We start from the raw sequence: 57,671 nt of genomic DNA on the forward strand, positions 1-57,671 counted from the left end.
ACGCCACACGACCACGGCCACGGCCAGCACGGCGGCCATGCCCGGCAGGACCGGCAGCACCGACCAGCGCAGCAACGGCCCGGACTCCAGATCGAAGTACCCGGCCGCGACCGTCGCGTACACCGCGGCAAGGACCAGCCCGCCCACACCGCCACCGGCCAGCGACACCGCCAACAGCCGGTGCCGTACCCACACCGGCGCCCCGGCCTCCTCATGCCGGGCCGCCGTCACCAGCATCAACCCGCCAACCGCCGCGATCAGCCCGAACGTCGCCGCGAACGCCAGCCCGCCCCACGCCGCCAGCAGCATCGCCGCATCGATGCTCTGCCGCGGCCCGTACCGCTCCGAGCCCGCCATGAACTGCCCGAACAACACCACCGACCACAGCGCCGGAACCAGCGCGGCGGCCACATCGCGCCACCCGGCCTGCCCCGCCACGCGGCCCTGGCGATCCGGCACTGGCGAAGTCACCGGCTCGCTGACCGGTGTGGCGGTAGGGCGGCGGCCAGGTGGGGGAGAGCGCAGCGCGCCGAGCGCCGCTGCGAGTTCCGCCTCCGCCACCAGGAACGGCTCGACACCCGCAGCAGCACGCAACTGCGTGCCGACCGAGACGTCGGCCGCGCCGGCACCGGCGGCGCACACCAGCGTCAGCCTGCCCGGCGCGATTGCCGAGCCGTCGACAGCACGCCGCACCACCTCACCGATCAGCCCGCCGGCCGGCCCGGCGTCGCCGCCCGCTCCGGCCTGCGGTGACATGCCGTCCCCGGCACGGCTCGCATCACCAGCGCTCGCCGGGACCGGCGGTGTCCGCAGGTCTTCAACGGCATCGCGTTGCCTCGGCGGGGTCGCGCCAGCCGCGCCGAGATCGGCGACGACTGTGGCGGTATCCACGCACGACAACACGTCGAAACCGTTCACCGCGCGCCGCAGCACGGTAGCGGTACACGCCGTGCCGGCGGTGCCGGAGGTGCCAGCGGTGTCGACCTCACAGACCAGCAACGTTGCCCCGTACGGCAGCGCTGCCCCACCGCACAGCAGATGCCATCCCACCGATGCAGGTGCGGTCACCACCTCCACCCGGTCCAAGCCGGCGACCTGCGCTGCTCGACGCAGCCCGGCCAGACGGCGAGGACCCCAACCGGCGGGCGCCGCGACCATCACCGACGACGGCGTCGCGCCGACCGTCGACGCCACGCACGCCGCCACGTGACGCAGCAGCGCCGTCACCAGGTCGGCCGCCTCGAAGCGCCGACCCGCGACCACGATGTCCTCACCGAGCCTGGCACCCGGCTGCGCCACCCACCGCTGCGCTTCCACCACCGCGGCCCGCCGCTCGGCGTCCGCCCCGACCAGCAGCGACCCGTCATCGGCGACCAGCACGGCGTTGGCAAGCCAGCCGACATCGTCCAACGGCAACACCATCGCGGTTCCGTCCGCGAACCCGACCACCGCCCGGATGCGAGCCGAGGTCAGATCAACGGCGAGCCGAAGCTCCCCAGCCATCGACATCGGTCCATTGTGCACCTCAGATCAACTCAAGGTGAACCCAAAATCACAATGAGCGCCGAATCGCGCGCCGCCACCACGGCGTTGAGACGCCGGTTAACGGCGAGGGCGGAGGCTGCGGCTGGGCGTCGCGGGACGCGCCAGGTCGGCCGGAGATTGCCGCCCGACACGGCGTGCCCGACCGTCGGGCCCGCCGACCGTCGCTGCCGAGTTGGCGAGGATGGCAGCATTGTGTCCCGCAACGGCTGCGGGGCGACGCGCATCGGCAACCGCGAGGTCCGCCCGGTCACCACGTGGACTTGCTGGCGGCGCGGGACTCGCGGTGGCGCGAGCGGCTGCATTTACGTACGTGGCGTGCCGCAGGCTCCGAACAGGTCGGCAGGGTATGTCTCCAGCGATCCGTCCGCGCGGTGCACCTCCAGCAGCGGCACACCGACCTGGATCCGCATGTGCCGGGCCTGCTCGTGGGTCGGCATCCGGGCGACGAGGCGGTCCACCCCGGCCAGTTCGACGAATGTTCGCTCCGGGTGTGTGCGGATCACGGCCGGTCTGCCGCGCTCCGTCGTGATCAGCCCCTCATGACGCAGCACGTCCAGAGCCCGGCGGACCGACATCCTGCCAACACCGTGAACCCGGCCGATCCCGTCCTCGGATGGCAGTGCTGCTCCAGGCCTGTGGACACCCGCCGTGATCTGCTGACGCAAAACGGAGGCGAGCTGCAGATACACCGGAAGCATGTCGCTACGATCGATACCCATCACACGACTATAGGCCATATGGCCATACATGCCGATGGTGGGCCGCTGCGACCCCGGCCTCGACGGTCCGACAACCCCGGCCGTGACGACCTCGCCATGCCCGGCGACGCGACCGGCGGATCTGCCGAACACCGACCTCCGGCGACGCAACTCACCAGAACCCGCTCGTACGGATGTTCTACTACGGTGGCGATGTGGCGGGCGCACCTCAGCTAGCGAGGCCGGATGGCTGATCACGGGCACGGACCGCGATCCCGTTCGGCACCTGTTCATCCGGATGGAAGAGACGGTGGACGGCTCCGGGCAATGGACGGTCGAGCTCAGCGACTGTCGGCGGCGCGCGGGTGAAGGCGGGCACGTGATGCACCACTACCGCCACGAGGGCGACGCACGCGCGGCCGTCGCCGCCGTCTATGCGCTCAGCCGGCACCTTGAACCACTACCGACCTGGAATACGCGACACAGCGAGCCACCCCGCTGGCGGGTGCGGGCGTACGAGGCAGTGCCGGTAGGCCCCCAGCGCTCGGACGGATAAGGCACTCGCCCGGGGGCGGCCGGCATCAGGATGGCATCAGCGCCGGCCATCTGGTGCATGCGGACAACCTTGGGATCGCGGGCGCGGACGGCGCGTCACTGAGATCAGGAAGGCAGACGTTGCATCGGTTACCGTCGGTGGGTGTTCCGACGTGTCCATGCCGATGACGACGTCCAGCGGCTCTACGAACTGCTGTCGGTCCTGCCACCACTCAACGACTAGGAACCATCGCCGTTCTGGCGCGACTACGCCGCCCCGGCTCGAAAACCATCGTCAGCACATCCGGTCCCAGGACGTACGTTCGTCCTGTAGGTGATGCCGCGTTCCCGGTCGTACCAATAGCGTGCGGTAGATCCGCGGATTGACACCCGCGGCTGCGAACACTGCGTCTTCCGAGAGCAGATGCACGCGCCGCATGCTAACCGACGGAGGAATGCCGAAACCCGCTCATGGCACCGCCGGCCGTGCGCTGTCGCTTGGGCGGCGGTCGTCATGCTGCGTGCGCCGTCCGGACTGCGGGCTCAGCGGAACCCGCCGAGTTCTGGTGCCGAGGTCAGAGTGCCGCAGAGACTACCGTGTCCTCATGGTGATCTTGGAAGTGCACAACGACTCCGCTGGGTGGCTGGTGCTCTGGTTGGAACCGTTGGGAGAGGACCGCTGGCTGAAACCGGACGAAACGTTCCACGTCCGCTCCGACTATGACGGCGACGATGCACCCTTTACCGTCGACCGCTCCGAGGACGACGACCGGGCGGCCGGCATCGTGAACATCGCCGTTTGGGTGAACGGAGGAGACGCCCAAATCACCGACAGCACCGGTACCCGTCTCGACTGCGGCCATCAGCGCCCAGAGGAAGTGACCAGGAAGTGGAACGCGCTGCTGCAGCAGATGCGCAGTGGCACGGCGTCGAACCCGATTCCGGAGGGAGGCCCGAGACGGAGCTTCTATGTTGACCGAGGACACTCTGCGACCGGTCGATCGCCGAACTGAAGGCCGTGAACTGGCCACGATCGGCGACCGCCGCGGATCTCGGCCGCTACCGCGGTCATACCCGGCTGCACAGCGGGTCAGGCCTGAGGGCCTTCCTGCGCTGGTGCATCGATCAGGAACTCGACCCGCTCGCAGCGGTACGGGTGGACATCGAGCGCTACCTCCGCTGGCTGCAGGACGTGCGCCGTTACCAGCCCTCCACAGTGTCCCACCGCCTGTCGGTGATGGTTGGCTTCTACCGAGTCTGCGTCATCGACCAGATCCTGCCGCACTCGTCCGACGACTACGTCCGCCGACCAACTGTCCCAGCGGAGTCATCAACCCTCGGATTGGGGCACCTGCAGTTCGAAGCGCTGATCACGACAGCGCTGCTGTCGGCCAACCCGAACGACTTCGCCTTGATCGCACTCCTCGGCTTGCTCGGACTGCGGATCTTCGAAACCTGCGCAGCCAGCATCAGCGATCTCGGCGAAGAACGCGGCCACCGCGTCCTGCGTGTCCGCGGCAAGGGCGGCAAGGTCGTCCTCATCCCGCTACCACCCGCCGTCTCACGGGCGATCGAACGCGCTATCGACGACCGCACCAACGGCCCGATCCTGCGCAGCCATGTCCGACCGGGCGGACGCGGGCCACTGCCTCGGCGCGCCCGTTGGCGAGACGGCGACCTGTGCCCTGGTGACCGAGGCCGGCTTCAGCCACTTTCTGGCGCGGCGCGGACGCCCTTCAACCTGAGCTCCGAGATCTGGCTGTAGCCTGCGCGGATGCCACGCACAGTGCGCCGGCCGATCGTCCTCGGCCTGGCCTCGACCGGGACCGCGGTCGCCGGACTCTCGATCCTGCTCTACGCGACCTACGTCGGCGTGCGTGACGCCAGGGTGGTGCGCCACCTGTTCCCCACGCTCACGGCCGAGGCGCTGGCCTTCATGTTGCCTGCGGGCCTGCTCGTCGTGGGCCTGCTGGCGGGGGTGGCGCTGGCCCTGGCCGGCCGGGACGCGGGGCGCTGCGCGCTGGTGTGGCTCTGCGGCATGGGGATCGGTGTGACGCTGCTGTTGTACATCGGGCATCTGACGGTGCTGTTCAACTGGGATTACGAGGTGTGGATCGGGCCGCCGCGGTGGGTCGGTGGGCTGGGCGCGCTGCTCGCCGTGCTCGGGCTGGTGGCGGGTGCCGTCAGCCTGGGCATCCCGCCGGCCCGCCGGGCCTTCACCGGATCGCTGGCCCCTGCGGCCGAACCGGAGACCGGCGCCGTGTCCGGCACGGAGGCCGGCGCGGTGGCCGTGCCGGAGCTGCCGGCGTCGTTGCGGCGCGCGGCGGTGTGGCTCCGGGTGGGCGGCGGGGCCGGCGCCGCGGGCAGCGTCGGCGTCGCCGTGCAGAGCGTCGCCGCAGGCGACACGGTCGGCGCGGCCATGGCCGTGTTTACCGCCGTCGGCGTCCTCGCCTGCGCCGTGGGTGCGGGCGCGGCGGCGGCGACAGCTCGGCAGCGCCGCCGTGGCGCGGCCCAGCTGGCCCGTGCCGCGGCGGCGGGGGTGCTGGCCCTGCTGCTGCTCGCCCTGCAGCTGTGCACGATCTACGTCGTCGGGTGGGTGCTCTGGTCCGAGACCACAGAGACCACTGGGCCAACCGGCTTCGACCCGGTAGTCGTCCCGATGATCGTTGCCGTCGTGGTCGGCATCGTCGCGACGCTGGCCGGGCTCGCGGGCCTCGCCGATCCGCGCAGCGAGCGCTTCATGGCGCAGCCGCACCGGCCGCAGTACGTCACGTGGGGGTCGTGGGCGCCGGCCGCGCAGCGCTCGCCGGAGGAGGCCGCACCGGTGGACGGCTACACGGTGCCCTGACGTTCGGTGTTATGCGGTCGGGGTGGTCCGCCAGGTAGATCGGCACCCACACCACCCGCAACAACCCTCGCCAACCGGCAGGCACGCAGGGACCTGGCCGATACGGCCCGGTCCATAGGCCGCAAACCTTGACGACCCATGTGGCGGCAACGTCAAGCACACACATGCATCGCCAGTGACCGCTTGACGACATATCCGGATCTCCCCCCGTTGGTGCGCCGCGGCGGTGTGACCGGTCGTGGCTCGTTACTGATCGTTAGCGGCTCTCTGTTGCCCCGGCTTCTGTCCTGGCTGAGGAGCGGACCGGCTCTGGGAGCTTGCAGTGGTGTATACAGATCCGCTGTGGAGACGTAGCCCGGCTACAGCGATGCCGGACCTGACGATCTGGAGGGTCCGGGTCTGGGGTACGACGGGTCCGCACTGCTGGGTCGGCCAGGCTTCTGGCCCGCGTACCTCGGTGAGATCCTCGGGCTGGATCTTGACCGTGAGCTGGCGGAGCTGTTCGATGACCAACTCGATGCGATCCGCAACGCCAATCGGGAGCTTACGGATGCCTTCGCCTGGCCGGTCTTTCCCATCGAACTCGGCGGCGGCGGTCTGGTCGCGGTCGCCTACCGCAACTTCACCGAGGATATTGGCCAGGACTACCTGGTGGTCCCTCCCGCCGGCGAGCGCTGCATCCAGATCGCCACAGTGGAGGGCGCGCTGCAGGCTCCGGGTATCTCGTGGCCCGAGCTGACAGCGGTCGCTGATCGACAGCCCACACCGAACGGGCGGGCCACGGTGTCATTGCTGCTCGCGCCGATCCTCGGCGCCGCAGCCGCGGAGGCTGCCGAGGCCACCACACGGCTGGCCGAAGCGTTACGGGCCGTCGGTGTGACCGGACAAGACCGCGACGATCGCACACGGGATCGTGTCAGCCTTCCCCGCCGAGTGGGGCGAACGGTTGACGGGAATGTCGTCTGCCGGGACGAGGGCAGCACCCGCAACCCCGCCGGTCGGGCATCGTTGAAGCCAACCGCCCTGACGACTGTCTCCGATCTCTTGGCAGGCGCTCCAGCCACATCCGGATATTTTGCAAATCCTGAGGCGCAGTCCGCTACTGGCCAAGATCCGGCGCACCGATCTGGTTCGCGAGGCGAGGGGCGCTGCCGCGCTCAAATTTGTCGCGGCGGATCAACGCTCCGGCCGGATGGACGGCATCCTCATCTGGCCGCCGTGCGTGCACATGGTGCAGGCCAGCGTTCGCCGCGATGTGAAACTGTGCCTATCCGGCTGGTGCCAACGGTTCGAACGCTAGTTCTAGGTGACTGGTGTTAAACGATGGTCTGGCCCTCCGGGCCGGACCATCGTTTTGTATCTATTTCGGGTAGTGTGCCTGGGTGGCGTTGGGTAGGGCTTCGCAGCAGTTGGACCTTCTCGATCCGGTCACCCGGTTCTGCGAGGAGACCCTTCCCGGCAACTCGATCTTCGCGTTCCTGCACGAACACCGCGACACGCTGTTCCCGGACGGGATGTTCACCGATCTGTTCGCGGTGAACGGTCGCCGGTCGGTGCCGCCGTCGGTGGTCGCTACGGTGATGGTCCTGCAACGCCTGGAGGGGTTGTCCGACCGGGAAGCGGTCGACCGGTTCATGTTCGATGCCCGCTGGCGGTACGCGGCCGGGGTCGGTGGCTGGGACGGCGCGGGCCGGTCCGGGTTCGCCCACACCGTGCTCGTCGACATGCGTGAGCGGCTGCGCCGCTCCGACCGCCCGGACCGCGTCTTCGAGGTGGCACTGGCCGCGGCCCGCAACGCTGGGCTGATCGGGCGGCGCAGGGTTCTGGACTCCACGCCGTTGTATGACGCGGTCGCCACGATGGACACGATCACGCTGATCCGCACCGCGATCCGCGGTCTGCTCACCGCCGCCGCCGCCGGGCTGGCCACAGGGCTGCGGGCGGTTCTCGCCGGGCTGGGCAGCGGCGATGACTACACCGGCACCGCGAAACCGGTGATCGACTGGGACGACACACCCGCCCGGGAAGCACTGATCGACTCCCGCGCCCGGGACGGTCACGCGCTCCTCACCTTCCTCGACGGCCGCGAAGACCTTCCCGAGCCGGTGGAGCAGGCGATGCGGCTCCTCGCTACCGTGCTGGGCCAGGACCTGGAAACCGGGCCGGACGGCACGCTGCGGATCGCGCGGAAGGTCGCCACGGACCGAGTCATCTCCACCGTCGATCCTGAGGCCCGGCACGGGCACAAGACCAACCACCATGGCTTCGACGGCTACAAAGGCCACGTCGCTGTCGACCCCGACAGTGAAATCGTCACCGCGACCGCGGTCACCGCCGGCAACACCGGCGACGTCGAACCCGTCGCCGACCTCCTCACCGACCTCCTCACCGACAGACCTGATGACGGCACTGCCGCGGTCTATGGCGATGCCGCCTACGGCGCCGGGGAGATCCTCGACCGGCTCGACCGCGCCGGGATCGACGCCAAGACCAAGGTCCAGCCACCCGTCGCACCTACCGGGAAGTTCACCAAGGACCGCTTCGACATCAACCTCGACGAACAGCGGGTCACCTGCCCCAACGGGACAGTCAGACCGATCCGGCGGGTCAAGGACCATCCCCGGCACGCCGGCAAGGCCGACTTCGGCGCCGCCTGCGCCACCTGCCCACTCCGCACGCAGTGCACCGACTCCAAGACTGGGCGCAGCATCACCATCGGCCACCACGAGACCCGCCTCACCGCCGCACGCACCCGCCAACAGGACCCCGCCTGGAAAGCCGACTACCGCGCCACCCGACCCAAAGTCGAACGCAAAATCGCGCACCTCATGCGCCGCCGCCACGGCGGACGACGCGCCCGCATGCGCGGACGCATCCGCATCGCCGCCGACTTCAACCTCCTCGCCGCCGCGGTCAACCTCGCCAGACTCGCCACCCTCGGCCTCACCCACACCGGCCGGGACTGGACCCTCGGCCCCGCCTGAACACCGACACCAGCCACCAACCACAACGCCGGTGAACACGCCCACAAGCCCGGCCCAGCAACAACTTCAACCATCACACCCAGCACAACCGCCACCAGCCAAACAGCCCCCAGACAACAATCGATGGTCTGGCCCTCCGGGCCAGACCATCGATTAACACCAGTCACCTAGCGTCTGTCTCGGCGCCTACCGTCAGCGGATGTCTGCCACGGAAGTGAACCGACCACCAAAGCAGAAACGTAAACCTTACAGTGCTACGTAATAGAGTCTGGTCTGTTCGGGCGATGCGGCTCGCGCGGTGCTTCCACACTGCAGGTTGCTGTGCTTCGGACGGTCGCCCGGCGAAGGGCTGCCGTTGCGTGGACCGTCAGTTAGGAGGCCGTGCGACCTTCGGCGGGAGGCGTCACGGAAAGCAATTTCTAGAGTCCTCATTGACGCTCTGTGGTGTCGCTTCTAACATTCGTTCATGCGGTGCTTCCATTCGTGCCCTTCTGGGCGTTGGAGCGGGCGGTCACTCGATCCTCGGCCTCGAAGAACCGTCAGGGAAGCTCCGTAATGCAATCAAAAGATCAGCGACCGGTCGCACCTTTCAGGGCCGCTTCCGCGATTCTGCTGGCGGTCAGATTTGCGATCGTGCCTCATCGGTGACAGCAGTAGTTCCTTGGGTGGACGTTGTCGAGGTGCTGGTCGGGCTGGTGTCAGCTGTCCTGAGCGGCCGGACGTCGGCTGGTTGGTTGCGATTGCCGACAGGGTGCGTAGCTGGTCTGCGGCGATTGTTGGGGAATCTACCGTGATCGGTGCATGGTCCGATGTGGACTGGATGCGTGTCGGTTGGGGTCGGTGTCTGAATGTGCGGTGAGTAGGCGCTGCGATGGTGCGTCTCACCTGGGGCGACGCTTTTGATGCAGGTCGCGGCGGGTGCGTCTGTCGCTGTTCTTTTTTGCGCAACATGGCGCTGCGTGATTGGTGAGTGGGATCTCTTGTGTGGTGATTCTGCTTCCGCGTAGCTTGCGGTGCGTCGATGTCCGGTTGGCGGGCTCGGCGCACGGGGAGGCTTCATGTCGGCGTCGGCTTGGTCTGTGTCTGCTGTCCGGCGGCGCCGGTGGGTACCGTCGCGGTCTCGGTTGCTGGCCGCTGCGGCGGTTGGGTGTCTGGTTGCGGCCGGGTTGATGGTGCTGCCGGCTGCGGCGCAGCCGTCGGCGTGGCCGGTGCCTGCGGCTCCGGCTGGCACGAAGTCGGTGCCGGTGACGAAGGTGCCCGTGAAGGCGGCGTCGACATCGGAGACGGACACCGCGAAACCGCGGACGCCTGCAGCGGTGTGGCCGGCCGGTGGTGAGGCGCTGGTGTCGGTGGACACGGCTGCGTCGGGTGCGGCGCGGTCGGCGTCGTCGTCGGTGACGGCTGGGAGGGGCACACCGGGTGGACTGCCGGTGGTGGTGCGTGGCAGTGCCATGTCCAGCGACGCGCGCAGCACCCAGACCGCCCCTGCGGCGCCGGGGTCGGTGCGGCTTGCGGTCGCGGGTCAGGACGTGAGCGCGAAGGCCGGTGTGCGGGGTGTGTTGTTCACCGTTGCGCGGGCTGATGGTGCGGCTGGCACGTCGAAGGTGGCCCTGGACATTAACTATGCGGGGTTCGCCGACGGGTACGGCGGTGACTACGGCGGGCGCCTCGGGCTGGTGCGGATGCCTGTGTGTGTGCTGACGACGCCGGAACGTCCGGAATGTCAGGTGCAGACCCCGGTCGAGGGTGCGAGCAACGACCCGCAGACGCGGGTGATCTCCGCTGACGCGGTCGACGTGACGCAGAGCGCGGTGGCGTTGACGTCCTCGGCGACGTCGAAGACGGCGGAGCCGAAGCTGGGCGACCCGGGACCCGGCACTGTCAAGGCCGGCGAGCAGTCCAAGGCAGCGTTCCCGGATACGTCCGGTGAGACTGTGGCGCCGGCAGCGTCCGGTGGGACGGTGTATGCCCTGGCTTCGGTTGCGGCGGGTCCGGCCGGGAATTACAGCGAGACGTCGTTGTCGCAGTCGGCCGGGTGGGCGGCCGGTTCGCAGGGCGGCGAGTTCACGTACTCGTATCCGTTGCAGGTCCCGCCGAGTCTGGGTGGCCCGTCGCCGGACCTGACGTTGCAGTACTCCTCCGGGTCGGTGGACGGCAAGACCGCGTTCACGAACCCGCAGTCGTCGTGGGTCGGTGACGGCTGGGACCTCAACGTCGGCTACATCGAGCGGCCGTTCAAGCCGTGCGCCGACGACGGTGTGCCGGGCATCGCGGACCTGTGCTGGTGGGGGGCCGGGGACAACGTCTTCACGATGGTGTTCGGCGGCAAGTCGGTCCGGCTGATGCGCGATGGTAACGGCAACTGGCGCGGCGAGGTCGACGACGGCTCCCGACTGCAGCTGCTGAGCACGACCGGGTTGGGTTGGGGCAACGGCGATCACTACAACTGGTACTGGAAGCTGACGACCCTCGACGGGACCGAGTACTACTTCGGCCGCAACCAGCGGTTCGTGGGCGACACACCGCAGAACAGCACCCAGAAGGTCCTCGTCCACGGCGGGAACATCAACGAGCCGTGCTGGACGGGCAACGTGTCCACCAGCGGCTGCTACAACGTGTACCGGTGGAACCTCGACTACGTCGTGGACCCGCGGCAGAACACGATGACGTACTTCTACCAGAAGTACGAGGGCAGTTACGGGCACTGGAACAGCAACAGCACCAGCAACTACGACATCACCGCCGCGTTGAAGCGCATCGAGTACGGCACCCGTCAGGGCCAGGAGGGCGGGTCGAACAAGGCGCCGATGCGGGTCAACTTCGAGGTCGGCATCCGGTGCGACCGGACGGACGCGCAACAGTGCGTCGGTCACGGCGAGTACTGGCCGGACACACCATGGGACCAGTTCTGTGTCGTCAGCGCGGGGTCGTGCGCGCAGAAGTCGCCGACGTACTGGACGCCGTGGCGGCTGGCCGTCGTGACCACCGACGTCTGGACAGGAACCGGCGAGCAGTACCAGGAGGTCGACCGGTGGGACATGGTCCATACCTTCCCAGCCCTTGCCGACGGGTCCCCGACGCAGATGTGGCTCGACGACATCATCCACACCGGCAAGGACACCACCAGCGGCGGGACCGCGGATATCACGCTGCCTTCGACCCACCTCAGTGGCGTGCAGTTGGAGAACCTCGTCACCAACGGCAGCCTGCGGTACCGGCGCTACCGGCTGGACCGCATCAACAACGGTCACGGCGGGCTGACCAAGGTTGACTACTCCGCACCGGAGTGCACCATCGCCAACACCAGCGGCCTGCCCTGGGACCAGAACTACCGCACGTGTTACCCGCAGTACCACGACGGTGGCTGGGACATGTACCAGAAGTACCGGGCCATCAGGGTCACCGACAACGACCTCGTCGGCGGTAGCCCACCCGTCGTCACTGAGTACGCATACTCACTGGACGGCACCGGAACGACCGTGCTGTGGCACTACGACACCGCCGACGCGGTCAACGGCGCATACCGGACGTGGTCGGACTGGGCCGGCTACAGCACCGTCACCGCCACCACCGACCCGTCCGGCGGCACGCAGAGCAGGACGAAGACCCTGTACTTCCGTGGCATGCACTCCGACTTCATCACCGGCGGCTACCGAAACGCCAGCATCACCGACTCCCTCGGCACCGCCATGCCGGACTGGCCCGCCTACCGCGGCATCGCCCGCGAAACGTCCGCACTGGGCAGCGGCACCACCGTACTCACCAAGCAGATCACCACACCACAGCATGTCCAGACGGCATCCCGGACTGCGCCGTGGGTCATGGGCAACATCAGCGCCCAACGCGTCTCGACCGCAGAAACAAGAGCCGGCACGCTGCTGACGCCGAGCAACACCTGGCGGTGGACCAAGAGCACCTACGGCTACGACGCCACCTACGGGTTGCCGACGCTCGTGAACGACCTCGGCGACGAGGCCATCACCTCCGATGACGTCTGCACCACGACCACATACGCCGCACCGAATGACGGCGAGTTCATGGTGGCGTACGCGTCACAATCGCTCACGACAGACTGCACAACATCACCACCCGGCGGCAACGTGCTCTCCGGAAGCCAGACGCAGTACGACACCCTCGCCGTCGGAGCGAGCCCAACCCGAGGACTTGTCACCCGCACCAACGTCCTGGCGTCCGTCTCCGGCACCACGCTGAACTGGCAGAAGAGCAGCTCCACCACATACGACACCACCTACGGGCGCATTCTCGAATCATTCGACGCACTGGACCGCAAGACCATGGTCGCCTACGACCCTCCGTCCGGCAGCGCCCCGACCACGGTCACCAGCACCAATCCAGCCGGGCACGTCACTACCACCACACTGAGCCGAACCCGAGGCCAGACCCTCGCTGTCCTGGACCCGAACAACCGAACGACCATCACGCACTACGACGCGCTCGGCCGGCTCACCAAGGTCTTCCAACCCCGCAACTCCACCCCCGCCATCACATACACCGCAACGACCTCGACCGTGCCGTTCGCCGACATCGACGGACCAGGCTCCACCACCGTCGCGCTCAGCGGCGACGAGAACCACACCCAGATCAGCCTGCCGTTCGCGTTCACCTTCTACGGCACCAACTACAGCAGCGCCTACCTGTCCAGCAACGGACTGCTGTCCTTCACCGACCAAGCCGCGGACTTCGCTGCTACCACCATCCCGAACACCACGGCTCCCAACGCCGCGCTGTACCCGTTCTGGGACGACCTCGACCTCAACGGCACCGCGCAGGTCTTCACCCGAACCACCGGCACCGCACCCAACCGGCAGTTCACCGTCGAATGGGCCGAGGCCTACCTGTACGGGCGCAGCACCCGCGTGTCGTTCACCATCACCCTGAACGAGAACGATGGCAAGATCACCTTCAACTACGGCGGTATCGACAACGACATGGACCGCGGCAACGCCGCCACCATCGGCGTCGAAAACGCCACCGGTACCGCCGCCACCCAGTACGGCCACCACCAGACCCTGCTCGCCAATGACAAGGCGATCACCTTCACGCCGTCGGCGCAGCCGCCGAGCCCGCTGCCGGACGTTCAGAACGCATACCATGCGTACGACCCGGTCACCGGCGAACCGACCTGGACTTCCACCAAGACTCTCGGTCCCAACGGCCATCAGATCGAATCGTTCACCATCTACGACGGCCTCCTGCGCCCCCGCCAGACCCAGCAGCCATCAGCCGGCGTCACCGGCGGACGGGTCATCACCGACACCCAGTACGACCCGCGCGGACTCGCGGTCAAGAGCAGCATGCTGTGGAACGCCTCCGCACCGGCCGGCACGCTGCAGGGCTTCAACGACACCAACATCCAACTGCAGCAACGCGTGACCTACGACCCCCTCAACCGGCCCACCATCAACGCCAAGTGGGCCGGTGACGCGGAGACCTGGCACCAGACCAACCTGTACGACGGGGCCAGCGTCACCACCATCCCACCGGCAGGCGGCATCGGCGGAACGAACACCGTACGGTACGACGCGCTCGGCCGCGCCACCTCGCTGGACGTGTACCCGACCGGCGGCAACCCCGTCGGGACCCCTGAGACGACCATCTACACCTACGACCGGCTCAGCCAGCTCACCTCGGTCATCGACGCAGCAGGCAGCAAATACACCACCGCCTACGACCTGCTCGGCCGCCCCACCTCACAGACCGACCCGGACACCGGCACCACGTCGATCAAGTACGACGAGGCAAGCCAGATCACCTGGACGATCGACGGCCGCCTGCAGAAGATCTCCCACGAGTACGACCCCCTCGGCCGGGAAACCCGCCGGTGGGCCGGGGAGATCAACACCGGCACGAAACTGGCCTCGTTCGCCTACGACACCAAGGCGAAGGGCGCGCTCGACTCGGCCACCCGCTGGGTCGGCAGCGACCAGTACATCGACACCATCGACGGCTACAACACCCTGTACCAGCCGACCAGCACCACCACGACAATCCCGATGATCCAAGGGGCACTCGCCAACACCTACCAGACCACATACAGCTACACCGAGTTCGGTGACCTCACCTCCATCGGATACCCCGCCGGTGGTGGCCTCGCCGCGGAGACGGTCAACTACAGCTACACCAATTTCGGCCTGCCGAACACCGCCGCGGGCATCGACCCGTACGTCACGGCGAGCACGTACAGCGAGTACGGCGAACTGAGCCAACGCGTCTACGGCGCCAGCGGCATCGCGCAGATGACCCGCAACTACACCTACCAGCCCGACACCGGCCGCCTCGCCAACATCACCTCGAAACTGCCGAACCCGGCCCAGGCGGGGCAGTTCACCACCGTCCAGAACGACACCTACACCTACGACCACACCGGCGACATCACCCGCATCCTCGACGGCACCGACAACCAGTCCCAGTGCTACCGCTACGACGGCCAGCACCGACTCACCAACGCCTGGACCACCCTCGGCACCTGCACCCCCGACCCCACCGCCGCCGCCATCACCAGCTCCGGCAAATACCCGTACTGGGACACGTACACCTTCGACACCAGCGGCCGCCGCACCACCGACATCCACCGCACCAGCGCCACCGACACCACGACGCGGATGTTCACCTACCCGACCCCCGGGCCCACGGCCCAGCGCGTCCACGCCGCGACCTCGGTCGCCTACACCGGCACGACCACCCGCACCGACTCCATGACCTACGACAACGCCGGCAACACCCAGCAACGCACCATCAACGGCGTCGTCACCGACTTCACCTTCAACCCCGAAAACCAATACGCGAGCGCCACCGTCCACGCCAGCGGCGGCGACCAGCAGACCAGCCACCTCTACGACGCCACCGGCGGGCTGCTCATCCGCAAGGAACCTGGCGCCACGACCCTGTACGCGGCAGGCCAGGAATACAAACTGACCGGCACCAGCACCATCACCGCAACCCGCTACTACAACCACGGCGGCGCCACCGTCGCCGTGCGCACCGCCGCGGGGTTGTCCTGGCTGGCTGCTGATCACCAGGCGAGCACGAATCTGACTGTCAACGCCAACAATGGGAACGTCCAACGCCGCTGGTACACCCCCTACGGCGCCGACCGCGCCACCCAAGGCACCTGGCCCACCGACCGCGGCTTCCTCAACAAACAGAGCAACACCTCAACCGGACTTCTCGACGTCGGCGCCCGCGAATACGACCCCAACCTCGGCGTCTTCCTCAGCCCCGACCCGCTCGTGCAGCTCGGCGACCCAGCCAGCTTGAACGCCTACGCATACGCCGCCCACAGCCCCATCACCTACAGCGACCCCACCGGGCTCATGAAAAGCGACGGAGGCGGCGGCCCAGGCGGCATCGCAGGCTCCGCCATCGTGTCCAGAAGCAGCTCCAATGTAATCGCAAGGCTTTTTAAACTTGTCGGCAAGGCCGCCGAGAGCATCAGGGACGAGGATTACGACTACTACAAGAACAAGTACGGCGACAACTGGCAAAAGAAGTACAAGGAAGACCAAGAGCGATACGAATCCGGCACCGATGAAAAGCGGTACGCAAAGAAGCGGGACGCCGAACAGATCCAACTCGACAAACTGCAGCGTAAGCAGCGTGCCGAAGACATGGCCAAAAGGACGCGAACCGCGCAGGAAGAAGAAGCCAGCGAGCAGACCGAGGACCGTGGAGGCTCCGAGGGCTGCGACGACAGCGGCAGCCGGCATAGCTTCGACCCAGACACGCTAGTCCAGATGGCGGACGGCAGCCACAAGACGATCGAGGACGTCGTCCTGGGCGACACTGTCACGGCGACCGACCCCACCACCTCAGAGACCACAGCCCAGACCGTCACCGCACTGCACGTCAACGTCGACTCAGACCTCACTGACCTCACAGTCATGGACGACGACGGTCAGGTGCACAAGATCGAAACCACCGACCATCATCCGTTCTGGTCAGATACAACGAATAATTGGATCGATGCGGCCAAGCTGACCCCCGGCGATCGCCTCCGCACTGCCAACCACCACACCATGATCGTCCTCAAGGTCCAGAGCCGCATCGCCGCGAAGGTGATGCACGACCTCACGGTCAGCAACGTACACACGTACTACGTAGTCGCCGGGTCGGCGCCGGTCCTCGTACACAACTGCGACTTGACGATCACGCAGGCGCAGCTGGACCTTTTGGAACCAGGTCCGTACGCAAGGTCGGGTATCATTACGACACTTGTTGACCCGCTGCCCACTTCGATCACGGATCGTGTGCAAGACCTGCCGTGTCATTCCTGCAACAACACCCGCCCGCGTGCACGCCCCCGCAGAATCGGCGATCATTTCCCGGCCAAAGCGTTCGGGATCCCTGGTAGATTCATCTATCGGATCTTCAGTCACTGTTCTGTGTGCAGCGGTGATCAGAGCTTTGCTGTCCAGCGGGTCCTGAGAATTGGGCGCGCACACAACCTGGGTAGCCCCGAAGGCCGGTTTGAAGCGTTTATTGCAGAGGCGAGAAGGCATGTTGTCCCTTGATTTTACAGGAGGGATCTGATGAAGCTCTGTGTCGCGGAGTTTCAAGTAGATAATGGATTGATTGTCATCGGTTCTGCGGAAGCGGCGGATGATGATGAGCCGACGTTCGACGCGCTACCCGAGGTGACGTCGACGCAAATATTCATGCCTTGTCGTCAACAGGTCGGACCTGTGAGGATTGAGCTCTGGCGGACGTATGGGCCACCTACTGCCTGCGAAGTAACGTCAGCATTGCTCAGGTTGTCATCAGGTTCGATCGTGGTTGGGGAGGCGTCCCTCGCGCCCTACCTGTCGTGGCGGGTTTGTCCTCCGGGGGGATCGGTGGCCGTCCGGGTTGGCGCAGACAGTGAGCAGGACGCCTCGGTCGTGGTTGTAGTCCTCGACCCGGCCGTCGACCGATTGCCATCGGCCCGGAGCCGGGGCGACTTGATACGCCAGCTCGCTGGGTACGGCGAATTAGCCGAACTAGACGTGATCTTGGTTGAGCATAGCTTTCCGGTCGAGCGGTGCGCCGCAGCAGTGCGAGTGATCCGTAGCGCTGCGGATCGGGACCTGCACCCTGCGCGAGTGCGGTACGGAGCGGACAAGCTTGTGGAATGGATGCGATGGCTGCGGGCCAACGTGTCGAGTCAGGACGTTGATGGTTTAGTGGAGGAGGTATTGGAACGAATCGCTACGAATGCCCCGTTCGACGAGACAGCACGTGTGACCTTCTCTAGGTTTGCCGAGCGGCTCGGGATGACAGTGGACGAACTCCTGGTCGCCCGGCGATAACCGACTGCGTGCCTGCGCTGCCAAAGCCCGGCGGGACGCCACTGCTGCACGCACGCCACGCCGTTACTCACTCGGGGGAACACTGCGGCACTGCCATGGCGCCATTGCCGCACGAGCCGTTCGCCCCGCTGGCGATCGTCTGGGGCACCGAGCTCAACTGACCGGCCGGTGAGCTGGTCATCTCGGATCCACGCAAACGGGACCTGCGCTACCAGGCCCTGGGCGTGTTCGCCGATACGCTGCTCACCTACCTGGAGCCGTACGAGCGGATCCGCATGCAGCAGGGCAGGACCGGCGCCGTCTGCCCGGTCTGCGACAGGGTGTGGCAGGTCATTGTTCGGTCCAGCGCGCCCGCCGTGGCCTTCTGCGAGGCGATCGGCCGGGGCGTGCTGTACTCCTCGACGGCTCCGGACCAGATGCGCCGCGCGGGCTCGTTCGCCACCTGTTGTTCAAGGAGAACGACCGGGCCGGTCGGGCGCTGCTGGTCGCGGCGACGCGTGCCTTGAGCACGCACAAGCGCGACGCCGCAGCCGCAACACTCGCCCAATTGCGATACAGCACCCAACCCCGACCTTTAACGGACAACTGAGTTCACGCCGTTTCGGCGGACCGCAGATGCGCGGCCGACTGGCCCGACGGGACCAGCCGGCACTCGTCAGTCGTCACGTTCGAGAACTCCACTGACATGCGCGACCGCGCCTCGGACCAGAACGACGACTGGAACCAGCAATGGGTACCATTCGCCTCTGACCTGGGCCTCAACGTCCTCGTCCTCGACCACGGCACGAACCCGGGCCGGGTCCTGCTGGTCGACGGTGTGGACGGGCTGCACGGCCACCGGACCTGGCCGTCGCTCACCGACCTGACCGACCAGGTCAGCGAGGCACTTCTTGCCTCCACCGTCCTCAACGGCCACCAGCCGGTTGTCGAGGACAAGAGACTGCGATGGTCCGATGCCAACTGAAGCCAACTGAACAGCACTCACATGCCCGCTGCGGCGCGACAGCTGCGCGGGATCCCGTGGCGACCAGACCGTGATGGCCGCTGACGTCACCCGCAGCCGGATGACCGGCTACCCGGTGGCGATGTTCGTCAGGCTGCTCGTCGAGCAGAGCGACGGCTGTGCGAGTACGGCGGTGAACAACGAGCGGAGTGCCGCTGTTACCGCGTGTTGTGCGCGGGCCGGTGCGGGTCATGGGCTGGTGTCGTTGGTTTGTGGCCAGTATCGACGCACGGTGCGTTCAGAGCGCCCGATCCGAGCTGCGATGTCGCGCGGGTGTGGATCGGCTTCTCGGTGGTACCAGTACGCGACGGCGGCAGCGGTTTCCTGCGGCACTGGGTTCCCGCCGCCGTGCCCATCCTGGTCCTGGCCGTGGTCGTCGTGGTCGTCCTCAGGAGCACTGTGGGCGGTTGGGTCCTCGGATCCGGGACGCGGGCTGCCGTCGGACGTGGCGCGATCCCGGACGCGAGTGGTGCCTTCGCACAACTCGGGTCGCACCAGGTCCGCCTCATACGTCTGAGTTCCGCGAGCCCGCGTCTGGCTAGATGTCCCGACCGTTGGGTCGGTCGCTATATGCACTTCGGTGTAGTCCGTCGAGATGCCAGCCGCGGTGGTCGGTGGGCGCTCGTGCGGCGGCGGGTCGTGGCGATCAACTGCGGGCGCAGAAGGCACGGTGCGGCCGAAGGAGGCGCTGGCCGTGGGCGTTCCAGCCAGCGGCAGGTCGGGGGCGCTGGCGGTGAGGCCTGGCGGTGGTGTTACCGCGGACGCGCTCGTTGTGCGAATGACTGATGGGTGCCGGTCTGCGTGCGGCGGTGTTGGGGTGGTGAGGCGGTCTGGGGTGAGGTCGTGGGCGATGAGGGCGGTGAGGCCGTCGTAGTCGGCGCTGGCGGCGAGGCGGTCGGCGATGATGTCGAGGTCGTAGACGGCGATGTCGGCGGCGGTCGGATCGACCGCTGCGCGGATCTTGCGGTGCAGGACGGCGGCGATCGCCGCTCGGCGTTGTTCGGCGCGGACCTCGGCGAGGGCGGCGGTGATTGACGTGTACAAGCCGAGGGTGGTTTGGCTTTGGCGAGGGATCTGGCGCGGCGGGTCAGCCACGGGTGGCGCAGCCAGTGTCCGAGGAGTTCGTAGGCGGGTGTGGTCGGTGGCAGGTCGCCGAGCGCGCGGAGCCGGTCGCGGCGGGAGTTCTCGGCATGGGTGAGCCACACGAGGTATCCCAGCGCCGACATCCCGGCGAAGAACCCGCCGAGAAGATGATCCTGGTGGGCGAGCCAGTTGAACGCGACGGCGCCGACCGCGATCGCGGCGGACAGGATGCGGGAACCGATGGCGTGTTCGCCGAGCCGCCGGCGCACGTCGGCGTTGGCGAGCACGACGATACCGCCGAGCTCGAGGGCGCCGACGGCAGGGATCGCCCACAGCAGCGGAATGTGCAGGGCGATGACTGCGCCGCTGACCTGTCCGGTGAGCGCGACGAGGAGCACGACGAGGTAGAAGCCGCGTCGCAGGTACCCGGCGTGGCGGACCGCCCGCTCCAGGGCGGCGTCGAGCGCCGCTGTCGTTGGCGGCTCGGCCCGCGCCGACACGGGTCGGACGGTGGACCGGGCCGTCCCGGATCCGTGCCGTCCAGCGCTGTCCGGGACGGATGCGCGCCTGTCGGCGGTCTTGGTTGCGATCGTGGTGGCGTCGTTGACGGCGCGGAGGCGGGTGTCGGCGAGGTCGGTGCTCATCAGGCTGCGGCGTTCTTGCCGGGGCGGGTGACCGGGTGGGGTCCGGTGCGCCGTGGTGGGGTCTTCAGCCGGGCGAGGAGGTGATTGGCGAGGGCGGTGGTCTCCTCGGTGGGTTCGGTGTCGATCTCGGCGAGGCGGTGGGTCAGGGTCCGGCGCAGCGCGCGGATGGCGTCGATGTCGCCGAGCGCGGCGTGGGCGCGGAACGCGGCCTGATACAGCGCCTCGGTGTACGGGCTGTGCTCCAGCGTGGCGGTGAGGATTGTCAGGGCGTCGGTGGGGTCGTCGGTGAGGGCGTCGGCCAGGGCAAGGACGGTGTCGAGGATCTGTTGGCGGATGGCCTCCCGGTACGGTTCGATCCACTCGTAGTCCATGCCGGCGGCGAGGTCGCCGCGGTAGAGGCCGACCGCCCGCCGCCAGGCGGCGACCTGTATCGCTGGGTCGGTGGTCTGCTCGGCGTCGCGCAGCGCTTGCTGTAGGCGCCACAGGTCGACGTCCAGCACGTCGCGGTTGAGCTGGTACCGGTCGCCGCTGCGGGGTACGTACTCGGTCGGGGCGCCGGTACGGCGCAGCACGTCCCGCAGCGCTGACACGTAGGTGTGCAGCCGGTGGGGTGCCTTCTTCGCGGGTGCGTCCGGCAGCAGGTCGTCGATGATCGGCTCGTAGTGCACCGGCCCGTCGTGCACGGCGAGGTAGACCAGGACCTCGACCGATTTGGCGCGGGCGGAGCCTTTGGCCGTGTTCATGTCGACGATCTGCGGTGGCCCGAGTACCAGGACCCGCACCACCGGATCCGGTGCGGGCGCAGCCTCGCTGTCGTCCAGTGCCGGGGTGGGTCCCGCCTCCATGGGTTCGTCGCTGGCCGGCGCACCTGTTGGCGAGCCGTCCGTCGGTTCGGTGTCGGGCGGGGTCGGCAGTTCCGGGTCGGCGACGGAGGTGGTGCCTGGGTCGGCGATGCGGCGCGTCGCCGTCGGCTCGGTCTCGATGGCCGGGATGTCGGTCAGACCGGGCCCGGAGGTGCCGGTGTCGTGGTGTTCGACGATCGGGGCTGCGACCGGCGCGGCGTCGTTCAGATCCGCGTGCAGATTCGCGTGCAGATCGGCATGGCCGGTCTGGGCGGGTTCGGCCGGGGCGGAACTGGTCGGGCCGGGGTGCCGGGCCGGGGCCGGAGGTGGTGCGTGGCCGGTGTGGGACTCGGCGAGCAACGCGACCAGGTCTGCGGTCTCGGCCGGGGTGAGCACGGTGAGGCGGCCGATGTCTGCGGGGTGCCCGCCGTGGCGGGCCTGTCCACCGGCGGCTGGGCTGGTCGTGCCGTCGGCGGCGACCACGACGGTGTCGCCGTCGGGCCAGGCGCCGAGCACGACCGCGTGGATGTCGAGGCGCTGCCCTTGGCTGAGCAGTGCTGCTACGCGGGGCCGTACATGTGCTGCGGCGGCGTCGGCGTCGGCGATGAGCAGGATCGGTTCGACCGTCTCTTCGAGCGGATCGGCGTCGCGGAGTTGGGCGACGCTGTCGACCTCGTGCCGGTACACCAGGCGGGTGCGGTGCATGGTCCGCGCCTCGAGCAGTTCCAGGGCCTCGTCGAGTCCGGCGGTGATCGTCAGCCGTGGCGTGTCGGGCAGGCCGGCGGCGGCGCCGAGCAGGGTCGCGGCCGTCGCTGACGGCACCACCACGTGGGTGCGGGCCTCGATGTCCTCCGCGCCGCCGGCCGCGAGCGCGCCGACGAGGAACCCGCGAGCGGCGTCGTCGGCCCGGGGACCGGTGAGCCCGAGCCCGGCCGGCGGCCACACCGCCATGACCGGGTTCGTCAGCGCCGGCACGACCGGGGGCTGCGGCACCAAGCCCTCGCCGTCGTGCTCATCGTCACGCGCACCGTCATCGTCCGCACCGACGGCTGCCATCCAGTCGGTGTCGTCTTCCTCCTCGTCGTCCGCGCCGCCGGGGTCGTCGCCGGCCGCGGGGTCCTGGTCGTCAGCCCGGTCCACGTCGGCCCGGTCCACGTCAACGAGGTCGGCATCCGTGCGTTCGGCATGGGCGCGTTCGGCAGGACCGTCGTCCTCGGCATCACGTGGGGCGACGTGCTGGTCGAGGGCGTCGTCGTCGCGGGCCGGGGCCGGTCGGCGCAGGCCACGACGGAGGCGGGAGACGACGAGGGGCATCGGTGTGAGGTCCGGGTCGTCGGTGCGTGGCCGTGCCGATGGTGGCCGTGGGAGGTAGCGGCGCCGCCGGTGGGTCCAGACCAGCGTGACCGCGGCGATGATCGCCAGGGCGAGTCCGAGGTCGACCCAGCTGCCTGACAGCAGTGACACGCCGCCGTGCTCGGTGGACGTGTTGGGCCCGCCCTCGGGAGCGCTGCTGTTGGCATCCCGTGCGGTCGGGGTCGGGGTCGGGGTCGGACCGGTCCTGCCCGGGGTGCCGGTGCCGGCCGACGAGGCAGGCAGACCGACGACGCCGTCGTCGTCAGGTTCGGCCGTGCTCGTCGGCGGCGTGCTGACGGCCGGCGAGACGCTCGACGGTGGCGCGCACTGCCCAGGCCCCTGGTTCTGGGTCTGGCCGGGGCCTGCGGCGCCGCCGGGACCGGTGCCGGGATCGGTTTGACCGGGATCGGTGTGGGTGGGTGGGCCGGCGGGTTGGGCGCCGGCCGGTGGGGTGGCGTCGTCGGGCAGGTCCAGGACCCAGGTGGGTTCGATGTGCTCGCCGCCGCGCATGCGTCCGGCATGGTCGTAGCGGCCGGCGTTGATGTGGTAGATCTCCGTCCAGCGGTGCGGGTCCCCGAGCCACGCCCCGGCGATCTCCCAGAGGGTGTCGCCGCGCCGCACCGTAACGGTGTACCGCTGGCCGGCAGTGATGACGGTGAGCGGGCCGGTGTCCGCGACGGTGACGAACCGGTGCGGCGCCGTGTACGGGTCTCCGGTCGGGGCGATGACCGCGCCAGGGTCCGCCATGGCGCCGCCAGCTGCGGGGCCGGTGACAGCGGTGGCCGCGGTGACAAAGAGCCAGGGCAGGTCTGTGACCTGACCTCCGGCAGCCGTATCGGTGCCGGTCAGTGCGGCCGGCATGACCCCGGTCGGCGGGGCGGCGCTGTGCGTCGTCGCCCCCGCCGGCGGGGTGACGCCCGCGACGGCTGAAGCACCGCTGGTCACCGAGGTCACCGCCATCAGCAACGACCCGGCCAGCGTGGTGACCTTGGTGTGCAACGGTGCCGGCAATAGCCGCACGGCACTTCCTCGCTGCGTGAACACCGCGACGATGTCCAGGACGGTGGCCACGATGAGCCATGCCCACAGCAACCACCCGCCGGCGACCAGCACGGCCAACGCCACCAGCGGCGTCAACGGCTCCACGACCACGGCGGCGACGTCCAGTTCCGACCACACCGGCCGCAGCGCCCACAACGCGACCGGCAGGCCGACCAACACGCCCACCAGCATCAGCCAGCTGCCGACCGCACGCGCCGCCGCCGCCAACCGACTCCGACATCGATAGCCCGACCGGCGCCGAACTCCGCCGCGCGGCCAGGCCGAACGCGATGTACGCATGCGGGAATCCAGGAGCCCGTCAAGCATCACGATCACACTCCACTTCGGCCGGCGTCGATGAATGCCAAGGACGCTAGAGCATGAACCGCCGCAACGACCCGGATCCCACCCGCACACCGCGTCACACGCGGTCACACGGGTAACACCGCAGGCCACAGCACCCGCACCCCCGTCCGCGAACGGCGCCCCGATCAGGGTGCAGCACCGACGAAAGGATCAGGCACGGACAGCGGTCATTACCGCGGCATCGCCGGACAGCGGTCGTGTCGGCCGCGTCCGATCCGATGTCGTCGACTCGGGGCCGGACGAGACCCAGTCCGCCCCGCAGGGGTGACCCTCCCGACGTCGGGAACGCGGACGGCCGCCCGTCACGGAATCGTGGCCAGATCCGATCCGTCGAGTCGACGGGAGCAGTGGATCAACGAATGGACCGAGGGCCGCATGCCGCACCAGTGGATCAGCGCCGGTGATGCGAGACGTGACGGGGACGGCATGTCACCGGGGGCCGGATCGGACGGCGACGCCGGGCCGGCCAACGGGCTGATCGGCGGCCACGATCGCAGGCCGGTCACTATCCACGCACCGAGGCGCAGCCACGGCCCAGCACGCCGACACCGCCCCGGAAACCACCGACCCCGATCGCACGCCCACAGGGGCCGACCTGGACACCTCGGCAGTTCCTGCCGCCGAGGAGACGTCCTCGCCGACAGCCGCCCCGGCCACCGAACCCGACGGGGCGCCTGTCGGGCATGACGATGGTTCGCCATCGACTGACAAGACAGTCGCATCGGATGGTGGACACCGCGGCGACACCCGCGTCGAGGACAGTGCTCCGTCCGACGGCCGCGAACCCGACACCGCCGACGTCCCCCGCGCGACGGCCGAAGCCGTCGCCTACTGGCAGAGACGTGAACCCAGCCTGAGCATTGCCGAGGTCGCCGCGCGCATCGGCCGGTCGGAACGCACCGTGCACCGCCATTGGAATCCCACTGCCTGAACGCTTCGCCCCGCTGATACTCCAGCCGCATTTCCGGTCATGTGTCATGGCGCCTTTGCAGATCAGGGGTTGTTCTGAGCTGGTCGGGTCCAACACCGGTTCTGTCTCGCGGATCATGGGGTTGGCTCGTTGAACCGGTGGGGCACGAGGTGATCTGAGCAATGACGAGTGGGCGTGCTGGCGCCGTTGCTGCCGGTGCAGCCCCGTTCGTGGTGGCCGGGAGCGCGACCACCGGCAGATGATCAACGCGATCTGCTGGGTGAGCGGACCGGGTCGCCGTGGCGTGACCTGCCGCAACGGTACGGGCCGTGGAAGACCCGTACCAGCGGTTCCAGCGGTGGGCCGCGGACGGGACCTGGGCGATGCTCAACCTTTTGTCGCGGCTGAGGCGCCTCTACCCGTGGACATCGTGTTAGGAAGCCGGTGGAAGTCTGACTGGGGACGTGGCGAGCATGCTGGAAGACGAGTTCCGAAAGGTGTTCGCGGCCAGGGCGGGCGGCCTCCCGATGGTCCTCGCCGTGCCCGCAGTGACCGCAGTTGCGCGGGCAGCGCAATCCTCAGGCGATCAAGCAAACCGTACCGCGTCTGTGGGTCGCGTCGCCGTGATCATCTCGATGGCATTCGTGGCTGGTTGTGGTTCGCATGCAAGCTCGAGCGAAGCGCGACCGTCGCAGACCTCGGGCGAAGCGGTCGCCTATCCATTTGACTCGATGTCGCTGAGCAATGATCAAATGCGGACCGTGAACCGCGGGCGAGCGATTCTGGTGCAGCGGTGCCTGAAGCGATTCGGCTTCGAAGTTTCGATGCCGGCCCAGATCATGGGCAATCCGTGGAACGGGATCGATGACCGGTACGGCCTGACCGATGAGCAGCACGCCAGGACCTACGGTTATGGATCGAAGCCTGGCCCGCAGGAAGCACCCTTCGATGCGGCCGTTCCACGCGAGGCCATCGCCATCGTGTATGGCAAGGAATTTAGCGTCGACAACGGCGCGGCCGTCAACACCGGACGCCCGCTGCCGAGCTACGGCGGCCAGGCAGTGCCATCTGGCGGATGCGCCGGAGAAGCGAACACAGCGCTCGTGGCCGGCATGCCGCCCGGCGAGCCGTTGAACACACGCGAGATCGAACACGACCTCACAAGAGAGGCAATGACGTCGCCGGAGGTCGGTGCCAAGATCGATGCGTGGCGGGCATGTCTGAAGAAGGCCGGATATGAGTATTCCGACCCGTGGGAGCCGACGATGCGTTGGTCGGGGAACAAGGCCACACCCGAGTCGGTCACTGCGGCGCTGGCTGATGTGCGATGCAATCAGCAGGCTGGGCTGGCTGATGCCTGGCGCGGAAGCGATGTTGAGCTCCAGCGTAAGTACGTCGCAGACCATCCTGAGCAGGTCGAATACACAAAGCGCTATATGCAGACCCTGCTGCAAAACGCCGCGAAGTTGGTTGCCGACGGTTGAGCCGCGTCCGCTGTCCCTGCTGTCCCGCGGCATCTCCCCATCGCGGTGACCGGCGTCGTTGTGCGTGTTGTCGTGGTCATGGCGGGGTGGGTCGCGTGTCATGAAATCGCCCTGCGATTTGTGCGACCCCGGCCGCGTTGGTCAACGTGAGTCGTCGAGTTGAGCGCCAGCGATGGAGCAGTCGCTCCAGTTCGTCGCCGATGTAGTTGGTCTGGAACACGAGGGCTCCTTCAGCTCGCACGAGGCAGGTATCCGCGAATGCGCTGGTGCAGGGCGGCGAGCCGGTCAGCGGCGTGGCGCAGCAACGCGGCGTCGAGCTCGGCCTGGCTGACGAGGTCGGCGTCGCCAGCGAGGTGCTCGTACAGTGCCGCGTCTTCCTGCCCGTCCAGGGAACCGGCGATGAACCGCAGCAGTTCCCCGAACGCGGCGAACATGGTGTCGTCGTCACCGGCGAGGATCGCCTCGACCGCCCGCTCGTATGGCCATGCCGCCACGGTCGCAGCCGGGACCGGGCTGCCCTCAGCGGCGTAGAACGCGCCGAGCTGCACCGCCGGCACCAGCTGCTGCTCGACTCGCCCGTCGGCCTCGACCAGTTGCGGCAACCCGAACGTCAGGGCCGCAGCCGCCGTGCGTTCCTCAATGTCGCTGCCGGGCAGGGCCGGGTCGGTCCGGATGGCGTGGGCGACGACCACGGGCGTGTCTGCCGGCAGCCTGGCCAGCAGGGCGGTCAGCTCGCCGGCGGTGCCGAACTCGACCGGTACACCACCGAGGACTTCGCGCACATCGGGCGCCGGGTCGCCGGTCACGTTTCGGGGCTCGGGCCGGTCGTGGGGGGTCATGCTCATCATCTGCTCCTTCAAGCTCGGCTCAGCTCAGCGTCCAGCTCGGCCAGGGGGTATAGATCTCGGGGACGCCGTCGTGACGGAATCGAGGTGGAGGCACGCCTGCCGCGCCCGTCGGGATGTGCTGTGTGTCGCGGGCATGATCGCTACTGTGTTCCCCCGATGCGGGCTCGTTTGTCGATCACGGCGACGGCCGGGCACTCGTCGCGACCGCACACGGTAGCCGCATGGCTCTGACGTGCCGGTCAATGCCGGTTCGAACACGTCTTGTGTGGCGAAGTCGAGTCCTGCCCATCATCACGCGTCAGGCGTCTCGCGCCACCCGCAGCTGAGGTCAGTTGCTTGCCGCTGACTCACCACCACGCAACACACGATTCCTGCGCCTTCGAGCGACGAGAGGCCGGGCCGGTAGGTGGCAGGAGCCGCTGTCGTTGAGGCGCCAGGGTACTTACGGCGGACTTCCGGGAGGGCGATCCGGCCATCGAGGGTGAGGGTGGCGATGACGGCAGCTCCTGTGCCGGTTTGGCGGGCGGTGAGGCTCGCGGTGTAGGCGTACGGCATGACGGTGTCGGGGTCGTCGGTGGGGTGGATGAGCATGACCGCCCATCCGACCCATTCGATGATCTCCTGCTGGCGGCGGATGAGGTCCTCGATGCCAGGCATGGACATCAGTCTCCTTCACGCCGTGACGGTTGCGCCGTCCAGGGCGGGGGCGCCGCAACCGTGAGAATTCGGGTGTGCACGGCGCCGACCGCGCCGTCCGTGGCCGGGCGACGCGGTCGGGGTTTGGGCGCAAAGTCCGGTCCCTACCGGGGCGGCTGCGCTCAGGCAGCGGCGTGAGCGAGAGCAGCGCCGGGTCTGCGGCGTGGCAGTTGGTTCGGCCGTCGGCCGTGGACCGCTCCGACGGCGCTGGTGAACCAGTCGGTGAACCGGCCCGTGTTGGGGCGGCCGACAGCGGCGCGCCCGACAACGGTCGGTGCCGGTCGCGGGTCGTGCGCAGCGACCAGCTCAGAGGCGGCGGTCGCTGCGGTTCGGGCCACAGGCAGGGAACTCGCCACCGCCGGCGACCGGACGGGTGCCAGCGGGCGGCGGGCCATCCGCAGCGCCCGCTGAGCATGCACGGCCGGGGCGCAGACGCCGCGAACGCCGGTACAGCGCAGGTTGGTGCAGTCGCCGGTGGGGCCGCGCTGGTGCTCGGCGGCGACGTCGAACGCCAGCCGCCAGAGCAGCACGTCGATGACATCGGCGGGGACCGGCACGTCGGCGGACGGGTGCGTGCGCTCCTGGGTGGCGGTGCTGAGCATGCTGGTCATGGCGTGGTCTCCCCGCGTCGCGTGCGTCTGGGCAGCCGCCAGCACCCGGCACGCGTGTGGTGGCGGGTTGCCGGTTCCGGCACGCCCATCGACGCTCGACTTTCCGCGCAGGTCAAGTCGTCGCGAGCGCCCCCGGCGGAACGCGGGCGACGAGATCCGTGCGGTGTGTCAACCGGCTGGGGTGTCTGCGGACGCCGAGCCGGGCGGTTCGACCTCGATGAAGCCGAAGAGGCGTCCGATGAGTTGCAGCCGCCAGGTGCGGTACCGGTCGTGCAAGCCGCGGCAGACCGCCGGTTGCACGTCGGGGTGGTTGCCGTACGGGAGCGTGTCGTGGCAGATCACATAGCTGCCGTCGGCGACCGTCGCGGCGACGATCGCTTTGAGCCGGCCGGCCTCCAGGTGCATCCGGTTGCCGGGATTTCTCTGCACCAGGCAACCCGACGCGCCGCAGCACCTACGCGAACGGATTGGAACGCACGCGTGCTATGCCGCTGTTCGGTGTTGAGGTGTTCGTGGAAGCAACCTGGGCAACGGTCAGGCCGAGGCCACGGCCGACATCACGTTTACCGCGCTCAACCGTCGGCGTTTGTTGGCGTCCGCGGACCCGGGGATCGACCGCTCCACCCGACGGGAGTTTGTGACGTTTGTGGCGTGGTTCAGCTGACTCGGCCGATGGCATGGCCCTGCTTGCGCAACTGCCGGGCCCAGCCCTGCGCGGTGTACGGGGGAACGTTGAAATGATCGGCGAGTCCGCTGATGCTACCGACCTGCTGGTAGGCAGCCATGACCTCCTCAGCGGGTGGCATCCGCCGGTACGAGCGCTCCCGGGTCACTACCGGCGCAGCGGCCGGTCTGGCCGCCCGGACCCGCCGTGGACGGCCCGCCGGGGTCTCCGTCTCCGCCGCCGTGGCCTCGGTGCCGGCGCGTCGCCGCGGGGTGCGGGCCGACGCCGACCTGGTGGCGGGTACGCGTTCCGGCGCACGGTCCTCGCCTGCCGGCCCTGCCGACGTGGCGTTCGCAGGCGCGGATTCTGGCAGTGGCCCTTCGGCGCCCAACGCGTCGGACAACCACTGCAACGCCCGCCGACGACCAGCCGCATCCAGCGGATACAACACCTGATACGCCGCCTCCACCGCGGCGAGCTCTGACAATGCCATCCCGAACACACTCCATGATCGCCGATTGTTGGGTCAGCGTAACCGACGCTCACCCGCGAGGTGAGTGCCGGCCGCTGCGGCGTCGAAGTCATACCGCGATTGCCAGCCGTGCGACGTCACGTGGCAGTCGGATGCGATCCTCGCAGCATCGCTGCCCGTCGGTGGCGGTGACGGCGGTGGCCCGGGCGTGCCAGGTGGACGACGACGCCAGTTCACTCGACGTCGCGGAGGGTCCGGATGTGCATGCCCGACTCGGCCGGCCAGAACCTCCCACCGACCAGCGACCACGCTCGGCCGCATGCGGCTCCGTCTCGTGTGACCCACTCTTCGGGAAGACAAGCGGGTACTCGGCCATCGAGTTCAGGTGTCCGCTAGGGAACCCTCAACGGACAGAAGCTCGACCTCGGCACCATCGTCATCCGCTCATGCCGATGTGCGGATGTTCAGGCTGGTGGAGCCGCCAGCGGCTGTGATCCTGAAGGTCGATCCAATTCGCTCCCGTCCGTGAGCCTCCCGGTAGTCGGAATGACCCCTCCGAACGGTCGAGTGGATCAGATGATCCGGGGCGGTACTTGCACCGGCATGGCGACGGTATTACGTGTTGGCCGGCTCGCGGGTGGCAGATAGGTGCTGGACGAAGTCCAGTAGGTGGCGGCGGGAGAACCGGCCGAGTCGCTCGCCCAGGAACGTCTCACGCTCCCGTTGGGTCGGCCCTGTGTGGCGCGATAGCTCGATGAAGGTCCAGAAGTCGTCCACGTCCACACCCATGAGCCTACGTCCGTCGACACACCAGAAACTCGGCATATGGGCGGGAGGATCCGCAGCCTGGCCTGGTGACTCCGCCATCAACCCGAGCCCATCATTATCACCACAAACGCTGAGCCGCCATCGACATCAGTCAATGTTCGAATCGGGCGCAGCACTAATCAAGCATAAACGGAGAATAGGTACGATAGTCGGCCTTCGGAACACGCCCTTCAACAAACCTGAGGTTTGCTCGACCCTGAATGTAGTCCTGGCTCCAAGCAGATATTCCGAAATATGGCTCACATTCCTCAGGGCGTGCCTCACGGATCCGCCGAAAGCCCTGGTACAGATACCTTACAGGGCTCTTAGCGCTAATAGGTGTGACCCAGAAAAGCGGAGGTATGCCGTCGGGGCCATACGGTCCATCGCCTATAATTCCTATATTGTCGGTAGCAATTGTGCCAACGTGAGCCAAGCCTTGATCTAGAAGATCTCTGTCGGCGATATCACCTGTTGTCGGGAGCGCCTCTCCACGCCAGTCAACCAGGCCGGCCAGGAACGATCTGTTTCTCAACCGGGGAACGAAAGCATCGTCCTCGGTCGGTGGATAGACGTCGACTACCACACCGCAGGCATAGTTACCGTTGGCCAACCGGATCGGCCAAAACTGACCCGACTTGAGCGCCTTGTTAGACTTAGGAATAAACGGATACTTCATTGAAACACATCCCGAGCATTCATGAAAAGTGAACCGTCTAGGCTAGACGCCAAGAACATCTCGTGCCCGCGACGTGACCGCGTCATAGATTTCCTTTCTCTGAGGGTCAATCGAATTGTTTGACCGTAAGGCCATCGACTGCATATCTGCCGCCGATCGCGCATTGCGGATCGCTTGAGGTGGCCTACGGCGGCGAAGGTCCCGGCGTGGCCCTACAGCTCCTGCCAGGTGCCGAGATGAACGGCCGATCCGTCGAGGAGGAAGGAGCGCACGAGAGTCCATGCGCGATCCACGTCCGTGACGAAGTCGCCGGTGAAGGTGGCGAGCTCATCAAGGATTGGCACCTCGGCGTTTATATCGTTGGCGACCACGCCATTGCCAACGAGCAGCAGCGTCCGCTCCGCGCTTGGAAAGATCTCTACAATCGCGTAGCGCGCCCGAAACCCGAAGGCGAGATAGGGGTAGTCCCGATCTGGAAACCCCGCCTCGACGTAACCCTCGCCGATGGAACGCAAGACGGCGACACGCTCCGAGAGCTCGGCCAGGGTCGAACCTCGGGGAGCCGGCATCACTCGCCCCGAGCCCGGTGACGTCGCCGACCATACGAGCGGCGTGCCGTCAACGTCAAGATCCACAAGTCCTCCTGCCCTGACAACCGGCACCGCGTCGACCGTACCTTCGTCCCCCGCCCGACCACCGCCGAGCCAGTGATCTTGGCATCCGCTCATGCCGCGATCTGCTCGCAACAGAGGTTACGGCGTGCCGGCCCGGCTGTTCGTGCTCGTAGCCGATGTGCGGGCACGCGATCATGGTGGGCGAAGGCCGGGGCAGGAAGCCGGGCGTCACGTGCGCTTCGGCATAGGCGCTCGGACGCCGCATCCGTCCGTCTGATCATGAGCGGCTGCCTGTTCACGGGTTCTCTGCAGTCCCCGGACCGACTAAGGTTCCGATCTTGTGTCGATGCCTTGCATGATCTGCGGTGAGCCCGGCTTCGCCACCGGCGACGGACACCTGTGCCCGGAGCATGGCGGCCGCCCGCCGGCTCCGGCCACCCGGCTGCGGCCGTCGCTGTCCTGGCATGTGCTGACCTGGTTGTTCGTGGCCGTCACCATCGGCTACTTCGGGCTGCTGGTGGCGCACATCGCAGCGTTGGCTGCCGTGGACACGATCGTCACCGACCCGGCGTCGTTCTCCACCGCGGCGTCCCGCGCCGTGTTCGACGGTGCCGCTCTGCTCAGCAACGTCACGCTGGTGTGGATCTGGGTGTACCTCGCAGGCTTCATCGCCTGGTCCGTCAGCAGCCGTCGCCACGTTCAGCGGCTCGGCCACGACCGAACCGAGATCCTGGGCCATTGGACGTACACGACCTGGCGGCTCAGCCTCGTACCGGTCGTCGTCCTCTCACTCGTCCTCGCCAACCGGCCCCTGCCCGGCACCGATGATCCGGCGGCGTTCCGGGACGCCTTCGTCAGCCGGAGCTACGCGCTGATGGGCTACACCATCCTGCGGATCGCCATGGTCGCGCTGCTGTCGGCGTACGCCATCATCGTCTGGCGCCGCGTCACCCAGACGTCGAGCCCACCGAACACCACCGGCCAGCCGGACACCCACCGCAACATCCGGCAGCGCGGGCCGCTCGGCGCAATCATCGGGGCCGGCCTGGCCGGCCTCATGCTCGTTGCGGTGATCGTCATCGTCGCTGCGAAGTCGGCGACGGCACCGCACGTGGCCGGTACCGCACCGAGACCCAGCGCTGCGGCGACGCCGGGCCCGAGTCCCGTCCGGCCGACCGCTACCCTCGCGGCGCCCGACGCCATTGTCGAGTACGAGAAACCAGTCGATCAGACGCCCGCGACCACGATGCGTACAGCGCACCCATTCCCAGGCGTCGAGCACCCGTTTGATGCGTACTACCACGACCCGGCCGGACACACCGCCACGATCTGGGGCGGAACCGGCGAGGCGTTCAACCGGGACTTCGACACCGACGCCCTGGACGCACTGTTGAGCAGCCTGGGTCCGGTCGGCGGCGCGACAGCCGACCACTTCCGCCTCGCCATGGACGGCCTCGCCCGCGCCGCCCGATGCTCGCAGTTCACCAGCCAAAGCCAGCGCGGTACGGCGTGTGTCTGGGCTGGCCACGGCGCTGTGCTCGCGTTCGTCTTCACCGGCCTCGACGCGCCGGGCGCCTCAGACATCATGTGGCGCATGCTCGACGGAATCATCGTGCTCTAACCACACGGACAGCATCCTCATCTGCCGCAAGTAGCGCGCGCGTCCGGCGTCGGAAATCCCTGCGTCGTTGGGATCTTGGACCTCCGTGAGGGGAACCCTCAACGGACGGTTCAGGGCCGTCTGCGGTGGCATCGACGTGTGAGACTGCTATGCGTCGTGTCGGCGTTCAGGTGGGAGTTGTCGGGTGTCACGTGGCGGTGGTGACCGGTGGCAGCCCTCCCCTGTGGTGCTTGTGCTGGTGGCTACCGGTTTCGCGCTGGTGGGGAACCTGGCGACGAGCACGGTGCAGGTGTCGTGGCGTTGGTGGTGTGGGCGGCGGCCGGGGTGCTGGTGACGGTGTCGGTGCTGTTGGAGTGGCGGCGGCATCGGGCAGCCCAGCCGGAGCCGGGCACGCGACGGCTGCTGGCGGCTTCGCGGGTGTTCGGCAGGATTCCCTTGCCCGCTGGTCATTTCCAGGACCGGGTGGCGGAGGTTGGCGCGCTGGAGCGTGCGTTGGGAGGCAACGGGCAGGCGGCGTTGGTGGCGTTGCCCGGGGGGCGGGGGGCGGGTAAGACTCAGCCGGCTGCCGCGTACGCGCGTCACTGCGATGCGGCGGGTTTGATCTGGTGGCGTGGATCAACGCGGAGTCCGGTCCGGTGACCGGGCTGGCCGGGTTGGCTCGTGACTGCGGTCTGGGCGACGAGGAGGATCCACCGGAGCAGTTGGCCGCGCTTTAGGCAGTGGCCCTTCGGAGCACTTGTGCGGCATGTTCCACGTGCGTCAGTCCAATGATGCGATTGCTTTCGATCTGCCATGACTCGAACCACTCGCTTCCTGCACGTGTTACCCGGTTTAACGCCTCAAGCGCAAGCCGGACCATTCCCGCATCCGGTTCGCGAAGAATGGCAGCTGCCCATTCATCCTCTGCGTTCTCCGCCGCTCCGGCATCGAAATCATGCTCAGTGTCGCCAAGGACGATTCCGCCGCCAGGCAATGCCAGGGCAATTATACCTGCGGCCGCCAAGACGAGATTCGGCCAAACCCGTTCGACTGGTGAGGGGTTGAGCGCGTCAGTGAGAATCTCACGAAGGTGTTCCGCCTTCTCCTCGTCGTCCATCTCAGCAAGATCGACCAGTAAATCCATCGCGTCATCGTTGCTGAATAGACTGAAACCCCAGGAACCCACGACCATAGCTCCTCAACTCCGACAACCGCGGAGGCCAGCCACGGCGCTGTCGAGCCTTCAGTTGATGCGTTACGGATCAGCGTCACATGATGAGTGACAGCTCCGGCTGGACGATCATTGGGTGTTCGTGGTCTGGTCTTCCTGGGCCAGTATCGCCTGCAGCAGCGCGGGCGGCAGGTGCTTGCGAGCCCCCACGATCTCCAGGCCGAGGACGTGACCATTGGCGTTGAGATCGAGGTTGAACATGCCCAGCTCGAGGTCGAACGGCATGACCTGCTCGGCTGCCCCGGCTGGGATCGGGTGCTGCAGGTAGATGTATGCCGCATCGGCGTCACTGTCGTAGGTGCAGACCAGCGGAATGCGTGCCTCGATGTACATGGTCATCAGGCTGACACATGCCTGACAGTGCCGCGGCGGGGCGGTTCGGGTTTGCGGACCTTGTATCGGGCGATGGGCTTGGTGGTGGTCCGCGCGACCTCGGCGACGAGCTGGTCGCCGTGGTAGACGCGGAAGGTGGTGTCGGCGGCCTCGACGGCCAGGGTGGCCCCGGCGTGGCGGATGCCGACATGGATCTTCTGCCCGGCGATGACGAGGGCGCCGCGGCTGCTGACGCGGCGGTCGACCCGCAACGGGTCGACCGGTGGCGCCGGGGCTGGTCCGGCCGGGCGGGCGTCGCGGATATCATCTCGGGCGCGATGCCGAACCCTCAACGAACAGGAGCTCGGGCCCGGCGCCATCGTCGTCCGCTCATGGCCGATGAGCGCGCACCTGATCATGCGCCAGGTGGGTTCTATGATGCTGCCGACGCTGGTTTGGAGGTCGTGGGTTTCCGGTTGGCGGCAATTCGATTCACTGGAGGCCTTCATGCGAGAAGATCATCCGATCGATCGTCTCACCGTCACGGTTGAGGGAACGGTGCCCGCCTCGGTCGCCACTTCGATGCAAGCGTTGTCTCATCGGCTGGCCGGCCGGCGGCAATGGGTCCTCGGGCCGCCTGAGCTCTTCGACGAATCAGACGTTCATGGAGGTCGCTCGCTGGGGTTCGCGCTGTCGATCTACACAGCGCAGCCGCCGTGGGGCGAGGGAATGGATTGCGCGATCGACCGCGCCCACTTGGACGAGGTCAAAGACCTTCTCGGCGAGATCTGTCGGATCTCGGGTGAGCGGGATGTCTCCTTTGTTGTTGAGTTCGCAGGGGAGTCGGTCGGAGCGGTCGAAGAGGGTCGCTTGGACCGATCGCTCGAGGTCGGCTTGATCGGCGAGTGGCAGCGCGTCTTGGATGAGCGAAACCGGTAGGTCTGGCCGCACGAGTTCGGAGTTCACACATCTGGCGCAATGAGCGCGTTCGCGGTGTCCGTTAGGGATCGTCCAACGGACGCCCGACGACTCAATAGCCCCCGGCCACATCGTCGAGGTGGGCTACGAGCTGGCATTTCTCAGATGGCCCGTCCGATGAGCTTTCTCAGGACGCGGGGCTGTCCGTACAGATCAGACGGATCTTGCCAGCGGGTAATCGTCCGCTCGTGCGGAGGCGTCTCGGCGATCACGGCCTCGTCAGCCGGCCAGAGTCAGGCGCGCGGCTAGGCCTACGCCCTGACGCCAGCCGGTGAGCGGGTACTACCGCTCGTTGTCACGTTCGTCGGTGAGCTCGATCTGTGGGGCGAGATCGGTGCCGAGCAGGACGGCTCCTGCCGGTGCCGGCGACACACTCCACCCGCTCACAGGCATACGACTCGCCGGCACCACCAGTTGGCGGGAGACGCCCGAGTGGCGGCGTTAGGGAGCAACGGCGGCCATCTGCTCGATGAGCGTGTGGAGCTCCTCCACCGCTGTCTGCACCTCGTCGAGCAGGATGCTCGAGGCGAACTGGACGCAGGCGATGACCGTGGCCGCGTCTGACACGACGCCGGTCATGACTACGCGCGGGCCGGGTCCGACTGCCGGCGCTGGGTGGTGCCGTTCGGGTGGCGCTTGAGCGACGTCGGTCAAAGGTCGCTATCCGGTACTGCCCTTGCGATCCCCGGTTGGTTCGGCGGGCGGCTCGACGTCGACGAAGCCGAAAAGTTCGGCGATGACTTGCAGCCGCCAGGTGCGGTATCGGTCGTAGAATCCGCGGCAGACTGCCGGTTTCACCTCGGGGTGGTTGCCGTACGGGAGCGTGTCGTGGCAGATCACATAGCTGCCGTCGGCGACGGCGTCAGTGACGATCGCTTTGAGCCGGCCGGTCGTCAGGTGCATCCGGTTGCCGGGATGGAAGATGCATGTGTCGCACTGGCGGGCCAGTAGGCGGGTTTTGCGTGAGACGGGGTCGCCGACGCTGAGCCGCGGTGGGACCGCGTCGTCGTCGGTGTCGGGCACGGGGTCCATGGTGCCTCCCTCGGGTTGACGCCGTGCGGCGGCCGTCCGTGGTGCTCGACGGACGCCGCACGGGTGTGGGTTGGGTGAGGTTCAGGTGACCGTTGGCCGGTCAGGGGTGTCCGGTGACGTCGTCGAGCCAGGTCAGGATGGTGTCGATGTCGTCGCGGCGCAGCCCGGTGTGCGGGTCGACCGAGACAAGCAGGGTCGGGACGCCCGACCTGGTGCGGGAGCGGGCGTTGTCGGGGTCTTTGCCGCCGAACTCGTCGTCGAGGACGGCGACCGGCCGTTCGCCGGTGTGCTGGTACAGGTCGAACAGTTTCAGCTGGTGGCCCCACCGCACACCGGCGACGGTCACGTCGATGACGGTGAGGTCGGTGGGCAGCCCGAGGCGGGCCGCGATGAACGTCGCGGCGAGCGGGCCCCAGCTGGTGCACCAGATCAGTTCCGCGCCAGCGTCGGTGAGTTCGGTCAGCCACGCGCCGTGCTCGGGGTGCAGCCATACGGTGCCGGTGACCGGCTTCCCGGTGGGGTCGGGTCCGGCGTAGCGGTGGGGCCGGTACCCGAGCCGTTCGGCGGTGGCCGGGTCGTCGGGATTGAGGACGCCGTCGACATCCACGACCACGACCGGCCAGCCGGTAGCCCGGGTCGGTGCTGTCGCGCCAGCCGTCACGGTGTCACCGTGGCCGGATTGGAGTGAAACGGCGTGACCACCCGGCCGGCGTCCTGATCCCTCGCACGGTCGGGGTGCCACGTCGCGGCGGCTGCATCATTCGGGACTGGTCCGACCGTGGTGGGGTGGGAGTGCCGCTGCGGCGTCGTGGTACGGCAGTGCGGGACGGCGCGCCTCAACAAACTGGCCCAACCGAAGAACAGCCAGCCGTCCGGCTGTGACCGGGCACCGGTGCGGGGTGGGCTGGTCCGGACGGTGAGGGTGACGGTGCCGGCGATGCGGTCCAGTTCGGCCGGGCCGAGGAGATAGGTGGTGCCGCTGCCGTGAGATCGTCGACGTGGACGGTGCGGGTGGGCCGGCGGACGGGTATCGCGCCGGCCGGTCCGCACTTGTCGGCGATGCGCGGGTCGTCCTGCTCCATGAGCGTCGCGGCGAGTTCTTCCGCCTCGTCGAGATCGGTGATCGTGTCGGTGATGATGACGTAGGAGTCCTTGTCGGCGATGGTGCCGCTGTAGCGGTGGCCGTGCTCGCGGGCGGCGTCGCGGCGGGTGGTGTCGAATGCGGTGTCGGCGTCTTCGCCGTCGGCGTAGGTTTCAAACGCCCAGGTACCCATGCGGGTGCTCTCCTGTCGTCTCGGGCTCGGAGGGTTCAGCGGGATGGGCGCCGCCGGCGGCTGGACCGTCGTCGGGGTGCGCGGACATCGGGGCCGGGACGCGCGGGTCGGCGTCGGGGGCGGTGCAGGCGCGGATGAGCGCGGCGAGGAGCCGGGCGGGGGTGCTGCCGGTGGCGGTGACGTGCCATGGCGGGCTGCCGTCGTGGCCGGTGCTGTGCAGCGTGAAGCCGCCGTCGGTGGCGAGGCCGGCGTGGACGGTGTCGCCAGCGCCGACAGCCTGGTAGCGGCGGGCGGCGCGGTGTTCGGTGAGCTCGGCGAGGAATCCGGCGTCGACGAGCGCGGCGAGCACCGCCGTGTCACGGTCTGCCTGGCTGCTGGCGGGCCAGGTGATGTCGGCGGTGACGAGTGTGGTCATGCCGACCGCGTGGAGGGCCTCGCAGGCGTCGCTGATGTCGGCGGCTGCCTCCTCGCGCTGCTCGCGCATCCGTCCGCGCAGTTGCAGCAGCGTGAGCAGTTGCAGCAGGTCTCCTTCGTGGTTGTCGATCGGGCCGTCGCCGATGACTTCGAGCAGGAACGACAGGGGCGCGTCGAGGAGGTGCCAGAGGTGGGTGGCGGCGGCGTCGCGGGCGGTGGCCTCGATGAGCGTTGTGACGAGGGGGCCGCGCCGGGACTCCGTGGGGTCCAGGGCGTCGAGGCCGATGCGCCAGCCAGCCGATTTGGTGTGCGAGTCGAGGTGGTGCCGCAGCGGGTCGGTGTGTTCGGGCATGCGTGTGCTCCAGGCTGGAGTAGGGCGCGCAGCACTGCCCGGCCGCAGCCGGGGCAGCGCTGCGGCGCAGATCAGCAGTGGTGGTTGTTCAGGTCGCCGGTGCCGGATCGGTTCATCACGGATCGCTGGCTCAGCCAGCTCTGGCCGATGAGGTCCGCGAGTCGGGCCGGGTTCCCGGCGGTGGCAGCGGTGTCAGCGCTTGGTTGCGTGGATGAGGAAGCAGTCCGGTGCGGCTGGGTTGTCGTGTCGGTAGTCGCCGAGCCGGGTGTCGTAGTGGGCGGGTTGGCCGCAGTCGGTGCAGCGCATTGGTGCCGGGGTGTCCAGGTCGGTGCCGTCGTCGGTCTGGGTGGTGGTGTGGTCGTGGCCCGGGAAGCGGCAGGTGCCGTGCGTGCACCAGGGGCGGTCGGGTGCGCGCAGCGCGGCGGTGACGGCGTCCTGGACGGCGACGGTGAGTTCGATGGTGGCTTCGGTGCCGTCGTACGGGACGCCGGCGTCGATGAGGAAGTCGTTGGCGTCGCAGTGGTCGTGCATGTCGGTGAAGGACCGCACGGTGGCGGGTAGGATGCCTTCGGCGATGCTGTCGTCGACGGCGGTGAGGATCTGTCCCGCCCAGCCCGCGATCCGCGGATCGGTTGCTGACATGGGGGTTGCTGCTCCTGTCGTCTGGGTCGCTGTTACGCCGTGGTGAGGGCGGTGACGGCGGCGTCGGCGATGACGTTGATCGCCGTGACCGGGTTGGTGACGGCGACGGTCGTGGTGTGGGTGTAGGTGTGGCAGGCTTCGCTGTCGTCGGGGTGCAGCCACAGCACCGCGCACCCGCTGCGGTGCAGGGTGGTGATGAGGCGTTGCGCGGCCTCGGTGCCCTCGACGAACCAGCCGTCGGAGACCACGGCGAGCATCCGTACGGTGCTGCGGTGGCGCAGGTTGAGCAGCTGGTCGGCGAGTTTGACCGCCTCGGTGAACCGTTCGTAGCTGTCGTAGGTCTGCATCTGCTGGACCTGGGTGGGCTTGTGGTGTGGCGGGACGAGCAGCGTCACCGCTTCGCCGAAGGCGAGGGTGGTGACGGTGGCGTCGGTCCGTCGGGCGGCGTTGGCGAGGATCCATGCCGCCGAGGACATCGGCTCGGCGAACGCCCACATCGACCCGGACACGTCGACGAGGACGGCGAGGTGCAGTTTCGGTTTGTGCGGTGGCAGGGTGGCGCGTTGCTGCCACGGCTGGGCGGTGGGCATCTGCCCGGCGGCGCGTTGGGCGTCGGCGGTGATCGCGGCGCGGGCCCGCAGCCGCCCGGGCGGGATCGCCGACGGGCGGGTACCCGGTTCGACGCTGCTGGTCCGCGCCGCGCGGAGCCGGGCGGCGAGCGTGTTGGCCGCCTGCCGTTCCTCGGCGGTCGGGTCGCGCAGCGTCCACTCGGCCGGGGCGCCGTGACGTTCGGCGATGCGCTGCGCGGTGTAGGCGGCCGGGGTAAGCCTGGCCGCTGCGGCGAGGAACCCGCCGATCGCGGCGGCGAGTGCCCCGGCGAATTCGCCGTCGTCCGCGATTGGGGTCGCCGGCTGGGCGGCGGGGTCGATGCCGAGCAGCCGGCACCACCGCCACGCCAGCTCGATCATCGTGTCGGCGTCGGTGTCGGCGACGGCGTGGGCTTCCCGCCAGATCTCGCGCAGCTGCGCCAGCCGTTTGCGGCCGAGGATGCCGGTGACCGCGGCGCGGACGGCTTTGACGTCTTTGGCGGTGAGGATGCGCGCGTCGACGCGGGCCAGGAGCAGACCGGCGGCGTAGGCGGCGTGCCAGGGGTCGTCGACCGGTGCGTCGTCCTCGTTGACCAGGACGTTGACCATGTGCCGCAGCCAGCGCCGGTCGCCGCGGCGGCGGGCGCGTTGGCGGCCTTCGGCCCTCGATTCCTCGAGCACCATGGCGATGTCGGCGACAACGGGCGGGGTGCCGGGCGGTGCCGTCCAGAGGCTGTGGGCGGCGTGGCCGGCTTCATGGACGAGGGCGCCGTAGCCGGTGGGGACGAGCTTCTTGTGTGCGGCGCGGCGCGGGTTGGCGATGTCGGGGTCGCCGATGTGGGTGGCGTCGACCTCGATCCGGCGGAAGTGCGGGTAGAAGCAGGCCGGTGCGTCGCCGCCGGCGCCGGGGGCGACGACGACGGTCAGGTCGGTGCGGCCGGTCAGTTTCGCGGCTTCGCGGGTCCATGCCTGGTCCCACTCGGCCCAGTCCGGGTGGGTCTTGGTGAGTCCGGCTGGGCGCAGGTGGCTGCTGGGATGTGGCACTGTGGTTCCTCCTTCGATGGTGGTGTTGTTGGTCTCGTTGGTCCGTGTCAGCGCTGTTTGCCGAGGGTCAGTGGCGTGACCGGGGTGCCGAACGCGGCGGTCAGGGCGGCGATGACGGCGGGCCGGTCGTCGAGCGGGGCGCGGCCGGCGAGGTTGGCCACGGCGGTGGGCAGGCCGAGGGTCTTGCGGACCCGGGTGAAGCCGAGCAGCTCGCGCAGCTGCGGCGCCCAGGTGACCTTCCCGGCGTCGGCGTCGGCGTTGAGGGCGACGGCGGCGGTGATCGCCGCGGCGGGGACGCCGAGGTGCTTGGCGAGGTCCCAGTCGGTGGTGACTTCGATGTGCACGTCGAAGCGGCTCGCGAGGGCCTCGGTGAGGACGGCGCCGTGGACGCCGGGGTTGTGCCCGGCGATGACGTAGAACCCGTCGACGGCCTCGACGCGTTCGTTGCGGTAGCCGGGGATGTGGATGACGCGGCGGCCGTCCATCGCCGGGTACAACACGGCGAGGACCTTCGGCGGGATGAGGGTGGCGTCGTCGATGAGCAGCGCCCGGCCCTGCCGCATCGCCTGCACCAGCGGGCCGTACACGAACTCGTACCCGCCGTCGGGCAGCGGGATGAAGTTGCCGAGGAAGTCCTCCACGACGGTGTCGCCGGTGCCGGTGATGGTGAGCAGGTCGTCGAACGCGGCCTCGACCATGGCGGTCTTGCCGGTGCCGGGCGGCCCGTACAGCAGCACCGGGATCCGCTTGTCCCGCAGCCGGCGCAGCACGTCCACGTCGGTGGCGCCGGCCAGCTTGCGGGGGAAGTACTGCTCGCCGTTGGGTCGGGTGACCGGCCCGCGCCGCCCGGAGCGGCTTGCCCCGCTTCCGCCGCCGGTGGCGGCGCGGGGGGCGGCGGGCGGCATGGTGCCGGCGGCGTCGATACCGGCCTGGGTGATCCGGAACCGGTGCGGACCGGTCTCGTGGGTGGCGTGGCCGGCGGCGGCCATCTTCTTGAGCACCTCGGACACCGCGCCGGACGACGGGACACCGAGGGCGTTCTTGATCGCGCCCGGTTGGTGGAACTCGGCGGGGTGCTCGACCAGGTACAGAGCAACCAGGGGGTACAGGTAGCCGGGCCGGCTTCCTGCCGGCTCGGTGCCCGGGTCAGTCGCGGGAACCGCGGCGGGCTCGGCAGCGTCGGCGGCCGTTGCCGTCGGTGGTTCCGGCGTGGACGGGCTCGGGGTTGGTGTGGTCATGGAGTGCCTCGATTCGCAGGAGGACGAGGCCCGCGCACCCGTCTCCGGATGCGCGGGCGGATGGATCCGCGCAGCGGAGACAGGTGTGGTGTTCGCCGTGCCGTCCTTGGCCGGGTTGGCCCGGAGCGGACGGCGGGTGACCACACCCGGTGGTGCGTGCAACAGCGGGAGCTCGGCCTGCCCCGCAGGTCCAGGCCGCTCGTGCGGTTCGGCGCCGTCGGGTTGCCCCTCGCTGCTGGCGGTTGCCCACCTCACGCGGGGTGCGGCAGGCGGCGGCTCAGCAGGTCCGGGTCCGCGGATACGGGCTTAGTGGCGCAGGTGCACCTCGATGGAGGGGCGGCGGGAGACGGTGACGGTCAGGCCGTAGGCGCTGCCGTCGGACATCTCCAACCAGATGCCGCGGTCGAGGGTCAGCACACCGGCGTCGGGGTAGGTACGCGCGGTGACGGTCACCGGCTCGCCGGTGTCGTCGACCAGCACGGGCAGGTCGGCGTCGACGCAGAGCTGCTCGAGGGTGTCGCCGCTGAGCAGGCTGGTGACGAGCGCCTCAATGAGCTGCTCGTAGCTGAGTTCGTCGCCGGTGTACGGGTCGATGGAGTCGCAGGTGTCGGCGTCAGCGCGCCGATCGTGGTGGTGCCGCATGACACGTTTCCCCTTCAACGTCGTGGTCGTGGCCGTGGTTCGGGTGGTGGCGCCGCGCGGCCGTCGCCCCGCCCAAGCACCAGCTGGGCGCCGGCGCGCGGCGCGGCCCGTGACGGTTCAATGGGTCAGGTCGCCCCAGAGGTGGACTCCGGCAGGACAGGTGCGGTCGTGCACGGCCAGGAGGGTGTCGGTGACCGGGTCGGTGAGCCGGGTCAGGCGCAGCGCCAGCCACACCGCGGCGGGCCCGTCGCCACCGACGACGGTGGTGAACGTGTCCGGATGCGCGGCGCGGAGGGTGTCGAACGCTGTCCGCTCGGCCGTGGTCTGCCAGGGCCTCGTGGCGTCGCAGCGGGTGAAGTGGCCGAGGTCGAGGTACCGGGCCCCGTACACCGACAGGACCCCGCCGGAGAACTGCGGCCCGAACGCCACCAGCGGCAGATCCGGGATGTCGCTGCGCTGCTGGCGCACGGTCAGCGGGATCCTGCCGTCCAGGCGCCACCAGCCGTCGGGCATCCAGTCCCGGCCCTCGTCGAGGGTGTAGTCGTCGATCACGCCGACGGCTCCTGCCCACCGGGCCTGGCTCCGCGGCTGACGGTGCCGGGCTGCGGCGGCCACGGCTTGGGGTGGGCCCGCTCGCCGAAGATCGGGTCGGAGCCGTCCCAGGAGCCGCAGATCGTGCAAGTGGTCGCGGTGTCGAAGCCGTAGCCGGCCATCGACGGCAGGTCCCGGTGGGTGACCTCGTCGACAGCGCCGCACACACCGCAGCGCAGGTCGGTGCCGTCGGCGCCGTACGGTTCGAACACCGACTCCGCGCCGCTCCAGCCATCGTCGGCGCACGGTGACGCTGTCCAGGGCAGCTGCGGGTGGGCGATCGGCCACCAGCCGTCGGCGTCGGCAGTGACCGGCGTCCGTTCGCCGAGGTCGTCGACCAGCCACGGCTGACCGTCCTCGAACACGGTGGTGACCACTCGGCGCAGGCGATGGCTGCACAGCGTGTCGGCCAATACCTGGTACATGACCTCGATGCGGAACCGGGCGGGTGCGCCGCCGTGCACCTGGTAGCCGGGGCAGGTCTGGCCCCGGTACCTGCTCTGGTCCGGGCCCTGCTGGCCGTGCGAGATGATGGCGTCACGCCAGGTCGCTGCCGCGGGCGGTGCACTGTCCCGCACGGCCCGGCTGGTGACGGCGCACAGGCCGGCCGGGTCGATGTCGATGGTGAACCATGCGTGTCCGGCGTGCGCGGCGCGGCGCAGCAGGTCGCGCAGCGGCTCGACGGTCAGCGCCGTTCGCGCCTGCAGCGGCAGCCGGAGCATCCGGACCGCAGATGGGGTAGTGGCGGCGTCCGCGGTATCCGCGGTTGCCGTGTCAACGGCGCCGTCTGCAGCCGTGCCGCTCGTGCCGGCTGCGGTGCGGTAGGTGGCGACGGTGTGCTCGGTGACGGGGTGTTCGGTGATGGGGTCGTCGGTGGGGGTGTCGATGTGGGTCGCCGGTACCGGCGGGGTCGCGGCCAGCATCGGGCTGCCGTTGCTGGCCAGTAGCGGGCTGGGACCGTCCCGCAGGACGAGCGCCGGTTGGAGCACACCGGGCTGGGTCAGGGTGTCCTCGGCACGGGTGAGGGCGTGTTCGGCGTGCAGCACCGTGGCGTGCAGGTCGAACCAGAGACGTCGGAACATGCGTTGTGCTCGCTTTCCGGTGGGCCGGCCTGGCTGCGCCCGCCTGGGGCGAGCTGCAGCCAGGCACGGCGGGGAGATGTTCAGGCAGGCGACGCCGCGGCGGATGTGGACCGCTGCAGCGTCTGGTCAGCGTCTGGCGAGTGTCTGAGTCGCCGGGTACTGACCGCGGGATGGTGCCGCCGGGGCGGTCAGGCCATGTCCGGTCGGCTGGCGGGTCGGCGGGCGGGACTGGCGGGCGGTTCGTCGGCCAGGCCGCCCGCGATCGCTGTGTCGACGTCGTTGACGTCGTACCCGTCGACGATGTCGGCGTCGTCGAGGAAGTTCTCGACCAGATCCCGTGCGGTGTCGACCGCGTCGTCGCTGTCGGTGGCGGGGACGGTCACGGTCATCGCGACGAGGAGGTTGACCGTCCAGTACCGCGGCAGCGGCTCCAGTCCGAGCCGTTCGAGCAGGTCGTTGGTGACGTCGAGGTCGAAGTTGCCGGCGGCGACGCCGTCGCGGACGTGTTGGCGGACGTGTGCTGCCTGGGCCTCGATTTCGGCGAGCCGCGCCTCCGCGGCTTCGGCCCGCTGTCGGCAGGGACACGGCGGTGCGGTGGCAGCCGCCGGTGAGGCGGTGGTGTCGGCGGCGTCCGGCGACGGCTGCCCGGTTGTCGCCGGGTCCGCCGTCAGGCGGGGGAACAATCCGGTGGACAGCAGGTGGGCAGGTCCGTCGGTGGACAGCACGGCGAGCGTGTCCGCGGACGGGTCGATCAGGTAGACCCACCGGCCGGGCAGCTCCCCCAGCCGGGTGACCGACAGCGTGGTGGGCGGCTCGACGTCGTCCTCGCCGCGGATGGTGCCGACCCCGGCGACCGGCGTATCACCGGCGGCGCAAGTGTGCGCGGCGGTGGTGGCGGCGTCGAGGCGGGTCCAGTGGTGCTCGAGCAGCGCGGCCGCGGTCGCGATGGTGTCGCCGTCGAAGGTGCGCTGCCGGATGGCGTGGATCGCGGGAACGATGGTCTCGGGTGCCGCGTCCGCGTCGATGCGGCGCAGGTGCAGCATGGTCGGGTCGGTCGGATCGGGCCGGCCGACATAGGCTCCGTTGTGCATGGCGGATGACTCCTTATCGAGCTCGTTGACTGGTCGCTGGTGCCGGTGACGGATTCCGGGAAAGTCCGGGAAGCGTCGACGGTTGGGCGGCTCGGCCGCTGGGATGTCAGCGGGCCGCCGGGTTCGGCCGGCAGAAGGCGGCGAGTTGGCTGGCGGTGAACACCGGCACCGGCGGGTCGTCGCTCCAGCTGCCGACGAGGGGTCGGGGCAGGGTGACGGTGCCGGCGTCGGAGTCGTGGCTGGTCGGGGTGACGAGCAGGGCGTGGCCGTCGGTGAGCAGCCAGACGTGGTGGCTGGTGACGCCGTCGGTGGGGGCGAGGACGCCGATCCGGCCGCCGATCCCGCCATTGAGGCCACCGCCGATGCCGGTGCTGAGGGCGCGCAGCGCCGCGGCGAGGACCGGCAGCGGGTAGCGCTGCAGGGTGGGATGGCAGGCGTGCAGGGCGGCCTCGGTGGCCCACTCCACGATCGGTGGGGTGCCGTTGCGCAGGTGCCGCGCGTCGGCGCCGGGGTTCGGTTCACCGGCGAGGATCCACGGCAGGATGTGCGGGCCCACGACGAACCGGACGCCCGTGTCCGCCTCAGTGCCAGAGTCGGTGTCCGAGTCGGTGTCCGCGGCGATGGTGTGCTGCTGGGGGTGGCCGGTGCCGGCGAACCAGGTCACCGTCAACCGGGCGCCGTCCAGGCGCAGCTGCGGCAGTCCGGAGCCGGGCCGCCGCTCGTGGTACCAGGCGTCGGTGTCGGCGATGACCCCGGCGAGGGTGCCGGCGTCGAGGCGGGCGACGATGACGCCCCGGTGGTACTCGACGGTGCAGATCTGGGCGTCCCAGGCAGCGGACCACCCGTCGAGGGACACCCAGGCCGGCCGCCACCGGTGGACGTGCCGGGCGGCGGCGCCGTCGCCGGTGGTGGCGATCGTCGCGGGGAGCGGTTCGGGCCGGGTCAGGCGCAGCGGGTGGTGGCTGTGGCGCAGCCAGCGGCCGTGGACGGTCGCCTCGTACACCACGACCGTGTCGTCGCGCGCGTCGAGCAGGTACAGCCACTGCGCCATCCCGGCCTGCAACGGCTCGCCGAGCCGGACGTGGAACGGTGCTGGCGGATCGGCGTAGACGAGGCCGAGCGGGGTGTGGGTAGGGGCGTCGGCGAACGTCGCCTCGGCGGTGGCGCTGGTCGGCACGTCGATGCCGAGCTGTAGCCAGCCGTGGGTGAGCAGCCGTTCGACCATCGACGTGGTCTCGCCGTCGAAGGCGACCGAGTGGACTCGGCGCAGCAGCGGCAGCATCTGCTCGGGTGAGTGCCCGGCGGACACCGGCACGACGGTGACGGTGCGCCCGTCCGGGTGCGGGCTGCCCAGTAGGCAGGATGCGGACATCAACTGTCCCTCCTTGTGAAGGGGTCCGGGCCGCCGGAAGCCCCGGCGGCCTTGGGTTGTGGTGGGTGTCGCGGGCCGGGGTCAGTGGCCCTCGGCGAGCTGGTTGAGGCGGTGCAGCGCGGTCAGGACACCGTTGGCGGCGATGCGCCGGCCGGTGCGATCGCCGGTGTTGATCTCGGGGGCGATGGCGCCGCGGCGGCGGATGAGTTCCCAGGTGTGGCCGTGGCTGTCCAGGGCGGCGATGACGCGGACCTCGGTGCGTTGCCCGGACGGGTCGGCGGCGAGGCCAGCGGTGAGGTCGCCGGGCCGGATCCCGCGCTGCCAGCCCTCGAAGCACAGCCCGAACCCGACCAGTCGGCGGCCTTCGCGGTGCAGCCATTCGCGCAGCCAGGGCCGCACGGCGGGTGCGGTGAGTTCGTCGGGCAGACCGAGCAGCACGTCGAGCGGGTGCAGGTTGACCGCAGGTGCGGCCGGGTCGGGCCGGTGCCAGGTCTGCGCCGTGACCAGGGTGGTGTCGACCTCAACCATCCGGCCCATCGGCACGTCCACAGCGCAGGGACGCAGGATGGGGGATGTACCGGGGCGGGCCTGCTGCAGCCGCGGACGGTGGAAGATCCCGAGCAGCGCTGGGGGCTGGTCCCAACCGTGCGGGGCAAGCTGGCCTTCCAGCCGGGTCAGGACGGCGGTGACGGCGTGGCGGAGCGTCGGCGGACGCCCGGTCCGAGGTTCGGTGCGGGCGCCGTCGGGGTGGTGGATCGTCAACGGGTACTCCTTTCCTGCCGGTTCGGGGATGCCGCAGCACTCCGACCGGCGGCTACAGTGGGTGAACGGCAGGCGGGCGGCGCCGACCGTGTCGATCGACGCTCGCCGTCCCGCGTGGGATCAAGTCATTCCGGCCGATTGGCGCGGAAGTACTTGCGGGTCAAGGGGATGACCGGCTCAGGCGCCGAGTGGGGCGCCGACAGCGGCTTGCCACCACACCGGGTCCTTGGCGCTGGCGGAGCTGTGGTCGTGGCTACCGTCAGTCGTCAGATGGACCTCGTAGTGCAGGTGCGGTCCGGACGAGTGCCCGGAGGTGCCGACGACGCCGATGACCTGGCCGATGGCGACCGGTTGACCTTCGGTGACCATCGGGTGGGTGAGCATGTGGCAGTACCGGGTGACCACACCGCCGGGGTGCTCGATGTCGACGTACCAGCCGCAGCCGCGGGTGAGGTCGGGGTCGCCGTCGCGGTCGCAGCCCCATGGCTGCCCGGTGCGTATGTCGGTGGCGTTGCACCGTACGGTGCTGACGGTGCCGGCGGACGCGGCGTGGATCGGGGTGCCGCGGTTGGCCATGAGGTCGACACCGTCGTGGGTCGGCCGGTCCGCGGTGCGGAACCCAGAGCCGGGTTTGGCCTTGACCGGCTGGGTCCAGCCTTCCGGGCTGATGGTGATGCCGCAGGCGGCGAGGCCGCCGGTGAGGCCGGTGAGGGTCTGCACGATGGTGACCGCGTCGGGTTCCCACCGTGCGTACGCGTCGGGCAGGGCGCTGATCTGCACTGCCTGGGCGGCCTCGGTCAGCGGCAGGGTCTGCCAGTTGGGGATCGTGACGAGCTTGTCGTAGAACTTCCCGGCCGCGTAGACGGGATCCATGAGCTGTTCGGCGGTGCCCCAGCCTTGCGAGGGGCGTTGCTGGAACAGCCCGACCGAGTCCCGGTCCCCGCCGGACAGGTTGCGCAGGCTCGATTCCTGCATGGCCGTGGCGATGGCGATCACCCAGGCGCGGGCCGGGAGTTGCCGCTGCACGCCGACGGAGATGATGGTGGCGGCGTTGCCGACCTGCGCGCTTTCCCACTGTCCGACCGCCGGGAACGGCCCGCTCGGCGCGGACGGTGGCGGCTGGCTGGCGGGTTGGCTCGCTGGCTGCACAGGGGCGCAGTTCGCCGAGGCGCTACCGCCGGTGAACACCACACCGGCCAGCCCGGCGCAGGCGAGCACGATGCCGCAGACGAGCGCGGCGGCGAACGCGAGCACGCGGCCGGTCATGACGGCCCCGAGGTGGCCGGTGGTCCGCCGGTGCGTATCCGCGCACGGGATCGGCAGGCGACGCGCCCGCGGGCTCGCGGCTGGCTGGGGCCGGTGACGTGGACGGCGGCCGGTGCACCGCAGTGCGAGCCGACGGGGAGATGGACGTGGGGGTTACGGACTCGGCGGTGCATCAGGGGTTGCCCTTTCGGTGATGGCACGGGAAGGCGAGCGCGGCGCCCAGCGCGATGGGGTTGCCGGGGTTGGCGATCCAGCCGGTGCTGAGCGCCGCGCGGTGCGGCGTCGGGTCGCGGTTGGCGGTTCAGGTGTCGAGGAGGTGGTGGCCGACGAGGCCGCCGTCGCCGGTGTGGACGGCGACGCTGTCGCCGGCCGGGTCGAGCAGGTACAGCCACGCCGCGTCGAGCAGACCGAGATGCGCCAGCGGCACGACCATCACCGGGTCGCCGCCGGCCGAGCTGTCCGTGGTGTCCGTGGTGTCCGTGGTGTCGGGGCCGGGTGGGGTGTGGCTGATCCCGACGCCGGCGATGACCCGCCGTCCGTGGACGCCGGGCTGATCACCGCCTGCGGCGGCCCTGGCGGCGGTCGGCGACGCCGACGCAGCGGCCGAGATGGCGGGGATGCCCGGGTCGAGGTAGTGCCAGTCGTGGGCGAGCAGTCGCGCGGCGAGGCGGACGGTGTCGCGGCCGGCGGCGGTCCAGAGCCGGCGCAGGACGGGCAGCATGACGCGTGGGTGCCCGCCGGCGTCGACGCTGCGGGCCTGCAGCAGGCCGGGCCGGTCCGGGTCGCGCACCCCGATCAGGCAGTCGCTGTCGATGTACTGCGCCCGCACCGTCCGGCGCGGCTCGGCTGACAGCGGGCGGCCGGCCCAAGCAACGGCGCCGTGATCGTGGTCGTGCCGTGCGGGGACAAGGTCCGGGTTCGGCGCGACGACGCGCGGCGGTGCGCCGAACCGGCCGGCGGTGCTGTGCACGGACGGGCCCGCCGCCGTGCCGGCTTCCCAGGCCGGGTTGGTGGTGCGGTAGGTGGCCGGGCGGGTCGTGCGGTACGACGCGGGCGTTCGAGTGTCACTGCGGCCGTGGGGTGACATGACGGGTCCTCCGTGGATCGGAACGTGACGGTCGGAAAAGGGGTCGCGTGGGCATGGCGACGACCGCGCCGCCGCCGAGGCGGTGGCGCGGTCGTCGGGCATCGGTCCGGCTGGCCGCCGGGATCGGTGGGCGGGCCGCGGGGCCCGCTGATCAGGTGGTGGCGGTGCCGCCGCCGGTGGGTGGCTGGTCGGTGTCCGCGGCGTTGGTCAGGTGCCGCCACGACCGGCCGGTCCAGTACTGCCAGGTCGTCCCGCGCGGGTCTCGGCGGGACGCATGCAGCCGGTCCTGCAGGGCGTGGAACGTCTCCGGCGTGTCCGGCGCGGGGTGAATCCGCTCGAGGTGCAGGATCGTGCCGGTGTCGTCGAGGAGCCGGGCCAGCGTGCCTCCGGCGGCGACCGCCTCGGCCGTCTGCGTGGCGAGCAGCGTCTCCTCGGCGAGGGCGTCGAGGACCGCCGCCTCGGTCATCGGTTCGCCGCAGCGGCGCGCCGCCGCCACGAACGCCTGCCAGCCCTCGGCGTCGAATCCAGCGGTCGTCGCGGTCAGCTGGGCCGCCGGAGCGGCCTCGGTGAGCGCGCCGATCTCGACGACCGTGGCGACCCGTTCCGCGCCGTGGCGCAGCTGCCCGGCGAGCCCTTTGCCTGGGCCGGTGCCGGCCAGGCCGCCGATCGTGTACGGCTGCGGTCCGACCCGGGTGTAGGGGGCGTGGGTGAGCAGCCGCCATTCCTGGATCGAGTCCGGGCCGGGCAGATCCCCGACGATGCGGGCACAGTCGTGCGGGTCCACGGCCTCCCACGTCCACGACCAGCCCATCACCACGTACCGGCCCTGCGCGTCCGGTTCGATCCGTTCGAACGCACTCGGGTCGTCGTGGCGGGTGGTGGAGTCCGCGACGATGACGTCGCCGTCCCACCACAGCCGCGTGTACGCCTCGTCGGTCTGCCGGTCCAGCGCCGCAGCAGCGGCGGCAGGTCGGCCGCGATGAGCATGTTGTTGATGGAGTCGGCGTCGGCCTCATCGGCGATGACCGCGTCCCGCAATTGCCGGCGCAGCAGTGCGAGGTCGGTCTCGGCGCGGTCGGCGCGCTGCCGACAGAAACATGTGGGCTGGTCGGGTGTGTCGGGGTTTCCGGCCGGGCCGGTCGGCGGGGTCGGTTCGGTCATCGACGGCCACCGACGGTGCTGCCTGTGCTGCCGGCTGCGGGCGGTGTGGTGAAGGTGTGCCGGGCGGTCGGGTGGTCCGGGTCGTCGGTGGACAGCACGGTGAGAGTGTTGGTGGCCGGGTCGATCAGGTACACCCACGGTTCCCACAGTTCGCCGAGGCGGGCGAGCGGCACGGCGGTGGGAGGTTCGGTCGGGGCTGCCTCGATCGCCATGCCGACGCCGGCGATCGGGGTGTCGCCGGCCAGGAAGGTGGCATCGGTGCTTACGTCGGTGCCGAGGTAGGCCCAGGTGCAGCGCAGCAGGGCGGTGACCGTGGCGGCGGTGTCGCCGTGGAAGGTCTGCTCCTGGATCTCCGCGAGGGTGGGCACCATGTATTCGGGGACGGCGTCGGAGTGCACGTAGCGCAGGTGGACGACGGTCGGGTCGGTGACGTCGGGGCAGCCGACGTAGCCTCGGGTTCCCATGGTCGGGACGCTCCTTCGATGAGGGTTCGGATGCGGTGTCTTCTCGTCGGCGGGCCGTCTGGTCAGGGCCTGCCGCGACGAACGCGAGGTGGAGGGTTCAGAGGGCGTGGGTGAGCCGGTTGCGGCGGTGCAGGCCGGTCAGGTTGCGGCCGTCACCCGACCAGCCAGGCCGGATCGGGGTTTGCCCGCTTCGGAACAGACCCCCGAACTCGACGGGCCGCCGGCCGTCGTGGTGCAGCCAGTCGCGGGCCAGGCACCCAGCGGCGCCCGGGCCAGGTCGTCAGGGCCGCACAGTTGTCAGGACGACTCACCGGACGAGGTCGTCTCGATGACGATGAAGGTGTCCTCGCCGTCGATGAGGCCGAGCTGATGGCCATCGTCCCAGCGGACGTGCGTGGTGTTGCGGCTGTCGACGAGGGTGACGGTGCCGAGCGTGGCGGGTCGGATGGTGGTGTGGGGGTCGCCGCAGTGCAGCAGCTGGTGTAGGTTCCGCCGTTGCCCTATCAATGGCAGCGCTGTGACCTGGACGTCCGGGGTTGCCGGTCAGCGGGTGACGGCTCGGTTGTCCAGGGTTGCGTAGCAGCGGCGGTCAAGTGCGGTGGCGGCGGGAGGTGGCCGTGACAGGCAAAGACCGATCCCGTCGGGCGGTCATATCCGGCCTAGCATGATCGAATACACCCTCGCCGTGGTTACGTTACGTGGTGCTTGGCCGCCTGGTGTAGGTGCGCACTCATGCCGATGACCGTGCGGTGAGAGGCGGTGCGTGCCTGCTGCAGGGAGATCATTCGGGCGAAGCGTGATTGACGGTGGCTGGCTATTGCCTGGGAGTATGAACTCCATGCGGTACGTTGATCGGGTTGATCAGGCTTCGCGCAGCTTCGACAAGGCGGTTGCGCCGTACTACTGGATATTTGCCGCGTTCGGGACGTTTTGCTTCGTCACTATTGTCATGCTCAACACCGGTTGGATGCGGCTGCTCGCAGTGGTCTGGGTGATCGCAGTGCCGCTCTGGATTCGCCGCTACCTGCAGTATCGAAGAACCCAAGCGGCGGCCGTCGGCTCCAAATCCCAGGACCAGTAACGCGTTGAGATGCCCTATCAGCCGCTGTCTAGGTGCGCTGGGCCGCAACTCGTCGTCCGGGTCCAGCCCGCGCCCGACAAATAGTTCGTTAAGGGCCCAACCGCAACAACCGCTGCTGGCCGTCGGCGTCTTCTTTCTGGCATCTTCATTTGCCGCGATCAGGGCTCGCCATCGAGCGCCATGGCGAGCCGAGTCCGCTGGTTCGTGGCCGTGCCGAGAAGCGGATGCAACGCGGAGCGCTGCGGTAGAGCATGCGATGGAGCCTGGTCGGCACGCCGGCGGCCGAGCGGCCGGAGTCATTCGCGAGCGTGTGCTGGAGGGGGATCCCGGCGGGGTATTGGCCATGTTCTACTACCGGTCATGGAGCTGACGCCGGAGGAGCAAGACCTGCTGGTCGCCGGGCTCCGCGCGCTAGGTGACCGGGTGCACCGAGGCGCCGGGCGAGGCGCAGGCCAAATGGCTAGGCGGCTGCGAGCGGACATCGTCGAGACCACCATGGAACTGCGGTTGTCCTTGCCGGCGGCCACTGAGCTGGTCGCCCGGGCCTTGGACGCACTGGGCACGAGAACCGCCGCGTTGCAGGCTGTGATGGGCGCCGGCACGATGAACCTGAACCCGGCGGTCGTCACCGTGACGCTTTCGGAGCACGACGGAAGGGCCATTGCCGTTGTCCGCGGTGCAGCCAAGGAAGGTCTCATCCGGCAGCGAGCCGGCGAGAAGGCAGCCCGCCGGGTCGTGGAATACCTGGCAGCCGCCCAGCCATGATCAGACATCCGCTCATAGCCGCAGACAACGCGCGGCCAGCCGCCAACCGCCGTCCGACGAGCGAAGCAGGGACTACGTTCAGTCACGGGTGGCGGTAGCAGCCCGGTCATGGTGGGGCCAGTTATGGCCCTGATGGAGTCGGCTTGCTCCGTCACAGCCGGGGCGGGTTTCGCCTGGACCGGTTGGGCAGGGATTCCGATGCTCGGATGATGCGTTCGCGAACCGGGTCGGAGAGGTGGCTTCGACCGCTACGTTCCGGTGGGATGAGCGGTTCCCAGTGGTGGGCGCGGCGCAGGAGTCGTTGCAGGATCTGGGTGGCGTGTTCGTTGTTGCCGTTGATGATGGCGACGGCGTCGGTGAGAGCTGCTGCGGTGACGGCGGCGTTGGTGGGGGCGAAGACGCCGGGTTGACTGTTTCGGTGGACTCGCTGGCCGAGGTATGCCTGGCAGCTGGTGTCGACGTCTTCGCCGTAGGTGGTGAAGTCGCCGGGTCGTGTTCGGCGCAGGACCCAGCAGGCCAGTGCGCGGAGGTCATGGAAGGTTTGCCGGACGGGCGGGGGCGTGGCCGTTCTCGACGCGCTGGAGGGCTTTGTCGATCCAGGTTTGTGCGGTCAGGAACGGGTGGCGGTGGTCCAGTGTGGTCGTGTCGGTGGTGGTGAGGTCGTTGGCGCGGGCGATGGTGCGGTAGTAGGGGTGCAGTTTGAGCGCGGACCCGTCGTAGATGCTCAACGTCATCGCATGGATCTGCTGTGGCGTGAGTCCGGCGGCGTGGGCAAGGTTCCCGGCTTCGTCGTCGTGCACGAGCGCGATGTAGTTCGGGGCCAGCTGCTGGGTGCGGGTGATCAGCGGGTCGGGCATGAGCTGGGCGGCGATGAGCAGCTCGGCGACGGTGATCTCGAGCCGGTGGGCGTAGGTTTCCAGCCAGCTGTCCAGGGCTTCACCGGGCAGCGGGGCGACGCGGATGGGCCAGGCCGCTGGGGGCGGGACGTAGGCGTTCGGGGGTGGGATGGTCATGGGTTGGCTTTGGCTGCCCGCCGGGGTGCGGCGCGCAGCCGGCCGCTGTCGAGGGAGGCTTGCAGCGCGGCGCGGGCGTGTTCGGCGGCTTCGTCGATGCGGACGCCGTCGAGCAGGTCGGCGGTGAACCGTTCGGTGCCGGTGCGCACGGCGCGTTGCGCGCCGCGGTTGATCAGGCTCATGAGTGAGGCGAGGTGTCCGCTGGAGCGGACGAACAGGTAGCCGGCGAGATCGTCGGCGAGCATGCCGGGATACTTGTCGGTCAGCACGAGCATCTGTTCGATGGCCAGCAGCATGCGCCGCCACTGCCGCCGGCCGGTGTCGTCGCGCAGGTGGAACGGGTGCATGGTCAGGCGCGTCCAGCGTCGCCCGGTCTGGGCCAAGGGGGCGTCGTGCGAGGTCAGGCCTTCGCTGAACAGGCCTCGTTCGCGCAGGCCGACACCGACGAACAGGAAGGTGACCGGGAACTCGTTGTTGAGTCATTTGAAGTGGTTGCTGACTTCGACGCCGTCGCGGCGGCGGACGTCGAGGAAGTGGACGTCGTCGATGATGATGAGTTTGGTGTAGCAGGACAGGATGCAGTCCAGTGCGCGTGAGGCGAGTTGCTTGGCGTTGCCGCGCCGTCCGGGATGGCCGTAGAACTCCAGCAGGGTGTCGTTGACCTTCCACATGGTCGTGTCGGACGTGAGCCCGATCCGGCAGACCGGCAGGTGCTCGTGACCGCCGGCGGTGACCGCGCCGCCGCGTTCGATTTCGCGGCGGTGCAGGTCACGTCCGAACGTGCAGGCCGCGGTGGTCTTGCCCAGACCGGGGAACGCGTCGATGGCGACCGCGCCTTTGATCCGGTCGCCGTCCTGGCAGTTCGAGTCGATGATGTCCCACAGGTCCTGGTGGATCGCGGCGAGCTGCTCGGTGCGCACGGTCAGGTTGGCGTGCCAGACCGCGCGCTGCCGGGCGTAGGCGTCGCGGGCGGATTCGTCGAGTGCTCGCAGCTGCCGCCTGGACAGCTGATCAGGCTGCATCCGTGGCTGCGCCTCGGCGAGCCGCTTCCAGCCGTCTTTGCGTGACGGGCTCAGCTGATCCAGGCCCAGGGCGGCAGTCACTGCAGTGCCTCCCACGCGTCGGCATAGAACGACTCGGCATCCCGGCCGGACGGTTCCTCGTCCGCATCGTCAGCCGCTCCGCCGTCTGCCGCCATGCCCGCGTCGGAGAGCACAGGCAACGCTGAAGCTGCGGTGATAGGCAGTGCCGGCGCCGCTTGGACGGCGGCTGCACGCAGCGCGATGCGCCGCTCGGCCGGTGTGTCGCTCAGCCCGACCTGCCAGCGTTGCAACAGTTCCGCCAGCGCGGTAGCGGCGTCGGGGAACCGGTCGTGTTCCACGGCCATCCGTTTGGCGAACGCGAGCGTGTCGGCCGAGAACGGCATGCCGAGCATCGGCAGATGCTCCCACCACAACGGATGCCACGACTTGGTCTGCGGGTCACGGAAGAACACGCGGGAAACGTCGTCGGGATCGACGTGGATCGGCCACCGCCCTCTTGCTTTGGCATGTTGGAAGCCGCTGTCCCGGTTGACGTAGGGGGCCAGGACCCCGGTGCGGTCCTGGTAGCGGAGCCCGCCGACCTCGACGCCGTAGTGGTGGATGTTGCGCCAGACCACCTGCAGGAACTCATAGACCAGGTCCGGGTCGGGCGGCACCATCACATAGCCGGCGCGGGCGACGCCGTGGCTGAACATCTGCGCCGGGCTCAACTCCAGCCCGGGGACGTGCGGGTCGGCCAGGCCGTCGTGCGGCCGGTGGTGATAGACGGTCGCCGTCCATTCCCGGATGATGTCCTCGAGATCGTTGAGGAAGAAGTACGCCTGCTGCTCGATGTTCCTGCCGCGGGAGAGCACGTCGGGGCCCTTGTAGCCGGGCAGCGCCTCCAGCAGCCCTTGACGCAGGGTCCGGAAGAACCGCTCCACCGGCTTGTCCGTCGGCCGGTAGAGCCGAGCCGGCTGGATCGAGATCCCCGCCCGCGCGCAGGCGCTGGTCACATGCTCCGACACGTAGATGCGGCCGTGGTCGGCGATGATCGTCTCCGGGCGCAGCGGCGGGGTCACCGTCGCCAACATGCCGGTCACCCGATCGGCGTCCACGACGATCGACGACGGCCAGCCGGGATTCGGCCAGCGTGCGTGCTGCGGCCACGACGGCGGAACCTGCGGCGGTTGCAGCGCTTGGAAGACCACCGAGGCGACGTCGACCGCTTTCGCCGACACCGGCGTCAACCGCAACCCGACGATGCAGCGCGTGTAAAGATCCATCGCGACCGTCAGCTGCGCCCCGACCCACTGCAACGTCAACGGCTCCATCGCGAACACATCGAGTGCGGTGGTGTCCAGCACCAGATACTCGCCCGGCCGGGTGGCCCGCAACCGGCCGTAGACACCCACCGGCCGCGCTGCGATCTCCCGGCGGCCCTTCGCCGAGCCGGCGAAGGTATTGCGGCCCCGGGACAGCTCACGCAACAGCCGGTAGCCCGACGTCCGCTGCGGCACCGGCACTACCCCCGGGC

At 69.1% G+C, this 57,671-nt stretch carries 51 protein-coding genes (2 of these 51 only partly in view); 12 read left to right on the forward strand and 39 right to left on the reverse strand.

Translation table 11 applies throughout. The features are described 5' to 3' along the window. Positions 1-1,422, reverse strand: the 5' portion of a protein-coding gene (locus OHA72_RS10260; protein ID WP_327007604.1) for a hypothetical protein. The gene continues 546 nt to the left of window position 1, outside the view; the window shows 1,422 of its 1,968 coding nt (coding positions 1-1,422); the start codon lies at positions 1,420-1,422; its stop codon lies beyond the left edge, outside the window. 425 nt (positions 1,423-1,847) lie between these two features. Beyond that, a complete protein-coding gene (locus tag OHA72_RS10265) occupies positions 1,848-2,264 on the reverse strand; it encodes a GntR family transcriptional regulator (protein ID WP_327007605.1) in 417 nt (138 codons plus the stop codon). A 1,118-nt stretch (positions 2,265-3,382) separates the two neighbouring features. Between OHA72_RS10265 and OHA72_RS10270 the strand changes: the two genes are divergently transcribed. From OHA72_RS10270 to OHA72_RS10290, 5 genes are all read left to right on the forward strand, one after another. Then, a complete protein-coding gene (locus tag OHA72_RS10270) occupies positions 3,383-3,790 on the forward strand; it encodes a hypothetical protein (RefSeq protein ID WP_327007606.1) in 408 nt (135 codons plus the stop codon). Positions 3,791-3,795: 5 nt separating this feature from the next. Continuing rightward, positions 3,796-4,542 (forward strand): site-specific integrase, encoded by a 747-nt coding sequence (locus OHA72_RS10275; RefSeq protein ID WP_327007607.1) that lies wholly within the window; start codon positions 3,796-3,798, stop codon positions 4,540-4,542. Between the two features lie 9 nt (positions 4,543-4,551). Continuing rightward, positions 4,552-5,625: a hypothetical protein gene (locus OHA72_RS10280; protein WP_327007608.1), complete on the forward strand. Its 1,074-nt coding sequence runs from the start codon at positions 4,552-4,554 to the stop codon at positions 5,623-5,625. Positions 5,626-7,007: 1,382 nt separating this feature from the next. Continuing rightward, positions 7,008-8,609 carry an IS1182 family transposase gene (locus OHA72_RS10285; protein WP_327007609.1) on the forward strand — a complete coding sequence of 534 codons (1,602 nt, stop codon included), beginning with the start codon at positions 7,008-7,010 and terminating at the stop codon, positions 8,607-8,609. 1,169 nt (positions 8,610-9,778) lie between these two features. Next, positions 9,779-17,140, forward strand: coding sequence for an NIDO-like domain-containing protein (locus OHA72_RS10290; protein ID WP_327007610.1), 7,362 nt, complete (start codon positions 9,779-9,781; stop codon positions 17,138-17,140). A 1,021-nt stretch (positions 17,141-18,161) separates the two neighbouring features. On the opposite strand, the gene OHA72_RS10295 is transcribed toward OHA72_RS10290, so the two are convergent. Next, a complete protein-coding gene (locus OHA72_RS10295) occupies positions 18,162-18,356 on the reverse strand; it encodes a hypothetical protein (RefSeq protein ID WP_327007611.1) in 195 nt (64 codons plus the stop codon). Positions 18,357-18,599: 243 nt separating this feature from the next. Between OHA72_RS10295 and OHA72_RS10300 the strand changes: the two genes are divergently transcribed. Beyond that, on the forward strand, positions 18,600-18,878 hold the full coding sequence (locus OHA72_RS10300; protein ID WP_327007612.1) for an SMI1/KNR4 family protein: 279 nt from the start codon (positions 18,600-18,602) through the stop codon (positions 18,876-18,878). A 791-nt stretch (positions 18,879-19,669) separates the two neighbouring features. Here OHA72_RS10300 and OHA72_RS10305 read toward each other — a convergent pair. Both OHA72_RS10305 and OHA72_RS10310 read right to left on the reverse strand, forming a co-directional pair. Continuing rightward, entirely contained in the window at positions 19,670-20,644 is a 975-nt protein-coding gene (locus tag OHA72_RS10305; RefSeq protein ID WP_327007613.1) for a hypothetical protein, read from the reverse strand. Then, on the reverse strand, positions 20,644-24,060 hold the full coding sequence (locus OHA72_RS10310; protein WP_327007614.1) for a BTAD domain-containing putative transcriptional regulator: 3,417 nt from the start codon (positions 24,058-24,060) through the stop codon (positions 20,644-20,646). The genes OHA72_RS10305 and OHA72_RS10310 overlap by 1 nt, the downstream gene beginning before the upstream one ends. A 1,569-nt stretch (positions 24,061-25,629) precedes the next feature. Between OHA72_RS10310 and OHA72_RS10320 the strand changes: the two genes are divergently transcribed. Beyond that, positions 25,630-26,640: a hypothetical protein gene (locus tag OHA72_RS10320; RefSeq protein ID WP_327007615.1), complete on the forward strand. Its 1,011-nt coding sequence runs from the start codon at positions 25,630-25,632 to the stop codon at positions 26,638-26,640. Between the two features lie 230 nt (positions 26,641-26,870). On the opposite strand, the gene OHA72_RS10325 is transcribed toward OHA72_RS10320, so the two are convergent. The 7 genes from OHA72_RS10325 to OHA72_RS10355 all read right to left on the reverse strand — a co-directional run bounded on the left by OHA72_RS10325 (position 26,871) and on the right by OHA72_RS10355 (position 32,052). Next, complete coding sequence (locus OHA72_RS10325) at positions 26,871-27,485, reverse strand: hypothetical protein (protein ID WP_327007616.1); 615 nt, start codon at positions 27,483-27,485, stop codon at positions 26,871-26,873. A 294-nt stretch (positions 27,486-27,779) separates the two neighbouring features. Then, positions 27,780-28,145, reverse strand: coding sequence for a hypothetical protein (locus tag OHA72_RS10330; protein ID WP_327007617.1), 366 nt, complete (start codon positions 28,143-28,145; stop codon positions 27,780-27,782). A gap of 161 nt (positions 28,146-28,306) precedes the next feature. After that, a complete protein-coding gene (locus OHA72_RS10335) occupies positions 28,307-28,795 on the reverse strand; it encodes a hypothetical protein (protein ID WP_327007618.1) in 489 nt (162 codons plus the stop codon). Positions 28,796-28,963: 168 nt separating this feature from the next. Continuing rightward, positions 28,964-29,224 carry a hypothetical protein gene (locus tag OHA72_RS10340; protein ID WP_327007619.1) on the reverse strand — a complete coding sequence of 87 codons (261 nt, stop codon included), beginning with the start codon at positions 29,222-29,224 and terminating at the stop codon, positions 28,964-28,966. A gap of 227 nt (positions 29,225-29,451) precedes the next feature. After that, on the reverse strand, positions 29,452-29,580 hold the full coding sequence (locus tag OHA72_RS10345) for a hypothetical protein (RefSeq protein WP_327007620.1): 129 nt from the start codon (positions 29,578-29,580) through the stop codon (positions 29,452-29,454). A 966-nt stretch (positions 29,581-30,546) separates the two neighbouring features. Then, complete coding sequence (locus OHA72_RS10350; RefSeq protein WP_327007621.1) at positions 30,547-30,720, reverse strand: DUF4240 domain-containing protein; 174 nt, start codon at positions 30,718-30,720, stop codon at positions 30,547-30,549. A gap of 909 nt (positions 30,721-31,629) precedes the next feature. Next, entirely contained in the window at positions 31,630-32,052 is a 423-nt protein-coding gene (locus OHA72_RS10355) for a hypothetical protein (protein WP_327007622.1), read from the reverse strand. Between the two features lie 334 nt (positions 32,053-32,386). Here OHA72_RS10355 and OHA72_RS10360 point away from each other — a divergent pair, with 334 nt between their 5' ends. Both OHA72_RS10360 and OHA72_RS10365 read left to right on the forward strand, forming a co-directional pair. After that, positions 32,387-33,652, forward strand: a complete 1,266-nt coding sequence (locus OHA72_RS10360) for a hypothetical protein (RefSeq protein WP_327007623.1) — start codon at positions 32,387-32,389, stop codon at positions 33,650-33,652. A 294-nt stretch (positions 33,653-33,946) separates the two neighbouring features. Beyond that, on the forward strand, positions 33,947-34,291 hold the full coding sequence (locus OHA72_RS10365; RefSeq protein ID WP_327007624.1) for a hypothetical protein: 345 nt from the start codon (positions 33,947-33,949) through the stop codon (positions 34,289-34,291). Between the two features lie 73 nt (positions 34,292-34,364). Here OHA72_RS10365 and OHA72_RS10370 read toward each other — a convergent pair whose 3' ends face one another. From OHA72_RS10370 to OHA72_RS10380, 3 genes are all read right to left on the reverse strand, one after another. Then, positions 34,365-34,817 carry a DUF4259 domain-containing protein gene (locus tag OHA72_RS10370; protein ID WP_327007625.1) on the reverse strand — a complete coding sequence of 151 codons (453 nt, stop codon included), beginning with the start codon at positions 34,815-34,817 and terminating at the stop codon, positions 34,365-34,367. 114 nt (positions 34,818-34,931) lie between these two features. After that, positions 34,932-35,195: a DUF2283 domain-containing protein gene (locus OHA72_RS10375; RefSeq protein WP_327007626.1), complete on the reverse strand. Its 264-nt coding sequence runs from the start codon at positions 35,193-35,195 to the stop codon at positions 34,932-34,934. Positions 35,196-35,200: 5 nt separating this feature from the next. Continuing rightward, positions 35,201-35,446, reverse strand: coding sequence for a hypothetical protein (locus tag OHA72_RS10380; RefSeq protein ID WP_327007627.1), 246 nt, complete (start codon positions 35,444-35,446; stop codon positions 35,201-35,203). 127 nt (positions 35,447-35,573) lie between these two features. On the opposite strand from OHA72_RS10380, the gene OHA72_RS10385 reads away from it, so the two are divergent. Then, positions 35,574-36,113 carry a hypothetical protein gene (locus tag OHA72_RS10385; protein ID WP_327007628.1) on the forward strand — a complete coding sequence of 180 codons (540 nt, stop codon included), beginning with the start codon at positions 35,574-35,576 and terminating at the stop codon, positions 36,111-36,113. A gap of 480 nt (positions 36,114-36,593) precedes the next feature. Here OHA72_RS10385 and OHA72_RS10390 read toward each other — a convergent pair whose 3' ends face one another. The 20 genes from OHA72_RS10390 to OHA72_RS10485 all read right to left on the reverse strand — a co-directional run bounded on the left by OHA72_RS10390 (position 36,594) and on the right by OHA72_RS10485 (position 52,760). After that, positions 36,594-36,719, reverse strand: coding sequence for a hypothetical protein (locus OHA72_RS10390; RefSeq protein ID WP_327007629.1), 126 nt, complete (start codon positions 36,717-36,719; stop codon positions 36,594-36,596). 93 nt (positions 36,720-36,812) lie between these two features. Then, positions 36,813-37,184, reverse strand: coding sequence for a hypothetical protein (locus OHA72_RS10395; protein ID WP_327007630.1), 372 nt, complete (start codon positions 37,182-37,184; stop codon positions 36,813-36,815). Positions 37,185-37,284: 100 nt separating this feature from the next. Continuing rightward, positions 37,285-37,845: an HAD domain-containing protein gene (locus tag OHA72_RS10400; RefSeq protein ID WP_327007631.1), complete on the reverse strand. Its 561-nt coding sequence runs from the start codon at positions 37,843-37,845 to the stop codon at positions 37,285-37,287. A 175-nt stretch (positions 37,846-38,020) separates the two neighbouring features. Beyond that, the gene (locus OHA72_RS10405) at positions 38,021-38,458 is read right to left on the reverse strand and encodes a hypothetical protein (RefSeq protein ID WP_327007632.1); all 438 of its coding nucleotides are present in this window, start codon (positions 38,456-38,458) and stop codon (positions 38,021-38,023) included. Beyond that, positions 38,439-39,224, reverse strand: a complete 786-nt coding sequence (locus OHA72_RS10410) for a hypothetical protein (protein WP_327007633.1) — start codon at positions 39,222-39,224, stop codon at positions 38,439-38,441. Before OHA72_RS10410 ends, OHA72_RS10405 begins: the two co-directional genes overlap by 20 nt. 192 nt (positions 39,225-39,416) lie before the next feature. Then, on the reverse strand, positions 39,417-39,866 hold the full coding sequence (locus OHA72_RS10415) for a hypothetical protein (RefSeq protein ID WP_327007634.1): 450 nt from the start codon (positions 39,864-39,866) through the stop codon (positions 39,417-39,419). A 32-nt stretch (positions 39,867-39,898) separates the two neighbouring features. Beyond that, complete coding sequence (locus OHA72_RS10420; RefSeq protein ID WP_327007635.1) at positions 39,899-41,497, reverse strand: VWA domain-containing protein; 1,599 nt, start codon at positions 41,495-41,497, stop codon at positions 39,899-39,901. 47 nt (positions 41,498-41,544) lie between these two features. Then, positions 41,545-42,735, reverse strand: a complete 1,191-nt coding sequence (locus OHA72_RS10425) for an AAA family ATPase (RefSeq protein ID WP_327007636.1) — start codon at positions 42,733-42,735, stop codon at positions 41,545-41,547. 306 nt (positions 42,736-43,041) lie between these two features. Then, positions 43,042-43,377 (reverse strand): hypothetical protein, encoded by a 336-nt coding sequence (locus OHA72_RS10430; RefSeq protein WP_327007637.1) that lies wholly within the window; start codon positions 43,375-43,377, stop codon positions 43,042-43,044. Positions 43,378-43,494: 117 nt separating this feature from the next. Beyond that, the gene (locus OHA72_RS10435) at positions 43,495-43,929 is read right to left on the reverse strand and encodes a hypothetical protein (RefSeq protein ID WP_327007638.1); all 435 of its coding nucleotides are present in this window, start codon (positions 43,927-43,929) and stop codon (positions 43,495-43,497) included. Next, positions 43,926-45,050, reverse strand: a complete 1,125-nt coding sequence (locus OHA72_RS10440) for a hypothetical protein (protein WP_327007639.1) — start codon at positions 45,048-45,050, stop codon at positions 43,926-43,928. Before OHA72_RS10440 ends, OHA72_RS10435 begins: the two co-directional genes overlap by 4 nt. A gap of 188 nt (positions 45,051-45,238) precedes the next feature. Then, positions 45,239-46,141 carry a hypothetical protein gene (locus OHA72_RS10445; protein ID WP_327007640.1) on the reverse strand — a complete coding sequence of 301 codons (903 nt, stop codon included), beginning with the start codon at positions 46,139-46,141 and terminating at the stop codon, positions 45,239-45,241. 106 nt (positions 46,142-46,247) lie between these two features. Continuing rightward, positions 46,248-47,513: a hypothetical protein gene (locus tag OHA72_RS10450; protein WP_327007641.1), complete on the reverse strand. Its 1,266-nt coding sequence runs from the start codon at positions 47,511-47,513 to the stop codon at positions 46,248-46,250. A gap of 81 nt (positions 47,514-47,594) precedes the next feature. After that, positions 47,595-48,275, reverse strand: a complete 681-nt coding sequence (locus OHA72_RS10455) for a hypothetical protein (RefSeq protein ID WP_327007642.1) — start codon at positions 48,273-48,275, stop codon at positions 47,595-47,597. Between the two features lie 177 nt (positions 48,276-48,452). Then, positions 48,453-49,541, reverse strand: coding sequence for a M23 family metallopeptidase (locus OHA72_RS10460; RefSeq protein ID WP_327007643.1), 1,089 nt, complete (start codon positions 49,539-49,541; stop codon positions 48,453-48,455). Between the two features lie 301 nt (positions 49,542-49,842). Further along, a complete protein-coding gene (locus OHA72_RS10465; protein ID WP_327007644.1) occupies positions 49,843-50,628 on the reverse strand; it encodes a hypothetical protein in 786 nt (261 codons plus the stop codon). 151 nt (positions 50,629-50,779) lie between these two features. Next, the gene (locus OHA72_RS10470; RefSeq protein WP_327007645.1) at positions 50,780-51,445 is read right to left on the reverse strand and encodes a hypothetical protein; all 666 of its coding nucleotides are present in this window, start codon (positions 51,443-51,445) and stop codon (positions 50,780-50,782) included. Beyond that, positions 51,439-51,789, reverse strand: coding sequence for a hypothetical protein (locus tag OHA72_RS10475; protein WP_327007646.1), 351 nt, complete (start codon positions 51,787-51,789; stop codon positions 51,439-51,441). Before OHA72_RS10475 ends, OHA72_RS10470 begins: the two co-directional genes overlap by 7 nt. Further along, a complete protein-coding gene (locus tag OHA72_RS10480) occupies positions 51,786-52,253 on the reverse strand; it encodes a hypothetical protein (protein WP_327007647.1) in 468 nt (155 codons plus the stop codon). The genes OHA72_RS10475 and OHA72_RS10480 overlap by 4 nt, the downstream gene beginning before the upstream one ends. Positions 52,254-52,550: 297 nt before the next feature. Beyond that, positions 52,551-52,760, reverse strand: a complete 210-nt coding sequence (locus OHA72_RS10485) for a DUF4314 domain-containing protein (protein ID WP_327007648.1) — start codon at positions 52,758-52,760, stop codon at positions 52,551-52,553. A 331-nt stretch (positions 52,761-53,091) separates the two neighbouring features. Between OHA72_RS10485 and OHA72_RS10490 the strand changes: the two genes are divergently transcribed. After that, positions 53,092-53,334 carry a hypothetical protein gene (locus OHA72_RS10490; protein WP_327007649.1) on the forward strand — a complete coding sequence of 81 codons (243 nt, stop codon included), beginning with the start codon at positions 53,092-53,094 and terminating at the stop codon, positions 53,332-53,334. Positions 53,335-53,694: 360 nt separating this feature from the next. Then, positions 53,695-54,099: a hypothetical protein gene (locus OHA72_RS10495; protein ID WP_327007650.1), complete on the forward strand. Its 405-nt coding sequence runs from the start codon at positions 53,695-53,697 to the stop codon at positions 54,097-54,099. Positions 54,100-54,629: 530 nt separating this feature from the next. Here OHA72_RS10495 and OHA72_RS10500 read toward each other — a convergent pair. The 4 genes from OHA72_RS10500 to OHA72_RS10515 all read right to left on the reverse strand — a co-directional run. After that, positions 54,630-55,112: a TniQ family protein gene (locus tag OHA72_RS10500; RefSeq protein ID WP_327007651.1), complete on the reverse strand. Its 483-nt coding sequence runs from the start codon at positions 55,110-55,112 to the stop codon at positions 54,630-54,632. Continuing rightward, positions 55,109-55,459 (reverse strand): hypothetical protein, encoded by a 351-nt coding sequence (locus tag OHA72_RS10505; protein WP_327007652.1) that lies wholly within the window; start codon positions 55,457-55,459, stop codon positions 55,109-55,111. The genes OHA72_RS10500 and OHA72_RS10505 overlap by 4 nt, the downstream gene beginning before the upstream one ends. Positions 55,460-55,591: 132 nt before the next feature. Next, on the reverse strand, positions 55,592-56,215 hold the full coding sequence (locus OHA72_RS10510) for an AAA family ATPase (RefSeq protein ID WP_327007653.1): 624 nt from the start codon (positions 56,213-56,215) through the stop codon (positions 55,592-55,594). Further along, a protein-coding gene (locus tag OHA72_RS10515; protein ID WP_327007654.1) for a hypothetical protein crosses the window boundary here: on the reverse strand, positions 56,212-57,671 show its 3' portion. The gene runs 55 nt beyond the window's last position; only the last 1,460 of its 1,515 coding nucleotides appear in the window; its start codon lies off the right edge, out of view; it ends in the stop codon at positions 56,212-56,214. Before OHA72_RS10515 ends, OHA72_RS10510 begins: the two co-directional genes overlap by 4 nt.

This window comes from Dactylosporangium sp. NBC_01737 (assembly GCF_035963215.1).
Lineage (GTDB): Bacteria > Actinomycetota > Actinomycetes > Mycobacteriales > Micromonosporaceae > Dactylosporangium.

Bases quoted from the DNA above. Each gene is read 5' to 3' on its own strand.
- OHA72_RS10410 (WP_327007633.1), bottom strand. From the start codon at position 39,224: ATGCCCGAACACACCGACCCGCTGCGGCACCACCTCGACTCGCACACC.
- OHA72_RS10440 (WP_327007639.1), bottom strand. From the start codon at position 45,050: ATGTTCCGACGTCTCTGGTTCGACCTGCACGCCACGGTGCTGCACGCC.
- OHA72_RS10300 (WP_327007612.1), top strand. From the start codon at position 18,600: ATGCGCGACCGCGCCTCGGACCAGAACGACGACTGGAACCAGCAATGG.
- OHA72_RS10475 (WP_327007646.1), bottom strand. From the start codon at position 51,789: ATGACCGAACCGACCCCGCCGACCGGCCCGGCCGGAAACCCCGACACA.
- OHA72_RS10385 (WP_327007628.1), top strand. From the start codon at position 35,574: ATGAGCGCGCACCTGATCATGCGCCAGGTGGGTTCTATGATGCTGCCG.
- OHA72_RS10495 (WP_327007650.1), top strand. From the start codon at position 53,695: ATGGAGCTGACGCCGGAGGAGCAAGACCTGCTGGTCGCCGGGCTCCGC.
- OHA72_RS10345 (WP_327007620.1), bottom strand. From the start codon at position 29,580: ATGGCTGCCTACCAGCAGGTCGGTAGCATCAGCGGACTCGCCGATCAT.
- OHA72_RS10430 (WP_327007637.1), bottom strand. From the start codon at position 43,377: ATGCGGCACCACCACGATCGGCGCGCTGACGCCGACACCTGCGACTCC.
- OHA72_RS10490 (WP_327007649.1), top strand. From the start codon at position 53,092: ATGCGGTACGTTGATCGGGTTGATCAGGCTTCGCGCAGCTTCGACAAG.
- OHA72_RS10480 (WP_327007647.1), bottom strand. From the start codon at position 52,253: ATGGGAACCCGAGGCTACGTCGGCTGCCCCGACGTCACCGACCCGACC.
- OHA72_RS10460 (WP_327007643.1), bottom strand. From the start codon at position 49,541: ATGACCGGCCGCGTGCTCGCGTTCGCCGCCGCGCTCGTCTGCGGCATC.
- OHA72_RS10505 (WP_327007652.1), bottom strand. From the start codon at position 55,459: ATGCACCCGTTCCACCTGCGCGACGACACCGGCCGGCGGCAGTGGCGG.
- OHA72_RS10375 (WP_327007626.1), bottom strand. From the start codon at position 35,195: ATGTACATCGAGGCACGCATTCCGCTGGTCTGCACCTACGACAGTGAC.
- OHA72_RS10500 (WP_327007651.1), bottom strand. From the start codon at position 55,112: ATGACCATCCCACCCCCGAACGCCTACGTCCCGCCCCCAGCGGCCTGG.
- OHA72_RS10270 (WP_327007606.1), top strand. From the start codon at position 3,383: ATGGTGATCTTGGAAGTGCACAACGACTCCGCTGGGTGGCTGGTGCTC.
- OHA72_RS10450 (WP_327007641.1), bottom strand. From the start codon at position 47,513: ATGTCCGCATCCTGCCTACTGGGCAGCCCGCACCCGGACGGGCGCACC.
- OHA72_RS10445 (WP_327007640.1), bottom strand. From the start codon at position 46,141: ATGCACAACGGAGCCTATGTCGGCCGGCCCGATCCGACCGACCCGACC.
- OHA72_RS10265 (WP_327007605.1), bottom strand. From the start codon at position 2,264: ATGGGTATCGATCGTAGCGACATGCTTCCGGTGTATCTGCAGCTCGCC.
- OHA72_RS10290 (WP_327007610.1), top strand. From the start codon at position 9,779: ATGGTGCTGCCGGCTGCGGCGCAGCCGTCGGCGTGGCCGGTGCCTGCG.
- OHA72_RS10335 (WP_327007618.1), bottom strand. From the start codon at position 28,795: ATGACCAGCATGCTCAGCACCGCCACCCAGGAGCGCACGCACCCGTCC.
- OHA72_RS10280 (WP_327007608.1), top strand. From the start codon at position 4,552: ATGCCACGCACAGTGCGCCGGCCGATCGTCCTCGGCCTGGCCTCGACC.
- OHA72_RS10405 (WP_327007632.1), bottom strand. From the start codon at position 38,458: ATGGGTACCTGGGCGTTTGAAACCTACGCCGACGGCGAAGACGCCGAC.
- OHA72_RS10320 (WP_327007615.1), top strand. From the start codon at position 25,630: ATGCTGGAAGACGAGTTCCGAAAGGTGTTCGCGGCCAGGGCGGGCGGC.
- OHA72_RS10305 (WP_327007613.1), bottom strand. From the start codon at position 20,644: ATGAGCACCGACCTCGCCGACACCCGCCTCCGCGCCGTCAACGACGCC.
- OHA72_RS10395 (WP_327007630.1), bottom strand. From the start codon at position 37,184: ATGGACCCCGTGCCCGACACCGACGACGACGCGGTCCCACCGCGGCTC.
- OHA72_RS10360 (WP_327007623.1), top strand. From the start codon at position 32,387: ATGATCTGCGGTGAGCCCGGCTTCGCCACCGGCGACGGACACCTGTGC.
- OHA72_RS10415 (WP_327007634.1), bottom strand. From the start codon at position 39,866: ATGTCAGCAACCGATCCGCGGATCGCGGGCTGGGCGGGACAGATCCTC.
- OHA72_RS10425 (WP_327007636.1), bottom strand. From the start codon at position 42,735: ATGACCACACCAACCCCGAGCCCGTCCACGCCGGAACCACCGACGGCA.
- OHA72_RS10350 (WP_327007621.1), bottom strand. From the start codon at position 30,720: ATGGGTGTGGACGTGGACGACTTCTGGACCTTCATCGAGCTATCGCGC.
- OHA72_RS10330 (WP_327007617.1), bottom strand. From the start codon at position 28,145: ATGCCTGGCATCGAGGACCTCATCCGCCGCCAGCAGGAGATCATCGAA.
- OHA72_RS10325 (WP_327007616.1), bottom strand. From the start codon at position 27,485: ATGAGCATGACCCCCCACGACCGGCCCGAGCCCCGAAACGTGACCGGC.
- OHA72_RS10465 (WP_327007644.1), bottom strand. From the start codon at position 50,628: ATGTCACCCCACGGCCGCAGTGACACTCGAACGCCCGCGTCGTACCGC.